The following is a 57671-nucleotide window of genomic DNA, read 5'->3' as shown; positions in this document are numbered from 1 at the left end:
TTTCATTTTCTCCTCGATAAATCTTATTTTCTACAACATTAAGAGTGTATCACACAATAGTTTAGAAAATACAGTTTTCTTATAAGACTATTTGATTTTGGTGTCGAAAAATAAGAAAATATGGATATAATCACAGTACCAAATTATTAATTTTTAGAGAGCAGATATATATGGAAGAAAATACGAAAAATATGCTGGCAGGGAAACCATATCGTCCTGATACAAAAGAATTAGGCGAGTTTTCTTCTTTAGCACATAGATTGTCTAGAGATTACAACATGACAACAGATGAGGATAAACTTGAAAGAAAAGCAATCATTGATCGACTTTTCCCAGATCATGGAGAAGGAGTTTATTTGCAAGGTCCGATTGAAGTAGATTATGGTCGATTTACTAAGTTGGGTGACAATTTTTACTCTAACTTTAACTTGACTATTCTTGATACCTGTCCCATTACTATTGGAAATAATGTAATGTTTGGACCCAATATTACGCTTGCTACGCCTTTGCATCCCTTGTTGGCAGATCAAAGAAATGCACGCTTACAAAATGATGGCAAGGTTGCAGACATTGAATATGGCGCACCCATCACCATTGGTGATAATTGCTGGCTAGCAAGCAATGTTACTGTTTGTGCCGGTGTAACTATCGGAAATAATTGTGTTATTGGTGCTGGGTCGGTTGTTACTCGTGATATTCCTGATAATTCATTAGCAGTAGGTGTTCCAGCTAAGGTTATTAGAAAACTTTCCGAAAAAGATCGTTTGGAAAATTATCCTTATTAAAGAGGCAAGATTCATTTTTTATTGATTCTGTAACTTCATTGAAAAAATTAAATGCTAATATGATGGAGTGAAAAAATATAACATTTTTGGAGGGCTTTAAAACGAAACGTATTAATTTGAAAAAAACGTTAATGAAAGCGGCAGTTTCATTAATTGTAGTATCATCTTTTCCAGTAGACATTGCTGCTACTTCACAAACAGCACATGCTGCGTATAACCAAACTGAAATGCGGAGTTTTGTAAGAAAAACTATAGCTAATTATTATGCTCGTGGGACAACAGTAATTGTTAAAGACGGCCATGCTCAACAAATCAGTTACGGTTATGGCTATTATGGTCGTCGGTTAGGAGCAGGCAATAGAAAAGTAGTCTATCCTGTTTGTTCTTTGCAAAAAGTTATTACAGCTGCTATTATTACACAGCTGATATATGAAGGTAAATTTAATCAAGATACTAAGATATCTGATTGGTATCCAAACTTGAAAGGTTCATCTAATATTACTGTCGGAAATCTGATGACCCATACTTCTGGTTTAAAAGCAGCTAACACTGAAGTTAACCGTGGTCGTATTTATTCAGAAGATGCTGCGATTAATTGGGTAGTTAATAAATTAAACTCAAGTAATCAGAATCAACCAGGTAAGTTTTTATATAACAATACTAATTATATTTTACTTGCAGGTATTATTCGTAAAGTAACAGGACAATCTTACAAGCAAAATGTCCAATCACGTATTATTAATCCGTTAGGCTTAAAGAGAACCTATTTCTTAGAAGATATTCCAGCAGGCATGACTGACGGTATTTCATACACTTGGAATATTAAAAACTATCAATGGGCTCAATATGTTAAAAAACAACAAGCATCACAATTAGTTGGTGCGGGTAATTTATTCTCAACACCGATGGATTACTACAAGATTCAATGTGGCTTGACTAATGGCAAAATTTTAAATAAAGCTGAGTATAATTATATGACACATTTGAGTGCCACTAGTCCAAATGGTTACTCTGGTGGTTTATACATCAATGGTAATTTAAAATCTGCCTACGGAAATCTTTACAATACTCACTTTGGTAACTGGGTACAGATGACTAGTGATAATAAGAATGGTTTGATCATGTTCTTGAATCAAACCCAAAATGATGAAGATAGAAATAAGGCTATCGGTTATCAAATTTTGAATCACATCCAACCAAATACTTTTAGTGCAAAGTAAAATAATATTTTAATCCTGATATTAACTTATGATAAGCTAATATCAGGATTTTTGATTGGAGTGAAAAAATGATTAATGGTGGAGTACTAATCAGTCAAGATCTCTCATGTGCAGGACAAGTTTCCATGTCCGTTGCTTTACCGATTTTAGGAGCTTGTGGCTTGCAACCATCTGTTTTACCAACGGCTATTTTATCGACGCATACTGGTTTTACAAAAAATAGTTTTTGCGACATGAGTGCTGAAATGCCAAAGATTATTGAACATTGGAAGAAGGAAAGTTTCTATTTTGATGCACTTTATTTAGGGTATCTTGGTAATCATGCTTTGGATTTCTGGCTTAAAAATATTGATCAGATAAGCTATCAAAGAGAAAAAGTTTTGATTGATCCAGCAATGGCCGATAACGGCAAAATGTATCGTGGTTTGAACAAGGATTACGTCATCAAGATGAGAAAACTTATTTCAAAAGCGACGATTTTGACACCCAATATGACTGAAGCTGCCTTGTTTTTAGGTGAAAAGATTACAGAAGTTTCTTTGTCTTCCGCAAAATACTTGGCAGAAGCTTTGGCTAATCGTTTTTCTATTCCTAATGTGATCATTACAGGCATCCCTTTAGAACAAGAAAAAATTGCTGAAGTTGGTGTGACTCGACAAAAAAGTTGGTCACTGGTTCAGAAAAAGCTTCCTGGGTCTTTCTTTGGTACAGGTGATATTTTTGCTAGCAGCTTTTTAGCCGCATATTTGCATAATAATGAGTTAAAACAAAGCTGTTCAATAGCTGCTAATTTTGTTGCAAAGGCAATTAATGCTACTACTAACCAAAATGCTAGATTGGGTCCAAATTATGCTGCTGGGCTTAGTTGGTTAATAAATCAATTGAAAGAGTGATGAAGATAATGAGAAAAGAAGAAAATTCGCTGCAATCTTTAGTTTTAACTGGTCTTTTTGCTGCCATTATTTATATCGGAATTTGGGTATTAAGAATCCCTGTTCCTGCTATGGTTGGACGACCTTTTATTCATTTTGGCAATACTTTAACTGCTGTAGCTATTCTTTATTTAGGTTGTCGTAATGGTATGATTGCTGGGATTATTGGCTTAGGAGGCTTTGATCTGCTTAATGGTTATGCAGCTACATCCTGGTTAACTATGCTAGAAGTGATTGTTGTAGCCTCAATTTTGACGCTTGTCTTTAAAAGCATGCATTATCAAGATAGTAAGAAAAATATTATTATTTTGGGGATTGTTGCTGGAGTAACTAAAATTTTTACCACTTATTGTGTCTCCATAGTTGAAGCTTTGATGATAGGCACTAGTTTGAAAGTTGCATGTATAGGTGCATTTATTAGTTTGCCAGCTACAGTGATTAACTCAATCTCTACGGCAATATGTACGCCACTTCTTTATTTTGCATTGAGGGATGCAGCCAGAGTTGTTATGAAGAAACGTAAATAATTCAGACAGCAGATTTTACACCAATAATATAGGGTGCTATATTAAAACTATTGGCTTACAAGATAAAGGTTGAATAAGATGAACGAAGAACTTAGAAAAAAGAATAAACGCAATAACATCATTTTATTGGTCATCGGTTTGGTTATTATAGTAGCTATTCTTGCTGGCTTTGGTATTCATAGTTATAATGAGGCTACTCGTACTGCTGCAGAGAAATTTGCCCAAACGCATTTTAACCCTAACGTTAAGATTGATGGTGTAAAGGTGGGTAAACTTACAGTGGCGAAAGCAACTGATAAAGTTAATAAAAATGCTAAAAACCAAATAGAATTAAAAAATAATAAACTGGAGTATAGCTACAGTACTACTATTCAAACAATCGATGAAGCAGAAACAAGAAGTTTGTTTAAAAAACAACAAACTAAGATGCCAAGTAATAAAAGCTATAGTTTTACAACCAAAGATTTGGCTACTGCAAAAAAGAAGCTTAGTGATCTTAAAAATGCAACAATTAAATACCAAATTAATGGTGAGAGTTATGATTTAAAAGCTAAAGAACTTGTAGACAACGTTACTTATCGAGATGGCAAATACCAATTTGGTGATACTGCTAAATTGACTGACAAGCTTAATCAGATTGATAAAGAGGTTTCATCTCTCCATAAGAGTTACAAGTTTACTGTACCTAAGGGTGACAAAGTTAAAGGTAAAACAATTACTGTTAAGAATAAAACCTGGGGCTGGGGCGTGTATGTTAAAAAAGCGCGTCGTTTGCTCTTGGAAGCACTGGAACAAGGTAAGACCACTTTTAACGGAGCCGATGCGATCTATGGTGTAGGCTATAGTACATATGCTCATGGTTATGGCAAATCTAACCATGAAATTGGCAAAACTTATGCTGTTGTTTCATTAAAGAAACAAGAAGTTTGGCTAGTTAGAAATGGTAAACTGAAAGTTCATCTAAGAGACGTTGTGACAGGTACTATGGAAGGCAGTAAGGGTGATCAGACTCCAAGAGGTGTTTGGTATATTCATTACAAACAATCACCAAGCACATTGCGTGGGACTAACGATGATGGTTCTAGTTATGCATCGCCAGTTAAATACTGGATGCCATTCACTCTTAGTGGATGTGGTTTTCACGACGCTAGTTGGAGAACAGACTGGAGTAAGACCGCTTACTTAAGGGGTGGCTCTCATGGCTGTGTCAATGTAAAACCTAGTGAAATTAGAAGTGTTTGGAACAATATTTCTAAGAATGAACCAGTTATTATTTATGAATAGAAAGTTAAAGAGCTGATTTAAGCTCTTTTTTTCTATTTAAAATAAAAAACGGCAAAAAAATCAGCTTTTGGAATAAATATTTGTTTACAAATGATCAATAAAACATTTATTATTATATTAAAGGCATAAATTAAGAAGGATATAGCAATTAAAAAAAGTCATTTGCTGAAGCAATATGCCAATAAGTTGCCTTTGATATTTAATGAATATCAGATAGGTAATTATAACAAAGCTGTTGAAGGAATAGGTTCTATTCTTAATCAAGTTGTTATCGATATTTTAACTGTTGAAGGTGTTGATGAAATACACCAAGAAACGGTTAAGAACTTGGAATATCTGGAGAAAGCTAAGATTTATCCTGAAGCTATTACCAACGATATTGCCATGATTATTCATGGCGCAGAAAGCGCTAGCAAAGATAACACCATCACCGAACAAGATTTTCTTACCCAACTTGAAAGCCTACATGATGTATTAGCCTTTTTGACTAATATTTATGAAAATGCCCACGTCAAATATTGGGATGTCCAACTTGCTTATAAGAGTAGTGCTGATAAGGATAATTTGTTCAAGCAACGGGATATTAAGAATAAGTTACCTGAATCTAAAGATAAGATTAACGACAATTTAGACTTAGACTTTAATAGTAAAGTAGTTAAAAAGGCAAAACCGGCTCCAGTAAAAGCGACTAAAGAAAAAGTGGAAGAGCATAAGAAAGCTCCGAAGCCAAAATTGAAAGAGGAAAAGGCTAAAAAACAGGTACAACCTATTGAAAAAACTAAGGTTATTACTAAACCTAAAGTTGAAAAGAAGCCTGTTATAAAAAAGCCGAAGAAAAAAGTCGTTTCAATTAAAGCTGATTCACGAACTGCAAGAAAAAAGGCAAGATCAAAGAAGAAAAGAAATAGACTTCTTACAATGGTAGCTGTTGCAGCAGTAGTGATCGCTGGTGGAATTGGAATAGGTCATGCTATAAATGCTAATACACAGTCCAAGACCGTTGTTTCTGATATGAAACCTAATAAAAAAGCTAAGAAGCGAAGCAAGGCCGAGGTTGCTAAAAAGCTCAAAGATAAAAAACTTAAGCTCAAAAAAGATAAGGAATTAAAACTTAAAAAAGAAAAAGAGCTTAAGAAAAAGCAGATGATCAAGAGTAATTGGTTAGCTGGTAAGATTTATCAATTAAGCATTGCTACCAAAGAAATTACTGGGACTGTTAATAATTCGAGTGAACAAAGTCTTGCTTTACCAAATCCGCGCTTAAGCAAACCTACTTATATTGTGTTTAATCCAGATGCAAGTCAAAGGACTTTTGTTAAGGTAAATAGTCTGCAACTTGCTAAAAAGGCAACAAGGCAGAAAGCATTTGATTCTCTTGACGCGAAGCAAAGAAATGCTAATTTTGAATTAAAGAATAATACTTTGACTGCCGAGTTGCCAAATCTTGATTGGGCTTATCCATTAAGTCCTTATAATGCAATTCAATTAAGCAAACAGGGTAGAAAAACGATTAATTCAATTTTTAGTAATGTTTTGACAAATATTAAATTGAACAAGAAATCTGGTCAAAATAACTTTAAGCTTAATAAGAAATTGAAAGGCAAAGATTTCACTAATACAACTGGTGATATTTATCATGCAAACTACCAAATTCAAGTTCAATTTAAGAAAGTTAAATAGTAGAAAAGAGCAATCTCATTTTGAGGTTGCTCTTTTGTTGTCTTTTTTATTTTTGATTTAGATTAAGGCTCTTCTTAAACATTAGATAACCGATTAGCCAAGTTAAAATATCGCTAATAGCTTGAGACCAGATAATTCCGTGATAACCGCATATAAGTTTTAATATCTCAAGAACGATAAAGTAGATGACTCCTTGTCGAGTAATTGCCATCACGAAGGCACCCCAGGCATTACCGATTGACTGGAAAACGGTAGTATAAACTAAAATCATTCCCACAAAAGGCGTTGTAATAATAGTAGCAATCAACATGTAACTGCCGGCATTAATGATTGTAGCTTGATTCATGAATAGCGCGGTGACAGGTCTAGCAAAAATAATCAAAAGCCCACCAGCAACTATTGCGTATGATACTAAAACTAAAGAATCGAATCTAAGAATGGCTTTTAGACGCTGCCAATTTTTAGCCCCGTAGTTGTAACCAATCAGTGGCTGAGCTCCAAAGGCAAAGCCGACTATTACTAAAACAACAATATTATAGATCTTTTGGGTAATTCCCATGGCAGCAATTTTGTTTGCTCCATAAAGGGCTAATGAAGAATTCAATAATGCCATACCAAAGCTTTGAGCAAAATTGGTGATTGAACCAGGAATACCTATAGCAATGATATCTTTAATGTCTTTGCCTGAAATTTTCATTAATCTAGGATTCAAAACAATGTAATGTGCTTTCTTTAAAGTGAAGTAGATTAATAAAATATCTGTCATCAAGTAACCAATAATATTAGCCAGTCCCACACCTGTAGCACCCCATTTTAAAACGAAAAGAAAAATAGGGTCTAAGATAATAGCTAAAATTGTTCCTATCATGGTACTAAGCATTGCTTCAAATGCAAGTCCTTCTGTTCGAATTAGGTTTTGTGGGACTAATGAAAAGATGATAAAAACAGATCCTAATGCAATGATTTTATAGAAATCATATGCATAGGAGAAGGTAGCAGTTGTGGCTCCAAGTAAGCTTAGAATTGGATTAGCAAAAAGAAGTAGTAAAATTGTCAGGATTACACCAATTAGGATTGATCCAAAAAGACAAAAACTACTGATTTTTTTACTAAGTTGGTAGCGTTTTTCGCCAAATAAGCGAGAAATCACGCTACTGCCACCTAATCCAAAAATGTCTGATACAGCAATCAAAAAATTAAATAAAGGCGCACCAATAGTAACGGCAGCTACTAAGTCAGTATTACCAGTCTTAGCGACAAACATAGTATCTGCTAAGTTGTATATCATAGTAGTAACCATCCCCAGCACCACAGGAAAGGCCAGTTTAAAATAAACTTTTTTAATAGGTGCTTTAGCAAATAATTCGTCCATTTTCTCACTCATTCTAAAAAATCGGGTTACCAATTTATTATATTCTTTTGTTGTTCGAAATATTTAACAAATTGTGGAAATAGAACTACCATAACAAGTGGCTGGACGAAATATCCTTCCTCCTTAGAAGCGATTACATAACCTATTTTCTTCATTAAAAATCTTGCTAAGTGCAGTAGTATCAAGACTTTGGTGCTACTGTGCTTTTTTGTTTATAAGATTTCGTTCCTTTCTTTTAATTAAAATTCGTTAATATTGGGAAATAATGTTATAGTGGACCTTGTAGGAAAGAGGATTTGATAAGATGATCGATATTTATAACGAAAAACTGGCAAAATTTGCTGATGGAGAACGTAGAATTTTTACTGCAACTTTTTTGCGTCCCGATGATCGTCAAGGAATATTTAAGGATCTTACAGTTGATAATGTAGATAATGAAGTTGTTAAACAAATTGCTTTAAGAATGACGAAAGCCTTCAAAGAATTGAATCTTCAAAAAGGCGATGTAATTCAATTTGAAGCAATCGTTAAGAAGAATAAGCGTGGAGAATACACTGTTGAACGTCCAACTCATGCCGAAAAGATCAGTTCTGCTGAAACTGAAGAAGATAGTGGTGTTCATACCGTCGGTGATGACTGGGATTGGTTTGAAAAGTAGAAATTAGTATTGAAAATGAGTAAAAGCATGTTGTGATCAGCAACATGCTTATTTTTTAGTGCAAATATTATAAAAGTCTGTATAATTTTAGAAAAGAAGTAAAGGGGGGATGAAATCATGGATGAGAAATTAAGTAAAGAGGAAAAGGGCGAGGCTCTTACTTTCATTAGTATTATTTTGCCAGTTGTTGGTATAATAATAGGAATATATTATTTGATTAGAAGAGAAAAACGCTTAGCTTTAAGATGTCTTTTATGGGCATTGGCTGGAATTGGTATTAATATGATTATTAAATTGATTTTTAATGGATTGGGCCAACAACGTCCTTTGATCGATCTTTCTATTATGGGAATTTATTCTCCTATAGTATTTAGTGCCATTTTTGCTTTTGTGTTCTATGATTTCATCGATTGGATAAAGTTGATCTGGCTAGGCTGGGGAGCTTTGGTGACTTCCGTTTTATATGTTTTGTTGCCGCTATTACAAATTAAACACATTGATGAATTGGTAGTATTACCTTTAGTCTCAGTCTTTGCTTTTGCTTGTAGTTTGTTTAATAAAACTAGGTTAAAGAATTGGCAAAGCATGTTAATAGCGCTAATTATTATGATTGTTTGGGGCATTCTTTTATTTGTATTAACAGGTTTGATTTGTGATCTTTAGAAAGAAAGGAGAAAAAATGAATAGCTTAACCGGTGGACAGTGGTTTGCACCAACTATTTTGTTGCTATTGCTTTTGACTGGATTATCTGCATTTGCTACCAAAAAGGGTGGTAATGAAAAACTGAAGTATTGGCTGAATCTTTTAATGTATAGCCTGATGATAGTCATACTCATAATGTTCTGGGTTTGGTATTTCTAAGGGGAGTTTGATTTCATCAATGCAGCACTTTATACAGTAGTTGTAGTTTATACAATACTTGATCAACTTACTAAAAAGTATAAAGATGTTTTAACCCAAAAATTAAGATCAAAATATCCATGGCTTAAACGGGGAATTATTGGTATTTATATACTGATTGTTGTTTTATTATTACTAATTGGTTCACATTTCTCTGTTGCTGGCTGGATTATTTCAGGAATAGTTTTAGTACTTCTAATTTTAGTTAGTGTAATATTTAATGAATAAAAAAGAGTAACTAGTTTTAAACGCTAGTTACTCTTTTGTTTATGGTCTTACTTTTGAAAAATCATATTTACGATACTTAAGGGCAGTGTTTTTATCTCTAAAGACTACACCGTTAACTGCTTTAGGATTTGTTCCATAACTCATGAAAAGACATGGATGCCCTTTAAAATTGCCAACTTTGTAAACCATGTCGACAGCATCCAGAAATCCCCGTTCTTTTAAAGAATTATCAGTAGTTGAGATCATAATTGCATTACCAGCATATTCTTTATTTTGCTTTTCAGAATTATGATCAAGTCTTAAATTGGCATCAACCTTGCGGTAAGTTACGGCTCCATTAATCGTGTGTTTGGTAATGATCAACTTTGTAGCCTTTTTATCATAAGGATTTCCCCGATACCAAGTTCCACGAAACTCTTCTGGGACGGTAGTTAATTTAAAGCCCTTGTATTTCTTATGCAAATCAATTTTAAAAGATTTTTTCTTAGAAATACTGGAAGTACTCTTTCTAATTTGTACGCTTTTTGAACTTGAATTAGCATGTTCTTCAGAGTGATGATTGCATGCTGAAAGGGACATCCCTATCAGTAAAATGAAGTTAGCTAAAATAAACTTTTTAAATTTCATAATTCAAATAGTCTACCATTCAGCATTAAAAACGTATTTATTCATTCGATCAAAAGCTTCTTCAATACGAGAGATAGGAGATGCCAGGTTAAGACGGATTGACGTTGGTCCCTGGAACAAATTTCCATCCTGCCAGCCAATACCATAATCCCAGCCTCGCTTAAGCAATTCAGCTTGAGTCTTATGGTGTTCTTTTAACCAAGCAGCACAATCGAGGAACATCATATATGTACCTTCAGTCTTAAAAGTTGAAACTCCAGCAAAATTGTTAGTGACATAGTCGTAAGCAAAGTTTACGTTTTGTGATAAGACTGGTAATAATTGACTGAGCCAATTATCACCTTCAGCACTGTAGGCTCCAATTAGTGCATGCTCTGAAAAGACGTTCATACTGTTATAAATTGTCTTTTCACCTACACTCTGAATGCGTTCACGAATGGGCTTATTATAGATAACGCTGTAACTACCAATTAAGCCAGCAATATTGAATGTCTTTGATGGGGCATAGAAAGCAGCTGTGTGTTGTTTTGCCCAATCACTAACTGACTGTGTTGCTGTATAATGATGACCATTCATCATTAAATCAGACCAAATTTCGTCAGAAATCACCCAAACGTTATTTCTTTCATAAACTTCCATGGCTTTGGCAATTTCGTCTTTAGTCCAAACACGACCAGTGGGGTTATGAGGATTACAGAAAATAGCAACGTGAATTTGATTTTCTTTGATCTTTTTGTCCATATCTTCATAATCCATGCGCCACGTTCCGTTATTATCTTTTACTAAAGGTGAGTGAACGATTTGATAACCATTGTTAAGAACGCAATTAGTAAATCCCATGTAGGTTGGTGAATGGAGCAATACTTTATCACCAGGTGCCGCAAAAACTTTTAGGGCTGAAACTACGCCACCAAGCACTCCATTTTCGTAGCCAATATGTTCTTTCTTAATGCCTGTAACGTTTTTACGCAGTTTATGCCAATTGATAATTGCTTGATAATATTCATTATTTGGTTGGAAATAGCCAAATAGGGGATGCTGAGCTCGTTTAATGATTTCGTCCTGGATAGATTTAGCAGTAGGAAAATTCATATCTGCAACCCACATTGGAATGGTATCAAAACCGTCTTTTGGCTTTGAGGGAGCAAAACCAGGTAATTTGCCGATACCATCTACAGCAATAGAATCTTTTCCGTGTCGATCGATTAATTCTTGAAAATTGTATTTCATATTTTGTCCTCCATATTTAATTACTAAATTAATTGTAACTAACCATAATATACTTTTTAAGAGTCAAAATAAAGGATCTCTTCAAACAAAGAGATCCTTTTAAGTTGATTAAATAAATTACTTTAGATCATTAACTTCAACAACTGCTTTAGAAACATCTTTTAATTTGCCAGATGTAAATTCCTCGACTTCACCTAATTTAAGTTCATGTGAGATTAAAGGTAAAACATCGACTTTTCCAGATTCAAGTAGGCCAATTGCATCTTCGAAACAATATGGATTAATGAATGAACCTTGAATAGTTAATTGTTTTTGATAAATTTCATATGAATTGATACTAAAGTGAGAATTAGGGTTGGCCACGCCAAACATTAATACTTGAGCTCCACGTCTGGTACTACGAATGGCTTCCTCTTGAGTTGCAGGATTACCTACGGCTTCAACGACAATATCATATGAGTTTTCAGGAACTTTGTCACCTTGTGCAGTATTGAAGGTCTTAACGCCAAAGTGATCATGGTTTAATTTTAGTTTTTCTTCTGAAATACCAGCTAGGTCAACTTGATGAACGCCCATTGCCATTAAAGTTTGAACAAAAAGCTCGCCCATGAAGCCGTCGCCAATGACTAATGCTTTTTGGTAGGGATGCAGTTTTAATAAATTAACGCCATGAAGTGCGCAAGATAAAGGCTCGGTTACGGCTGCTGCTTTTAAAGAAAGTGAATCTGAAATAGGGTAAACAACCTTAGCTGGAGCAGTGAAGTATTCCGCAAAACCACCATCTCGGGTAACACCTACAGCTGATAAATGTTCACATAATTCTGGCCGCGAAGTACGACAATAGTAACATTGCCCGCAATAAATATTAGGATCTACTGTAACTCTATCACCAGGTTTGACACTAGTTACATTTTTACCGACTTCCTTAACTATTCCGGAATTTTCATGTCCTAAGATGATAGGCGGATTAGCTTGAGCTGAGCCAGGTAATCCATTGTAAAGTTCACGATCGGTACCACAAATTCCAGCATAAGCTGTTTGAATTAGAACTTCATCATCTTTAGGAGAAGGAGTTGGAACATCTTTTTCTTTCAATTTTTTAATCGCAGTTAAAACTAATGCTTTCATGATTATTTCCTCGATTCTTGAATCTAGAGTATAATACTTTGAAGCAAAATGAAAGGGCTTTAATTATACATTTGAGAAATAAAAATACAGTAGAAAGGCAATTTCTACTGTATTTTCTATACTCATTATATTATTTGGTTCCTGGGCGTTGTTTCTTTTCAACTTTTTTACCCATAGTCATGTTATCGTTGTAACCCCATACCCAGGTTGCGATGAAAGCAACAATGATTGAAACTACGCTAGCAATTAAGAAAGTGTAGAAACTGTTCAATTGAGTAGGGTGAGCTGGATTGAAGAAACTTGAAAAACCAATCAAACCACCAGTGAAACCATACATAGTTCCGTGCATTAAGCCAGTTACTAAACCACCAAAGGCTGAACCGATACAACCTGATGCAAATACTTTCTTATACCTTAAGTTAATACCATAAATAGCTGGTTCAGTAACACCACAGAATGCTGAAATGGCGGCAGCGATACCTAATTCCTTCATGTCAGCTTTCTTTGACTTAACAGCAACGGCTAAAACTGCAGCGCCTTGAGCAACCATGGTTGAACAAATGATGGCATTCAATGAACTTTGACCAGTAGATGCAATTTGTTGGGCAACCAATGGAACAACACCCCAGTGAAGACCAAAGATGACAAGCAATTGATAGAATGCACCAATTACTAAACCACCGATCCAGCCTGATGCTGAAACTAACCAGTTAATGAAGACAGCAATACCATTGGCAGCACCTTGAATAACTGGACCAGTAATTACTAAAGTAATCGCAGAAACAACCAGAATAGTGATTAAAGGAACAAAAATCATTTGTAAGTAACTTGGCAATACTTTCTTCAACCAGTCTTCACATTTCTTTGCGAGCCAAGCTGCTAAGATCATTGGGAAAATTGAATAGCTGTAGTTCAAGAATTGGAAGTTCCAAGAACCTACGCTAAACATTCTCATCATGCTCTTACCCCAAGTAATCATTTGTGGGTAAGTTAAGAAACCACCAATTACAGCGGCAATCATAGGGTCACTGCCTAGACGTTTAGCAGCAGAGAAACCTACTAAAATTGGCAGGAAGAAGAATGCTGAATCAGCCATAGCTGAAACTGTTATGTAAACAGGGCTCTTAACATTTAATAAAGCTCCAAGTTGAGGCAAAGTTAAGAGTGCAAGCAGACCTTTGATAATACCTGATGCAGCAATTACACCGATTACTGGACTCATTGAACCGGTAATAAAGCCAATTAAGTTGCCAAATGCTCTTGATACAGGATTTCTGCCATCGTTTTCGTTGGTTTGTGGGGCAGGTTGATCACCTAAACCTGGTAATTGTTTCATTACAGCATCATAAACATTAGTTACTTCATTACCAATAACAACTTGGTATTGACCACCAGCGTGCATTACATCCAAAATGCCACGTTGATTCTTCAAAACATCATCGTTTGCCTTAGATTCATCTTTTAAGTAAAAACGTAAACGAGTAATACAGTGGATCAAATTATTGATGTTGTCTTTGCCGCCGACATTTTTAATAATGAAACTTGCGAGTTCATCGTATGATAATTTCTTATCTGAACCAGCATTTTCGTTAGCAGTTTTTAAATAAGCGTGGGCTACAGCATCACCTGTTTTGGCAGCCCCCTCTGGAAAGGAAACATCAAGACCATCGAGTTTATCGTTAGAATTAGTAATTAATACCATTATGGTGGTGTCAAGTTTCTTATCCTTAATGAATTTTAGATCCATTGTGGCAATGTCTTGACCTGCTTCAACGGTCTGATCGGATTTAACAAGGACTTCAAAAGGTTCACCTTTAAGTCCCACGGTGTCAACACCCATATGGACAAGGACTTCGAGTCCATCTTTTGTAGTAATTCCGATTGCATGCTTCGTGTCAGCAATCATTGTGATCTTACCACTAACAGGTGCAACAACTTCACCGTCAGAAGGAGTAAGACCAAAACCTTGTCCCATTGTCCCTTTACTAAAAATAGGATCGCTTGTCTTGCTCAATGCAATAACTTCACCGTTAGCAGGAGCAAGAATTGAAATTTCATTATTCTCTGTCATAGCTTTTCTCCTCTAAAACGCTTTCATTTGATTCAGCTATTATATTAAACTTGTCTATACAAGTTGTCAATACATTTTTTGAAAGAGATTACATTGTTAGCATAATAATATTTAAAAATACTCTTTACTTGTCTAGACAATTATGAATATAATAGGCGTGGAAAGAAAGGTGAGGTTAATGAAATCAAAATCAGATATTATAGCTCAAGATATTGCAGCTAAAATACAACATCATCAATTTAAGGCAGGCGAGTTGTTGCCCAGCGAGAGTCAATTAACCACTTTATATGGATCCTCTAGAGAGACGGTTCGAAAAGCGTTGAATCAATTAACTGAATTAGGCTTAATTCAGAAGATCCGTGGCAAGGGTTCGATAGTACTTGATTTAGAGAAGTTTTCTTTTCCTATATCAGGAATTACCAGTTTTGCTGAATTGAATAAATCTTTAAAGATGCATGCAGTGACTAGAGTAGTTACTTTAAAAAAGATGGCTGATCTACCTGAACTTTTTAAAGAAAAGTTTCCTGAACAGAAAAAGCAAGCTGGCATTTATGTAGAACGTCTTCGATTGATCGATGATGAACCCGCTGTACTCGATTGCGATTATTTGTTTTCGCCACCAATTGATCATTTGACCAAGAAAGTAGCTGAAAAGTCTATCTATGACTATATTGAAAATGAGTTAAAACTAGATATTTCATATGCAACGAAAGTTATTACAGTTGAAAAAATTGATGAAAAAATGCAAAAACTTCTGCAACTGGATGACAGATTAGCTGTATTAATAGCTAGTGAAAATTATCTAAGTGATACTACATTATTTCAATTAACCTTATCTTTTCATAATCCAAGTAAATTTAAATTCGTAGACTTTGCTAGAAGACAAAAAATAAAATTATAAATAGGAGAAGTTAAATGACAGATTTAGGCAAAAAAGTAATCTATCAAATCTATCCCAAGTCCTTTTATGATTCAAATGGCGATGGAGTTGGAGATATTCCTGGTATTATTGATAAGATCGACTACATCAAAAAACTAAATGTCGATATGATTTGGTTTAACCCATTTTTTGTTTCTCCACAGAGAGATAATGGCTATGACATAGCTGATTACTACAATATTGATCCACGTTTTGGCACTATGGCTGATTTTGAAAAATTAGTCAAAAAGTTAAAAGAAATTGGCGTAGGCGTCATGCTTGATATGGTGCTTAATCACTGCTCAACTGATAATATTTGGTTTAAAAAGGCTTTAGCAGGTGATGAAAAGTACCGTAAATTCTTTTACTTAAGAAAGGGTAAACCGGATGGTAGTTTGCCTAATAATTGGCAAAGTAAATTTGGTGGTCCTGCTTGGGCTAAGTTTGGCGATACTGATTATTACTATCTTCACCTCTATGATCCAACCCAAGCTGATCTGGATTGGCATAATCCAGAAGTGAGAAAAGAATTATTTAAGGTTATTAACTTCTGGCGCAGTAAGGGAGTTCATGGCTTCCGTTTTGACGTGATTAATGTAACTGGTAAAGCAGATAAGTTAGTTGATTCAACAGACCCGATAGAAGAGAAGAAGTTATATACTGATACTCCAATTGTTCATGAATATTTAAAAGAAATGAACGCAGCAACCTTTGGTCAAGATCCAGATAGCGTCACTGTGGGAGAAATGTCTTCAACAACTATTGCTAACTCAATTGAATATTCCAAACCAAGTGAGCATGAATTATCAATGGTTTTCACTTTCCATCATTTGAAAGTTGATTATCGAAATGGTGAAAAATGGTCAAAGATGCCTTTTGATTTCATGAAACTAAAGAAGTTATTTACTGACTGGCAAGAAAAGATGGACCAAGGAGGCGGTTGGAACGCACTGTTTTGGAATAACCACGACCAACCTTGGGCATTGAATCGTTTCGGTGATACTGGAAAATATCGTGCCAAATCCGCAGAAATGCTAGCAACAGCTACTCATTTTATGCGTGGTACGCCTTATATTTATATGGGTGAAGAAATTGGGATGATTGATCCAGACTACTCTTCTATGAAGGATTATGTTGATGTTGAAGCTAAGAATGCATTCAAAGAGTTAACCGGTAAAGGCTTGAGTGAAAAAGAAGCATTTGAGATCGTAAAGTCTAAGGCTCGTGATAATTCTCGTGTACCAATGCATTGGAATAACGAAAAATATGCTGGCTTTAGTGAACATCAACCATGGCTAAGACCAACTCATCAGGATCGCATTAATGTGGCAGATGAACTAGATCATGGTGAGATCTTCAATTACTATCAAAAATTAATTAAAGTGCGGAAGAGTGAAAAATTAATTTCTGATGGTCATATCAAGATGTTCTTGCAAAATGATCCACAAATTCTGGCATATGAACGTTATTTAGACGATAGTGATGAAAAACTTTTGGTATTTACTAACTTTTATGGCAAAAAATGTAGTGCAAAATTGCCTGAAAAGTATCAGAATAGAAAGTATCAGGTAATCTTGAGCAATTACAATGCAGTTGCTGGTCAATTAGAAGAAAAGATTTCTTTGGAGCCATACGAAGCATTAGCAATCAAGATTAAGTAAATCACTTCAAGGGGTAGTAAAAATGAAGAAAAAGCTTTTCTCATTATTGATGACAGTTTTGTTAATACTAGGTATCTTTAGTCTGCAGAATAGTAGCGTTAGTGCAGCTAAGAAAACGAAGTATCAACCTTATGGCGATCCGGTGACTATGCGTAAAGGCAGTTATTGGAACAAATCAAGTGAGGCTAAAGCTTATCCAAATCTACGCAAGATTAAAAAACTGAATTTGTGTGTATCAATTTTGGGTAATCGGACTTATGTAAGGTCCAATAAAAAGGTCGTTTATACCATGTATTCTTCCGCTGGCAGCATAATTCATGGCAGAAGTTTAACTCCAACTGGTACATATTATACTGACGGATATCATCCATATCGTTTTTCTGAAGCACTTTATCCAGTGGGCTGGATTGGTCAATTGTATCTGTTCCATTTCACGCCAACTTATAATTGGTCCAGTCGCTTTGATATGAAAGAAGCTAAGAAACTAGGTAAAAAGCCAAGCAGTCATGGTTGTATTCGTTTAACTGTCAAGGATGCTAAATGGCTTCATGATCATGTACCTTATCATACTAAGGTGATTATCAAATATAGATAAAAATGAAGAGTATCTCGCAACTTTTGGGGTTGCGAGATATTTTTTTGGCTTGAGTATTATAATAAGTAAGAAAGTGTTAAGTGGGGAGAATTTAATGAATGAAAAAGTAGGAAGACATTTTAATAATTCGCCGCCGAGGGATGCGTAGTCAAAAAAGTTTTCATCATAGGGAGGATAAAATTTGGATTCTTTTGATACTACGCATAAGCGTAAATTGATTTCTTGGCCTGTTTTGGCTTTGATGGATTTTGTCACCGTCATTGGTTTCGATGACATTATCTATAACTTTAAAAACCAAGGTTTAGCTACTATTTCTGAATGGATTATTATGCTGGCCTTGTATGTTGTGCCTTACGAAATGATGGTTGGCCAATTAGGAGCAACTTTCTCACATACAACAGGTGGCTTAACTTCTTGGATTCGCCACACATCAGGTGATAAGATGGGCTACTTCATGGCTTGGTCTGGTTGGGTTTGTGGCTTGCCATACTTGGTCGATGTTGCTAACTCGACAGTTGTTTCTTTTGGTTGGCTGTTTGCTGGTAATAACTCGTACGAAGATAAGATGAACAACTGGACTTTTGCTTTATTTACAGCAATAATCTTCATCATCTTTATCTTTTTCCAACACCGGTTTGCTAATTCATTACAGATTTTGTCTGTAATTGGTGGTGGGGCGATGTTTATTGTTACGGTTCTTTATATCATTATGACTTTTGCCTACTTGGGCAAAGGTGGTCATATTGGAACCCAACCATTTAATTTGCGGTCAATTTTTCCAACTTTTGATACGAAGTTCTTTACATCACTTGGTTTGTTCATCTTCGCAATGGATGGGGCAGAATTCGTAGCACCATATGTTACCGAGATGAAGAATGGTGCCCGTGATTTCCCTAAGGCGATGATTATGTTAGCTATTATGACTGGCTTCTTAACGGTCTTTGGTTCATTTGCTTTAGGCGTCTTCTTCAATGCGCATCATTTACCAAATGATTTAAAGATGAACGGTTCATATTATGCTTTTGAAGCAATGGGTAAGGACTTTGGCTTGGGCAAGTTCTTCCTCTATCTGTTTATTGTCACACAAGCAATTTACATGATTGCTCAGTTGGCAATGTTAGTTGATGGGATGTCACGTGAATTCTTATCAGATACGGCGAAGAAGTATTTGCCAAAGGGCTTGACTAAGAAGGATAAAAACGGATTGCCAATTCATGGATATTGGCTAACGACCTTGCTTTGTTCTTTCATCATGTTCTCTTCAGCAACGTTGCCTAACATTAATTCTATTTTTAATCAGTTGTTAAACTTGAACGGTATTATCGACCCATTTACTACTTCATTTATTTTCTGGGCTTTCATTAAGATTAGGGAAGATCAGAAGAAATATCCATCAAGTTATGTCTATATTAAAAATAGACGCAAGGCATTGGTCATGGGTTGGTGGTGCTTCTTACTAACCTTGGTAGCCGCATTTGGTTCAATTTTCCAGGTCGATGCTCCAACCGGATCGGCTGAGTATTATCAGACAATTTTCTTGAATGTCTTTGAATCCTTTGTCTTATTAGGATTAGGTTTGCTTTTGCCAGTGATTGCTAAATGGCAAAGAAAACATGATAAGGCTTAAATAATTAGTTAAATAAATAAGAAAATCACGTCTAAAAAACGTGATTTTTTTATTGTCAAAATACTTGTATTTACCCCTCATTGTGCTATTATATAGTTCCGCTGATTAATATCAGCGAAGCAGAATTATAAATAAAAATAGAGATAGGAATATAGAATCCATTAATTTGGAAAAAATAGGGTATTAATCAAAGAATTAATACCGATATGGAGAGAAAAGAAATAGGAAGTATTTGAAAGGAAATTCTGCACACAAATTTGGAATGACTAATTTTCCAAGGGTGTAGTGTATCCAATTTCAGGCTTCCGGCTCTCATGTATTCCTATCTCTATTTTTGTCTATAATTCTGCTCTTTTTTATACACTTAAGGTGGTGATTTTATGTAGTAAAAGTCGTGTCGTTGGTCGTTGTTGTGCAGTAGCTAGAAAGAAGATTTTCCTATGCAAAAAATTGGTTTTAGCAATCATTCTCGTTCAAACGAAACTGAATCAAAGGCCTCATGGCAAAACAAGTATAGTCGCCAAGCCACGATCTTTGGCAAGAAGACTTTTCTACCACTAGACCTAGAACGGGCTTTGAACGACAACACATTAGTTATCGGAACTAGTGGGACAGGCAAAACTTATTCTTTCCTGGAACCTAACTTGCTTCAGGCAAACAGCAATTATGTGATCGCTGATGCCAAAGGCAGCATCCTTTCTGAAATTGGATCTAGTCTAAAGCAGATGGGGTATAATCTGCAGGTGTTGAATTTGGTTAACTTGGATCATTCGATGACCTTTAATCCGTTAACTAACCTGCATTCTGATCAAGATGTAGTAAAATTTGCGGAACAGGTAATGACTACTGATGTGGCTGGTCGTACCAATACTGGCCAAGAGATTGATGTCTTTTGGAAGAATGCGGCTGAAGCATTATTTGAGGCGATAATCTTTTTCATTAGAGATGAATTGCCTGAAGAAGAGCAAACGATGGCTACAGTTAATAGACTTTTTAAGATCGTAACGCTGAAGCCAGATCGAATTGATACAGCCTTTTCAATTTTGAATTCTAAAGAAAGTGACTATTATTTTGATGATTATACTACTGACTCAGATGATAACCGCTTAATTGGCGATTACTTATTTGACTGGGTACGCGAAAATGATCCGGATTCAACTTCAATTAGGATGTGGGATCAAGTCAGAGGTATGGCTGGTTCGCCGAGAACTTGGAGTAGCGTCGTCGGTATTTTAGGTTCGGACATGGCTGCTTATAATTTACGCGATGTTGAAAATCTTCTTTCTGGTAATCAGATTCAATTTGCCAAGTTATTAGAACCAAAGAATGCTTTATTTGTTCTTTATGATGATGCAGATAGCTCTAAGAACTTTTTGTCAAATATCTTATATGCTCAATTGATTAAATTTCTGTATCACGAATCACGCAAGTATAAGCATCAAGCATTACCGGAAAAAGTGCGTTTCTTCTTGGATGACTTCAAAAATGTCAATATTCCAGGCTTTGAAGACATCTTGGCCACTGCAAGAAGTCGTAACATTTCGATTTGTATGTTGTTGCAAGATGAATCACAACTGCGGGCTAAGTTCGGACCGGCCACGCCAAGTGTAATTGGCAACTGTTCCGCATATTTGCTTACAGGAACAACGGATCTGACTATGGCACAAACTGCATCGCAGCGTTTTGACCTATCCACTACGAGTATTCGCAGGATGGCACGCGAAAACTTCTTATTGGATGTTAGTGGTTATACTGCGATAACTAAACGATACGACTATCATGATCATCCTAACTATAAAGGTGGTTATTATGATTTTGAAAAAGAATTGGTTACTCCGCAGGATCAGGCTGAGAATGAAGGGCTTGAAAAGATCATGATGTATTTGCCGCATGAACAAAATCGTGTGGACGATGCCGAAAATCTTTTTGGCAACGATTACGATTCGGATGACGACGATTTATTTACTATTATTGGTAATTCGGACAATTAAATGACTTTTTGGTATGAAGCGGTTATGAAAACTAGAAAAGGTTTGGTTCAAATTAATGAACTAAACCTTTTTGCTTTACCTTAAAATTAATTTTTCTAAATTGCCTATAGCAGTTTTTGCAGATCTAGCCACGCTCAAAGTCTTACTATATTTACGGTATTCTTGGCGCATTTTTATTAATTTTTGGGGATGCTCAAACCAATAGTCAATTCTTTGTGCAAGAATTTTACTATCATTTGCTGGAAAACGATTATTTGGAGTTAAAGCATAACTAACGGTAGAAGAAAGTGGACTATCCGCAATTACAGGAACACAGCCGCTAGCGAATGCTTCCATGCAAGCCATTCCTTCGATTTCAACGTCTGCACAATGTACAACTAGATCTGCTTGAGACATAATTTTTCTTAATTTAGCTGGTGGGTAATATTGCATATCTGGTTTTTGAGGAAGTTAGCTAGCCAGCTTTTCGTATTCTTTTTTAAGAGGTCCTTGCCCCGCAAAAATGAGTCGAATTTCTGATGAATGCTTAGCCAATTGCATTGCTTTGAATAAGGTATCTTGTTTTTTCTCATGTGAGAATCTGCCGATACATAAAATAGTGAAGGGATGCCCAACCTTGTCTTTATGAGAATTATTAATAAATTTGTCGCTAATACCATTGGACACGACGAAAAGTTTTTGCTTAAAGTGGTGCTGGTTTAACCACTTAGCCACTTTTGCTGTAGGTACTTGCAATGCATCACAGTTTTTAAAAGATTTTTCTCTAAAGAAAAGCATAAAGCACCAATTACCTAATCGATTATTGAGGAATGGTACTGAAGCTGTAACATTTTGCGGATAAATATGAAAAGTTCCGATTACCGGTTTACCTTGTTTTTTTGCTAATTTGGCAGCTCGCCAAGAAACTGGAAAGGGCGTTTCAATTTGGATAATATCAGCCCAAGTAACTGCTTTTATTAGAGTTTTTCTAATTGGTTTGGCAAAATGAAAACCTTGTTTAGCAATCAGTCCATGGATAAAAGGAATATTTATTTTTAATTCTGGAACAGGATAGTCAGCTTTTTCACCTGTTGAAAGAACTCGGACTTCTTGTCCCATTTTTTTATATTCATGGACAAACCGTTGGGTTGAAATGCACATTCCGTTGCTTTGATTGAAGTAATCATCAATTACAATTAAGATTCTCATAATTCTCCCTTGATGTGTTGATAGAAAAAGTTCGTTATAATGTAACCATAGATTTGGAGATAAAATATGATCTTTGGTTTTCATCGACGACAAGTTATAAATAATATTAAGAAAAATGTAGCTAAAAAGCAATTTGATGCTAAAGCCGAACTACATGACCCTGTTTTAAATAATAAAGAAACTAACAAGATAGTAAGCAAATACTGGCAGTATACCAAAACTATCAGTTATCGATTATTTAATCCGCTTGTTCGCGCCGTTTTTAATATAGCATCTCAGATTTTGACTGGACGTTGCAGTATTGATGGAATAGAAAACTTACCTGATAGTCCCACTGCATTTATTACGGGTAATCATTACAATCAATTTGATGTGTTGCTAATAGGAAAATTAGTGTTAAAGAAACGTCAGCGTCTTTTTATTGTGGTTGAGGCAAGCAATTTAGCTATGCCACATCTGATCGGCTGGGCTGTGCGAAATTTTAATTTACTGCCGATTGATCATGATTTTCATTACTTAAGTCGTATTTTTCCTAAAAAGCTGGCTAAAGTGCTAAGTAAACCTAGCTGGATATTGATCTATCCTGAAGAAGAATTATGGTTTAACTATCGCAAGCCTCGTCCTCTGAAAAAAGGTGCTTATTACTATGCTGCTAAGTTTAACCAACCTATCATTTCAACCTTTACGGAAATTCAAGCAACATCTAAACGTGAATTATTCCAACGAGATTTTTATAAGACAAAGAAAATTCTCCATATTTTGCCTACGATTTATCCTAATCCTGATTTGAAGATTAGAGAGAATATGCAAAGAATGGCAGAGATTGATTATCGTCAAAAGAAAGCGGCATATGAGAAATACTATCATCGCAAGCTAACAATTGATTTTAGCTATGAAGATATTGCTGGTTTTAGTCCGCAAAATCATTCATTTAATAAAAAGATTGATGATAGTTAGTGAAAAAATGTATCATTAAAAAGTAATATCAAATAGAAAGAGAAGTAAATATGTTAAAAGATCAAAAGAAGTTTGACCAACTGGGTGAAAAACTGTTTATGAAGGGTGTTTTGCAAAACTTTGAGCAAAAGCATGGTCCAATTAAAGGTAGAATGATGGTCACCGAAGGCAAGATCCCACCTGAAATGCTTATGAAATTACAACCTGAATTGATGAAAAATCCAAAATTCATTGTGGTTGAAGGTAGCTTTGACTTTTCAAATTACATGATCGGTATGATTATCGGTCTTAACCCTGTTCGTCCACTAGCTAATGGCTGGTTGATTCCACAATTGAACCATCCTGGTATTAAGCCTACTAAGAATTGGCAAGAATTCTTTATGGAAAAAGTCATGGAGAAAATTGATGATAATGGAAAGATCGATTTGCCTATCTATAGCTGGATTTCTGATAAAAGCGATTTAACTTTGAGCGATAAGGAAAAGTAAATTGCACTTGAAGTGAATAAAAATCTGATTTTTATTTTTAAAGAATGGCTTGGTTATAGGGATCTTTTAGTGTGTTCTCCACGTATGTGGAGGTAAATTCTTAATATATCAAGTAATCAACTAATCTACAGGATTTTGTCCTGTAGATTTTTTATATTTCATTTGACAATTAAAAATTTCGAGAGTAAGATAATTAACAAATAATTAAAAGATTTTGAAAAGCAGAGTAATCAATCAAATTTTATTACAGAGAATTGCTGTTAGATGAGAAGCATATAAATGAAATTGATGAACATGGGCTTGGATGTCAGTGTTAGTGATATTTAGCTAGCAACGGCGCTGTGAACCGTTATACGTCACAAACTATTATTGTAGTTAATGAGATCTGCTGTGTGAGCAGTAGATGAAGTAAAGGTGGCAACACGAAGCACTCGTCCTTTTGGGATGAGTGCTTTTTTGTTTTTATTAAAAAATGAGAAAGAAGTGGGTAGAATGAGTTTAATTGACGATGCTAAATCAGGAATTGTTTTAGATGGTGCAATGTCTGATGAATTGGAAAAACAAGGAGTAGAAACTGACAATAAGCTATGGACGGCAACTGCATTAGTTGATCAACTTAACAAAGTCTATAATGCTCATCAAGACTATTTTAGAGCAGGTGCGGAATTAGTAATTACTGATACTTACCAAGCAAATGTCCAAGCCTTTGAAGAAGCAGGTTATTCCGAAAAAGAAGCTGAAAAGTTTATTAAGAATGCTGTCAAGATTGCCAAAAAAGCTCGGGATGATTATCAAAAAGAAACCGGCAAACATAATTATGTAGCTGGAACAATTGGTTCTTATGGTGCCTTTTTGGCAGATGGAAATGAGTATCGAGGTGAATATAATCTTTCTGAAAAGGAATATCTAGACTTTCATTTACCTCGTCTAAAGCTAGTTTTGGAAGAGAAACCAGATTTAATTGCATTAGAAACGCAGCCTAAAATTACGGAACCAGTAGCTGTTTTGAACTGGCTACAAAAGAATCATTCTAATATACCTGTTTATGTCAGCTTTACTTTAAAAGATACGAAACATATTAGTGATGGAACTTCGATTGAGCAGGCTACTCAAGAAGTAAGCAAATATAAGCAAGTCTTTGCAATTGGCATTAATTGTGTAAGCCCAAAATTAGTTGATCAAGCTCTGAAAGAATTTGCTAAATATACAGCCAAGCCTTTAGTTGTATATCCAAATTTGGGTGCAACATATGATCCTAAGATAAAGAAATGGCGTTCCTTTAAGGAAAAATTTGATTTTGCGGAATTGACCCAGAAATGGTATGAAGACGGTGCTCGTCTAATCGGGGGATGCTGTACAACCGGTCCTAAAGAAATTAAGGAGATTAGACAGTCGATTGATAAATTAAGATAGGAGGAGAATAGTATGGCTTATAAAACACACTTAAAGAGAAAGATGGAAACACGTCATATCCGAATGATTTCTCTCGGTGGAGTCATTGGTACAGGATTATTTCTTAGTTCAGGATATACGATTCATGAAGCTGGACCATTGGGCACAGTTATTGCCTATTTAGTTGGCGCTTTGATTGTGTTTGCGGTCATGCTTTGTCTAGGAGAGCTTTCAGTGGCTATGCCTTATACAGGTGCTTTTCATGTTTATGCTAAAAAATATATTGGTCCGTCAACTGGGTTTGTGGTCGCGATTCTTTATTGGCTAACTTGGACAATAGCTCTAGGATCTGAATTTACAGCTGCTGGATTAATTATGCAGAAATGGTTTCCTCATGTGCCGGTGTGGATTTGGAGTTTAGCTTGTATGATTCTAATTTTTTTAAGCAACTTCTTTTCTGTTAAAGTTTTTGCCGAAAGTGAATTTTGGTTTGCGGCAATTAAAGTATTTGCAATTGTTGCCTTCATCATTCTTGGTGTTTTAGCAATTACGGGGATTTTGCCAGTTAAAGGCTTTAATCATGCACCTTGCTTAGTTAATTTCTATAAAAATGGTTGGTTTCCTAACGGTTTTAGTGGTGTATTCACAACAATGTTGACAGTTAATTTTGCCTTTTCTGGGACAGAATTAATTGGTATTACAGCGGGAGAAGCAGAAAATCCACAAAAAGCAATTCCCAGTGCAATCAAAACAACGCTTTGGCGATTGGTAATTTTCTTCATTGGCAGTATTGTGGTAATGGCTGCTTTAATTCCTTATAAAGTTGCTGGAGTTACTCAAAGTCCGTTTGTTTATGTCTTAGATTTAATTCATGTTCCTTTTGCTGCTAATATCATGAACTTTGTTGTCTTAACGGCAATTGTTTCGGCAGCTAACTCAGGTCTTTATGCTTCTACTAGAATGCTGTGGTCCTTAAGCAATGAAGGAACTATACCTAAAGTTTTTCAAAAGACTGGTAAAAATGGTGTGCCAACATTAGCACTAGTTGTTAGCATGCTAGGTGGAATTTTTGCATTGATTTCAAGTAAGGTAGCTGCTAGTACCGTATATTTAGTATTGGTTTCTATTTCAGGCTTAGCAGTGGTAATTGTTTGGATGGCGATTGCATGGGCAGAACTCAATTTTAGAAAACAATTTCTCAAAGATGGACATCATTTGAGTGAATTAAAATATAGAACACCTTGGTATCCTGTAGTTCCATATTTTGCTTTCTTTGCAAGTTTATTTTCTTGCATACTAATTTGGTTTGACCCAACACAACGAGTAGCGTTGTATTATACTATTCCGTTTGTGGCAATTTGCTATTTAGTACATTATTTATGGCGTAAGTTTGATAAAAATTTGAGATTAGCAGAAGAAGAAAAGTAAAACAAAAAGTTTAGCTCAAAATTAAAGCTAAACTTTTTTCTACCTATAAAATATTTATCTAACCAATCCTGGCATCTTCATGTTTCTTAATAGCTGGTAAAATTAAACCTAATGCCGTTAAAACAATAGGTGTCAAAATGTTAAGCAACAAAGTCATTGGATCAGTTGAGTAGATGCCCATCAGACAACAAATTGCAGTGACGAAGAAACACCAGATACCTGCGGTGTAGGCTAACCATTGATGTTTCGTCATCTTATAAAAACTCTTGAATTGTTTCTGATGTTTTCTCAAAGCTACATAGGCAGCGAATACCCAAAGGTAACGGAGTGGCATAGTAGTTGAGTTAAGTTTTACCAATTGAGCCATCACTGCTTGAGCATTTGGCAATAAAGCTTGAGCAACGATCAAGCCACCGGAAAGGATGACGACCATCCAAATACCATTGATATAGGCGCCATGTTTGTTTAGTTTCAAGAGCTTCTTTGGAACATAAAGTTTTGCTTCACGGCTACCTAGCAACATTCTTAACGGAGCATCGATGCTTAAAACCAAAGTTGAGAATTGACCGATGACGTTGCACCAAGCATAGATTTTCATAAACAAACCACCAACGTGGTAGTACTTTCCAAGTCGATCAAAGGCCATATAAGTACCGTTTGATACATATTCATTAAAGTGAGCGTTAATAACTTTAGGATCGAACATTAATGCTAATGCAAAAGTTCCTAGAATAGCTGATACCATAACCATTGCAGCTAAGGCAAACATTGATTTAGGGAAGTTCCGGAAAGGATCTTTCAATCTATTAACATATGGTGAAATCTTTTCGCATCCGCCGACACTAAATACTAGAATAGACAGTGAGGTTAAGTATTTTAAATTGAAGTTAGGAAGTAAGTTCTTCCAGTTTAAGTTAATACTGTAAAAACTAGCATGTGGGTTAATTGCAGGAGCTGCATACATCATTAGAATAAAAAGAATTGACATAATGAAGGTTGAAGTACCGGCAATTGTTGCTAGAGTCTTTAAAACAGGTACACCACGGCTAGTTACCCAGCAAAAGAATAGGAAGATAACCAAAGTAGCAAATTGTGTAGTGACTGTTGGTAAACTATCGTACCATTGAGTATTACCAGCGATGCCCCATGACATAGCTCTTAATCCACCTGTACCTTTACTAGAAATATAAACAACGTGGCAAGCCCAATAGGTCCAACCTGCATAGTAGGCCCATTTAACACCCATGGTTTCGTTAACCCAGGATGAAACACCACCTTCGGAGTCTTTAAACGTAGCACCAAGTTCCCCAACCATTAATGCATAGGGGATAAAGTAGAGCAGAAACATAAGGGCCCAACTGAAAATTATCTTGGTACCATCGAAGTAGACATAACCATTAACAACGTTACCAAATCCCCAAACTGTGGAGAAAGCCATCATTGCCAATGTTATCCAAAGCATTTTCTTAGCTTGTTTCTTTTGCTGCGCTTCAACCATCATGATCATCTCCTTATTCTTGAGATGACTAAAATAAGCAGACATTAATAATATTATTAATGTATCCGCTTACATTATAACATGATTTGCTATATGAAATTGACAAAATTAACAGAAAATATTAATGAATATATTATATATTACTAATAAAATATATAAAGAAAGCACCAATAACTATACTTGAGATAGCTATTGGTGCTTAAATTTTTGTGATCATAGATTATTTAACTTTGAGGATATCTTCTTTGGCGTGGATTAATCTAGTAATGAATGCACAGTATGGTGTAGGCACACTATGTTTTAATCCTTTGCGCCAAACAGCTCCATCAATGTAATCGATCTCTGTCGGGCGGTTATTTTGTACCAGGTCTTGGTACATTGAAGGATAGTGAGGCGTATCAAATAAACTTTCAACATGTTGAATGACTTCGCTGCGATCTAAGTTTACGCCTTCATATTGAGCAACATCTGCAAATTCTTGCACAATATTTCTGGTTAGTTCGTCAGCTTCCTTAGTATGACCGAACTCTTTGCAGTTTGCACCAAGCAGAGCACATAGTGCATTAACCACACCGTTTACGCAAGCTTTACGCCAAATTGAATACATTACATTTTCGCTGTAGCAGGCGTTAAGCTCAGCATCACTCAGAATTTTGACGATTTCTTTAGTCTCGTCTTTACCTTTAGGATCAAGACATTGAATTTCCACATTACCGTTTTCATTGGCAAAAGTAATGTGACCTGGAGCGGTCATCATGGAAGCCCACATTGTAACACCCATAATGATATGATCCCGAGTCACAAATTTTGCTAGTACATCTTCATGACCAAGTCCATTGAGCAAGCAAAGTACATAGGTATCTTTACTAATGATTGGCTTTAAACTGTTCAGCATGTTTTCCAGTTGCATGGACTTAGTGAATACGATGAGTAAATCAACATTTTCTTTTTGTTCATCAATTTCTGATGGACTATAAATTGGCATTTTTTCTGCGATTTCTTCATTTTTGACTCTAGCTACTACGCCGTTTTCTCGCACAGCAGCAATATTTCTGTCCCAAGTATCGATTAAGATAACGTCATTGCCAGCTTTCTTTAAATGCCAGCCGAACTTTGAGCCCATAGCTCCAGCTCCAGCAATTGCAATTTTCATAAATTTAGCCTCCTAAATAAATTAGTAATCGCTTTCAGCATAAGATAAAATGGATAAATTAGCAATTGAAAAGAATGCTATAAATAAGTTATTATGGAAGTATGTAAACGGTATCATGCTTTGGAGGCTTATTATGGCTATTATTAATAATGATTTTCATGATGTTTTAACTGGAAGACATTCTGTACGTAGATTTGATCCGTCAGTAAAAATTAGTCATGAAGAAATGACAGAAATGCTTAAGGAAACAATTACTGCACCATCTGCATGTAATTTACAGGCGTGGAAATTTGTGGTTGTTGATACTGACGAAGGAAGAGAAAAGCTGCATAAATATTTTATGAAGTTCAACTTTCCACAGATTGATAAAAGTTCAGCAATTGTTCTATTCTTTGGCAATACTTTAGCTTTTAAAAAGTATAGTAAATTATGGCATAGCATGTATGAAGCTAAGAAAGTTACTAAAGAAGCTATGGATGCTGCTTTAAATACTTTCATGCCATTATATGAAAAGGCACCAAGAGAAATGTTAGTTGCTGATTCAATGGTTGATACTTCACTTGCTGCAATGCAGTTTATGTTGATAGCTCGTGAGCATGGTTACGATACTAATGCAATGGCTGGATACGATTCAACTAAAGCTGCAACTACAATGGGGCTTGATCCTAAGCAGTATGTTCCAGTGATGGCAATTGCTATTGGTAAACATGATCCCAAGGCAGAAGCCGAGATTGCTACGACTAGATATCCAATTTCAGATTTAGTTGATTTTGAATAGTTGCTTATTTATATAGAAATAGTTTATAATTATAGATGAAAAAACTAATAATAGGAGGGATCTATTATGAGGAAGAGATATTTGTTTTTGATGTCATTAGTTGCATTTTTTAGCATTTTCTTTGTAGGGATGCAAAGTCAAAATGTTCATGCAGCTAGTCAATATGGTATTACTCGTAAATATACAACACCTAAGGCAACTCAGGGAACTTGGTACTATCGTGAAACTGACAAGTTCAGTAGTGATAAAAAGACCATTCATACTTTGAAGATTACTACTCACACTGCTGACAAGAATAAGTTGTATGTACCTTCACAAAAATTCTTTAAGAAGAATGTATATAATGTTTCTTCAAAGAAGCGTAATGCTTTTATCAAGAAAGTTATGAAGAAGAACATTTATGCAGCTTACAACTTTAAGAAGGGCTTTAACGTTAACAACTGGGTTAACTTGGCTGGTGACGGTGTTTACTACATCCCTGTAACCAGAACTGTTAAAGGTAAGAAAGTAAAGGCTTTAAAGATTGCCACTGGTGCTGATCAACATGCTAGCGCTTATGCATTCAAGACCAAGGCTTTAGCTAAGGCTGCTAAGTAATAGAAATCTTATTTTAATGAATATTTTAAAAAGACATAGTTAGATATTACTCTAACTATGTCTTTTGGAGTACACGAGAAGTGGTAAAATGTCGTTGATTAGAAAGTCGAGGATGAAATGAAAAAGATTTGGAAAATATCAGTAATTTTACTAGCTGGTCTAGCTTTAGCCGGCTGCAGTCAAAAACCGAAGCAAAAAACTGCATCATCTAAAGGCAGTGCAACTATCAAAGTAACTAAGAATAAGAAACAGCCTACAAAGATGGGGCACTTATCAGATCAAGATCTAAGTCCACAAAAAACAGTGGCGGTTATAGTGGCATATGCTGGTGATCGCTATTCTGGCAGTTGGAACAAGGCTTTGCTTGATGGTAAGCAAAACGGTATTGAAGTCGATTTAAAGAATCAGTCAGATTATTCATATATGAACGAAGGCAGTGGCGTAGCCTATATGGTATCGGCAGATGCTGGATATACTCTTAAACAAGTGAATGGAGAAAATATTTATTATCTCTTTTCAAACGGTAAAAAGTTAGGATCCGTTACCATGAAGCAAATGGTTGATTATTTGAATAAACGTGACTCAGATAGTTTGGTAAATAATTTAGCTCAAAATGCTAAAGTGAACGATGAGCGTTCAGATTCAAGCGAGGATTCTTCAGCTTCTGCTGGTAAAAAATCAAACTTACCAGGAGACGACGGATTGTTTAATGTACCAACTGAATTTCAAGGTACTTGGTATACTTATATTGATGATAAAATGTCTATTATTAAAATAAGTCAAAACAAAATCAACGTTGATAATTACGTACAAGAATTGCATAAAGTCAAAGCTGGTTTTCTTGATAAATATACTTATGGTGATATGTCTGCATCATATCATAAAGCAACCAAAAATTGGGGAATGGCTGGTATGGGAAATCAAAGTGTTCATGGAATAAATTACATGAATGTCCGTGGTTGGATGCAGGAAGCAGGTGATGGAGACTTCTATGGCCTACATACTGAGAAAGGTCAATCTGTTTTAGTACTTGCTCAAGGAGCCGGTCCATGGGTAAGTGGCGTTGCCTGGAAGACGCCACAACTTGCTCAACAATATAAGCATAAGAAATTTAAGGATTTGTATTACCAAGATGACCAATAATATGAAAAGGATACCGTTAATCTTAATGCTAGGGCCACAAGCTTCAGGTAAATCCAGTTTCATTAAGATGAACGATTTACAAAACTATACTATCTCAGCCGATGAGATCAGAATTCGTTTAAATGGGATTAATTCAAATAATGGGCATCCCCAAATAAACTTTGTGGGTCAAACTGAAAAAATCGTGTGGCAAATTTTTAATCAAATACTGCAAACACGGTTACAAAATGGGTTACCAACTATTGTCGATAATACAAATTTAGGCGGGCATGGATTTAATCCAATTAATGATATCTTGAAAAGAGTACCGGATAATTACCAAGTGTATGTGATCGATTGTTTTAAGCCACTACTGGATGCCAATGATCCACTAAGTAAGGAATCATTAACCCATGCGTTAAAAATTCTAGACCAACGCAATCGAGATCGGGAATATTCAGTAAATATGGATATCATTCAACGTTTTGTTGATTATTATGCTCATTTCGAAATACCAAATGAAGTAAAAGTGATTAGCTCTGCTGATCTGCAGAAAGCACAGGATTTGATTGATCTTGTTTTAAATTTTAATAAGTAAAAGAATAAAAGGACCTGTTCCAGAATAATATTGGAATAGGTCCTTATTTTAATTTAAGAGAGCATTATTTAACTATTTTTTCTGTAGGTGACTAATATATTCTCTTATTACAAAATCTACAACATATCCTAATGGCAAGTAGGATCGAATATTTCTATGATTTGTGGGATTTTTTATTGGTGTAAGATAATAAAACAAATTATATGTAGCAAGATCTGACAACTCATTATCAGAAAAGCTAGTAAAACTAATAATTGGTACTTGTGATAGGTTTAAAATCTTTACAGCATCTATCAAAACCGGAGTCTTACCGGTGGTAGAAGCTATGATAAAGCATGAAGTCGATTTCGCAGTATATATAACTGATTGGAATTCACTTTGCCCAGATAGAAAAATAACGGGTACATTAACTAACGCCATTAAATTTCGTGATAATTCTCTCATATAATTATTCTGGCTATGGCCTGTTCCGTAAACGTAAATTGCGGTTGCAGTATCAAAAAGTTTATTAATCGGTTTAAAGTTCATTTGCAGGAGAAGACTATTAGTTTTTGCTATATCAATATTTTGATTCTTTAAAACGCCATATTCATTTGATTCTATCTTTTTAACTAGATCATTTTTTAAGTCTAGACGCATTGCAGCAAAACTATCGTATCCAATCTTCTTAACTAATTTGGAAATAAAAGAACTTGAAAAGTGTGTTTCTTTTGCTAATTCTGAAATAGTTTTTCGATTAATAGTATCTGCATTTTTATGTATGTATTGTAAGACGGTTAGTTCATTTGTTGTTAACTTATTTTTTGTCTTAACGACTTTTTCATCAAAACTATTGATTGCCATTACATTCACCTTCTTTAAATTTATTTTACTACTTAAGGAAAATATTTTCCTTAAAGGAAAATATATACAAAATTATGGAATGGAGTATAAACTAGTTGATTCTAATTTATTTAATTTAAAAGATGATACTATAAAGATGAATTGAAAATCCTAGTCTGATGGGAGGGATGACCTATGAATAAGAAGTTTACGACAAAGTTGCAATCAATAATGGGAAAATTTGCTTCTAATAAAGTACTTTCTTCAATATCAAATGGTATAATTCGATTATTACCTGTTACTATGGTAGGTTCCATTTGTGCTATTTTTCAAAATTTAGCTTTTAATGGCTATCAAACGTTTTTAAAGCAAAGTGGCATAGGTAATATTTTAAATGCTGGTGTTGCATTATCTACTAATCTTATTTCAATGTATGTTTTGATATCACTAGCTTACGAATATGCTGGTAAACTTAACGGAAATAAAATAAATGCTGTCATTATGGCAGTTATGTCATTCTTTATGTTAACCCCTATAGGTAATTTTACAGTTAAAAAAGCTGCAATTTCAGGTTTAGATCTATCATACTTAGGGGCTAAAGGTATGTTTGTGGCTATGGTAGTATCACTTTTAATTACTTACATTTATTGCAAGTTAGAAAAGAATAAGAAACTAACAATAAAAATGCCAGCGAGTGTTCCTCCTGCTGTATCTACTTCTTTTACAGCTTTAATTCCAGCTATTATTATTGGAGCCGGAGTTTTAGTAATAAGATTCTTATTTACTCTAACTCCATGGAATGATATTCATAATATGTTATATACCTTGATTCAAACGCCCCTTGAACATTTAGGAAGATCTATTTGGGCACTGTTATTCTTACTATTCTTATCAGAAGTATTATGGTTCTTTGGTATTCATGGTAGTATGGCAACTTCTGCTATAACTTATACTTTATATCAACCTCTAGAATTACAAAACCTAGCTGCCTTTTCTGCAGGTCATGCTTTACCAAACATCATTACTTTATCCTTTATTGATGTATTTAAAGGTTCACGACACTTAGCTCTTGCAGTACTTCTATTAATAATTTGTCATAGTAGGCATATGAAGTCTGTAGGTAAAGTTGCAGTAGTACCAGCCTTATTTGGAATTAGTGAACCAATGAAATTTGGTATTCCTATGATTTTAAACCCAGTTTTATTCATTCCGATGACGTTAACACCAGTTGTTAATGTAGCTATGGCATATTTTGCTACTTATTTCAATTTGATTCCTAGAATGACCGGTATTAGAATTCCTTGGAATTTCTTAATTGTCAGTGGATTCTTAGCTGGCGACTGGCGGACAGCAGTTTTACAAGTACTTCAATTTATAGTTGATTTAGCTATGTATTATCCATTTGTAAAATTCTTAGATAAACAAATGCAGAAACGTGAATTAGATGGTATTGCGGAGGTGGAAAGTAAATGATGGAAAAGCTCAAGATAAAGTCAGATCACCTCATTAAATTAAATGGTACCTTCAATACACGTGATCTGGGCGGATATTCAACCATTTCAGGAAAGATTATTAAGAGCAAGCGTTTGTTACGTTCTGATGATCTTTACAAACTGACTTCAAGCGATATTAATGTTTTGGTCGATGATTATCATCTTAACACTATCATTGACTTTAGAAATTCTAATGAACGTCAAAAACGACCTGACAAACTCATCCCCGGAGCAAATTATTATATTTTATCACCTGATGATGAAACGGCAGTTATTGCTAGTAGCAGTTTAAATGATGATAGAAGAAAGATAGATCATTTAATCTCCTTAAATAGACAAGGTAAATTAATCCTTGACAATGATGGTTTAAAAAAGGGAATGATAAATTTTGTTACCCAATCTTCCTCCCAAACTATTTATCGAAAAATGTTGGATTTATGTATAGCTCGACCAGATGCGGTAGTCTTAGAACATTGTCGTGGAGGCAAAGATAGAACAGGTTATGGTACTGCCTTGATTCTTTTTGCTTTAGGCGTTGATAGTCAAACAGTTATTAAAGATTATTTAATGACAGCACATTATAATAATCAAAGAAATAAGCGTAGGATGGATGAATATCGCAGATATACTAATGATAGAACTATTCTAGAGTATTTAGCTAGCGCAATGGCTACTAGAAGAGAAGTTATTCAAGCAGGTATTGATAAAATGACTGAGTTGGCTGGTTCACCAATCCAATATATTGAGACCGTGTTAGGCTTTGATAAAGAGCATATAAAAATTATGCGACAAATGTATTTAGAATAAAAATTCATATTTAATCCAATTAAAAATTCTCGAAAATGTCATTTAAAAGTAAAAGGAAATGATCTGAAAAGTATAATTAATACATTTCAGATCATTTTTTGCGTTAATTCAAATATTTCTTCTTATAGTCACTAGGGGAGATGCCATATTTTTTCTTAAAAAATCTAAAGAAGCTTTGATAACTCAAGAAGCCACAAGATAATGCCACATATTCCACTGTATTTTCTTTTGATTTAAGCATTTCACTAGCCTTATTTAACCTATAATTAGTAATAAACTCTTGTGGGTTAGTTTGACTATGTTTCTTAAAAATCCGAAATAGATAAGAACGATCGATATTCAAGTACCGTACTAAATCATGGACACTGATTTGCTCTTCATAGTTATTAGCAATATAACGTAAAGCACGATCATAGATATCACTAGTTGTCGTTACATTCTTGTGAGGATTCTCTTTAGGAAAATGAAGTTCTAAAGCATTCAAGATGGCAAACATCTTAGACTGATAATAAAAATCTTGTGGACCTGAATTTTGTGAATATTCAACGATGTCAATTACATCTTGAAAAACAGTAGGCAGGTCTTGCTGGGACATAATGGGATTCTTGTATGATAGATTGATTCTTTTCATGTATTTGGGTACTAGATTGCCTATAAATCTGACCCAGTAAAAAGTCCAAGGATCATTCTCATCTGCCTCCATATAAGTGGTTTTATGAGGCTGAATATAAAAGATGTCGCCTTTCTTTAAATGATAGACTTTCCCATCGCTTTTAAAAATTCCGTGACCACTGGTCACGCAATGAATCATATAACCAGATCTACCCATTGGACCGTAACTATGTTTAGGATGGGGCTTTTCAAAACCACCTGAAGAAATATAGAACTGTGCATTATAAGATTGATTGTTAAATCCCCAACGATAATATTTCATCTTGATCACCTATGCAACATTTTAACATATTCTATCAACAAAGTAATATTGTGAAACCGGTTGCACAAATATATGATATAGACAGTTAAAGAAATAAAACTTAACCAAAAGATTTACTCAAAAGGTTGATAGATAGGGGAAATTACAATGAGTAAAAATGAAGAGAAAGACTTTAAGCAGATCGCTGACGCAGTTGTTCCTGCAATTGGCGGTAAAGATAATGCGGTCGAAGCTTTTCACTGTGCAACTCGTTTACGCATCAATTTAAAAGATGTGTCCAAAGTTAACACAGATGGTTTAGCTGACTTGCCATTAGTTAAAGGTGTTAACCTAAACACCACAAGCAATCAGTTGCAATTGATTATCGGACCAGGATTGGTTGATCGTGCGACTGCTTACTTTGTAAAATATACTGGTATTCCAGCTCAATCAAATCAAGATGATACTGGTGATACGCCAGAAAAGGATAATCAAACAGGTAAGAAGCGGAATTGGTTCCAAGAATTCTTGGATGACTTAACTGGCGTGTTTACTGAGGTTCTGCCAGCTATCTTGGCCGGAGGTATTTTAATCGGTCTGAATAACTTGTTAACTCAAAGAATTTTCGGACCTGAAGCTCTGACCAAGATGTTCCCAGGAATATCTGGTATCAGTCAAATTATTGGTATTGGCGCCGGTGGAATCTTCGCAATGCTTCCATTAATCATTGCATATTCTGCTACTAAACGTTATGGTGGTCGTCCAGTTTTAGGTTTGGCTATTGGTACGGTTATGATGTCACAATCATTGCCTTCAATGTCTGATGTAGCAACCAAGGCTGCTAAACCAATGATTGCCAACGTCTTTGGCTGGCAAGTTTCAATGACTAGCTTTGGTGGTCAAATTATTGTTGCTTTGATCATGGGTTGGTTAGTTGCTAAGCTTGATAACTACTTCCAAAAGCATTTGCCAGGCGTTATCCAATTCGTTTTGGCTCCTATGTTAACCATTTTGATCTCATCACTCGCTTTATTCTTAATCGTTGGACCAATTGGTGTAACTCTTTCAAACTGGATTACTACTGGACTTCTTTGGGTTGCTAACACTCTTGGCGTATTTGGTTATGCAGCATTCTCAGGCGTACAACAATTAATCGTTATTACTGGTTTGCACAACATGTTTGGTGCTGTCGAAACACAATTGATTGCTACAACCGGTCATGACTTCTTGAACCCATTAATGTCAGTTGCTTTGATGGGCCAAGGTGGTGGCGTTATCGCTTACTTCATCTTGAACCGTAAAAACAAGAAGGCTAAGGAAATTTCAATTTCCGCATTCTTCTCAATTCTATTCGGTATTTCAGAACCTGCTATCTTTGGTATCAACTTAGTTAAGAAGTACCCATTAATTGGTGGCTGTATCGGTGGTGCCATCGCAGGTGCTTATGTTTACCTCACTAAATTAACTGCTGTTGCTTTTGGTACTACCGGTGTAACAGGTATTGCTATTGCAGCTCCACAGAATAATGGTTATGTAAACTACTTCATCGCTAACTTAATTGGATTGGTATTTGGTTGCATCTTCTCATTAGTAATGGCTAAATTCATTAATCCTGATAAGAACAAGTAAAAGGACACAAGAAAATGACGAATCGTAGAGCAAATTTTATTAATATGGTTAAACATCTCGCTGATGTGCCTGAAAAAAACGTTGAACGTGAAATAAATTTGACTAAAGAAAGTCCATATCGACAAGGCTATCACGTAGAAAGTGAAAGTGGCTCTTTGGGTGATCCTAATGGTTTCTCTTACTTCAATCATCAATATCATTTGTTCTACCAATGGTCGCCACTGGCTTTTAGTCAAACGCCACATTATACGCAACATGGCTGGAAGCATTTGGTTTCTAAAAACTTAGTAGATTGGCAAGATTTAGGCGCTGGCATTGAAAGTGACACTGTTTTAGACAAACATGGCACATATTCAGGCAGCGCCTTGCCTGTAGGTGATCAACTTTTCTTAATGTACACCGGTAACACCTGGACAAATACAGAAAGTGAAGATGATTGGCATCGGGTTCCATATCAAGTGGGAGCCATGATGGATAAGGATAACCATGTAGAGAAGTGGATGCAGCCTTTATTGACTGGTCCGCTTGAAGGATATACCGGTCACTTTCGTGATCCGAAGATTTTTAAAAAGAATGATGAATATTATGCAGTTCTTGGTATTCAACGTGAAAATCTAACAGGTAGTGCATTGCTGGTTAAGAGTTCAGACTTGCATGATTGGCAAATCGTTGGTGAAGTCAAAGCAAAGCATGAAGATTTTGGTTACATGTGGGAATGTCCTGACTATTATGAACTTGATAATCATGGTGTATTAGAGTTTTGCCCACAGGGACTTGAAAGTCAAGGCAATAAATTTAAAAACATTTATCAAAATGGCTACCTAATTGGTCAAAAAATGAATCTAAAATCTGGTGAATTCAATTGTGGTCATTTTCATGAACTTGATAAAGGTTTCGATTTTTATGCTATGCAAACAATGCGGGATACAAAAGGCCGTAAAATCTTAATGGCTTGGATGGGTTTGCCAGAAATTAAGTATCCAACTGAAAAGTATCACTATACTGGTTGTATGATTTTCCCACGCGAATTACATGTCAAAAATGGTTTAATTGTGCAAAAACCCGTAGATGAAATCAAAGATTTGTATCAAGAGGAGTATGACAGTGAACTTACTCTTGATGAAAAGTTGGTTGAGATTAAGGCAGAGGAGAATAATCGTCGTGACATCAAGTTGGAACTCGATTGTTCTCAGGCTTATGATACTGTGTTAGATTTGTTTGCTAATGAAGATAATACTCAACATTTGCGTCTGATTTTTAATCATAAAAAACAAGAATTCATCGTTAACCGTAGCAATTGTGGAATTGCAATTGCGGAAACTTACGGAGTTGAAAGAAGTTGTCATTTAAATTTAGATCAAAAAATTATAGTTAGAATCCTCCAAGACACTTCTTCAGCTGAAATCTTTTTGAATGATGGTCAAGATGTATTTTCAATGAGAGTATTTACAGCTAAAGATAACCATAGAATTTTTGCTAGCAGCCATAATGGCTCTGCCAAGTTGAGAGCTGAAATTCATCAGTTAAGAAATAGAAGGTAGCAGAAGATGATCGATTGTAATAATAACTTTTTCCATCTCTACAATGAAAAAATAAGTTATCTGTTCTATGTAATGCCCAATCATCAATTAGGCCATCTTTATTATGGTAAAAACTTGGGGCAACTAAGTCAGGGTGAGCTAGAATATTTAGCTGATCATTCTAATCGTGGTGCTGAAATCACTGAGTATGATCCGAAAATGAAGGATTTTTCTCTAGGTGATAGGATGCAAGAATATCCAGTCTTTGGTACTTCAGATTTTCGTGAGGGGGCATTGGATATTAAACTTGGGCAGGAACAGGTTTATCCAGATTTTAAATATGATCATTATGAGATTAGTCGTGGTAAGAAGAGAAATGAATCTTACCCTGCTTCATACGGTGATGATGCTGAGAATTTGATCATTTATTTAAAGGATGAAGATCATGGGCTCGACCTTAAATTGACTTATAGTATATTTTCTGATGTTGCTGCAGTAGTTAGAAAAGCTGAGATTCACAATTATAGTGATCAGCAGTATTTCATTGAAAATATGCAGAGTGGCGTCCTTGATTTACCTGAATCGAATTATGATTTTCTACAATTATCTGGTGCTTGGATTAAGGAACGACATATTAGAAGACGACCACTTGAACAAGGCATTACGAAAGTCGAATCTTTGCGCGGTGCAACAAGTCATCAAGCTAATCCTTTTGTAGCCTTAGTTGATAAGAATGTGTCTAATGATCACGGTGAAATTTTTGCCAGCAATTTGATTTATTCTGGTAACTTTGTCAGTCAAGTTCAGGTAGATGAATGGCATACTAGTCGTTTAATGACTGGTGTTAATCCGCAGTATTTTACGTGGCAGCTTGATAGTGGCGAAAATTTTGCTGTACCAGAAGCGGTACTTTTCTATACTCCAGCTGGTTATAATGGCTTGATGCAGGAAACGCATACTTTTGCAAAAAAGCATGTAATTGCGCAAAAATGGCTGCATGAAAAACGCCCGATTGTAATTAACAACTGGGAAGCAACATATTTTGACTTTGATGAAGAAAAGTTGATGCGCCTTGCTAGGAAGGCAAAAGAAGTTGGCATTGAATGCTTTGTCTTAGATGATGGCTGGTTTGGCAAGCGAGATAACGATCATAGTTCTTTAGGGAATTGGACTATTAATCGGAAAAAGTTTCCATTAGGATTGGAACATTTTAGTAAGCAGATTCATGAGCTGGGGATGCAATTTGGTTTATGGTTTGAACCAGAAATGGTTTCAGCTGATGCCCCAATTTATCAAAAACATCCCGAATGGGTGGTACGTCATCCATATCAACGAGCTTCAATTGGTAGAAATCAATATGTGCTTGATTTTGCTAACCCAGAAGTAGTCAATAATATTTTTAACCAGATGAAAACGGTAATTGAAAAGGCAAAAGTTGACTTCGTCAAGTGGGACATGAATCGTCATATTACGGAAGCCTATTCTGCTTACCTCGCTCAAAAGAAGCGTCCACAAGGTGAATTCTATTATCGCTATATTTTGGGCGTTTATGATTTGTATCATAAATTGTTAAATGCTTTTCCAGATTTATTAATTGAAGGCTGTGCCAGTGGCGGCGGTCGTTATGATCTTGGAATCATGTATTATAGTCCCCAGATCTGGCCGAGTGATGATAGTGATGCAGGCGAAAGATTAGATATTATGTCTGGTACTTTGCTAGCTTATCCTTTATCCACTTTCAGCAACCATGTTTCAGCAGTCCCCAATCATCAGACAGGAAGAAAAACTAGTTTGACCTTTAGGCAAAACTTTAATTCATTTGGCCCTTTAGGATATGAACTAGACCTTAATAAGCTCTCCGATGATGAGCTTACTGCGATTAAGAATCATATTACATGGTATAAAGAAAAACGTGATTTGCTAGTCAACGGACAATTTGATCAATTACTGCCAATAGGGGATGAGCACAACACTTATGCTTGGAGCGTAAGCAATGATGATGAACAGGTAGTTGGTTTTTATCGTAAATTAGCTAAGCCAAACGAAACTTTAGACCATTACTTGAAATTGAAGAATGTCGACTTCAAAGCAGATTATCAAATTAGAGATCATGTTTTAAAAGGTAAGTTCTTAGCAGAAGTTGGCTTGAGATTGCCTTATCAATTGAATGGTTGGAATCAGGCTATGGCGCAACTAGCAGGAGATTTCCAATCTTACATTTACGATGTTAAGAAGATTTAACTTAAACTGAAGAGTCAGCATACTATAGAATGCTATGGTATGCTGGCTTTTTGTTATAATAAATATAAGAAATACGTTAACAAGGAAGATAAAATGAAAACATTAACTTTACAGTATACAATTAGTCAAAAAGGTTGGACAGATGTAAGACAGAACGGCAAGATCAGCATTGATGAGCAATCATATTTGCTTAATGCGATTCGTACACAAGATCAATATTTCAAGAATATCTATCTTGAACAATATCTGTTGCAAAAGATTATTAAAGATACTTTACCAGAAGCAAAGAAGCCGATTTTGGCTAAAAAGATACCGATCTCTTGTACACCATTTCCAGAACATGTGACCGAAATGCCAGATGCCGGTGAAATTTTGTTGGAACTTGAAGTTCCAGAGAATGAGGTTGTATCAGTTGATTATCGTACTTGGCTTTATTTAGCTAGCGAAGTAAATAAGACAGTTGAAAAGTACAATAGCATGAAAGATATGAATACAATCTTGAAATTGCCTGAAAAGGAATTAAAGATTGATAAGATGATGCGAGTTCAATTGCTTGATGTGTTAAATCCAGCTAAGACAATGAACTTTATCCCTGAACTCAAGTTAGATCAAGTCAAGAAGGCTTATCAGACGGCTGATGGTCAACTTGAAGAACTTGAGGATTATTAAGCAGAAGAAGGTTAAAACTATGAAGAGGAGAGGCTATTTAATCGGTGCAGTAGTTGCTGGTGCATTGCTTTTTAGTTTAAACACTAACGTTCAAGCTGCAATAGTACCAATTTCTGGTAATGCAACTAGCTATGTGAGAAAAGGTAATCAGTACCGTTTCTATTTCAAGGCACCAACTAGATTAACTGTTACCACCAAGGCAAAATATAAGATCCTTAATACTTCAAACTGGAAATGCATCCCTTATAAGGGTAAAAACAAGAATACCAAGGTCTTCTATTTGCGTTCTGGTCATTACAATTTGACTACTAAATCTGGTAAAAATGTAAAGATTAAAACTAGCGCTACACGGATTACCAAGATCAGAAATAAGCTGGAGACTTTCTCTCATAAAACTTATCCAACTACAATCCGCTATCCGGAAGCTATCCCACTTAAAATGGGTCAGACAGTTACTGGTCTGAGCAACATGTATCATAGTGACAAGCTGAATACAACGAATATATATAAATTCACGCTGGATAAAGATCAAAAGGTAACAATGAATATGTCTGTCCAGCCAGTGTATGAGAATAGTCGGTCAAATATTTTTAACACTAATAATATTCAAATTGTGCAGGACACAGATTATGGTTATGCATTAAATCAGTGGGAAACAAAAGGAACCCTAAAGAATGGACAATATTCCTGGAATTTAGAGAAAGAAACTTATTATCTGGAAAAAGGTACTGCTCGTGGTCGTTTCAGCTTTAAGTTGTCTAGTGAAGATACTAATGCTCTTCCAAGTACGCCTAAGTTGACTAAGGTTAGCTCAACTGAAGATGGAATCAAAGTTGATTATACGAAGGCTGATAATGCGACCGGTTATGGGATTTATGGCTCTTCTGTAAGGCGGCATAAGTCAAAAGATCTTTTACTCGATGCTGCACCGATGATTGGGCATAGTAATTTCACTCCTGACAGTAAATATCCTGATGTTTTAACTCAGACAATTTCAAAGAATAGACTGATTAACGGTGAAACTTACGATATTGCTGTTCGTGCAGTGAATGATGAAGAAAGACTAAGCTTTAGCCCAGTTTCAGCAAATCAAAAGTTTACTTACTATATTCCTCTCAAGGGCAGTCATGAGAAACCAAAGACACCAACGCTTAAGGTTAGTTATTATGACGACCATGGTTCAGATGAACCGTATATTGACATTGAATGGGACGTTAACCCAGAAGCTGACAGCTATGAGATTCAATATAGTTTGAAAGGCAGCAATAAGTGGGCAACCTTCTTTAGCAAAGCTAGAAGCGGTGACATAGTAGACGATCCAACGAATGATTTTGGACAAGACTTTAAGAAGGATCAAGTTTACGAAGTTCGCGTTCGTACACTCCACAGTAATTTGATCAGTGACTGGTCCGAGGTTAAGACGGCTCGTGTTGATGTTACACCGAATAGGTAGAAAATAGGTAAAAATGTCTTTTGATTAGGTTATTTAACTTAGTCGAGAGACTTTTTTTATAGCAAAATAGAAAGCGCATACATAAATTATCCTCTTTAATAAAAGTAAACAGATTGAGTAGGAGGTAATAGCATGTCAGCTGAAACTAAAATTGTAACTTTGCAAGACGATTATCATGTATGGACCAGACGTGAAGGTCAAGGTCTAATTAAAATATTGCTTCTTCATGGTGGTCCTGGTATGACCCATGAATATTTGGAGCCATTTTCTGATTACATTAAGAAACATCCAGAAGTTGAGATTATTTATTATGACCAATTGGGATCCTATTTCTCAGATCAACCAGATGACCCAACGCTTTGGAATATTCCTCGTTTTATTGATGAAATTGAGGAAGTTCGTAAGGCTTGGCATTTGGAACAATTTTACTTATACGGTCAATCATTTGGAGGACTTTTTGCACTTGAATATGCTGCATCACAATATGGCAAGCATGTAAAAGCGTTGATTGATTCTAATATGGTTGATAGTTATCGGGACTATGCAAAATATATCAATAAATATCGTGACACGATGGCTCCTGATGACGTGGCTTATATGAAAAAGATAGAAGCTGCCGGAAAGTATGATGATCTTCATTATGGTGAATTATTGATGAAATTGTATCATCGTTGTATTTGTCGAATTCCGGAGTGGCCAGATGCTGTAAAACGTACATTTAATCATTTAAATGAGCAAGTCTATGTTACTTTGCAAGGACCAACTGAATTCAATATCACTGGTTCATGTAAGGACTGGACTATTCGGGATCGCTTGAAGAAAATATTAGTTCCAACTTTAGTTTTGGGTGCTAAATATGACAGTATGAACCCTGAAGAGATAAAAGCTGTAGCTAAGAGATTACCTAAAGGTGAAGCACATATCTGTCCTAATGGTAGTCACTTCTCAATCTTTGATGATCAGGAAGATTACTTTAATGCAATTACCTCCTTTATTGAAAAAGTTGAGGGAAGAAAAATTTAATACATTTCCATATCTGAGAGCTAGTGAGTTTAGTTCACTGGCTCTTTTTTTGACTAAAAAGTTATAAAATATAATCAAATATATTATAGAAAAGGTAAGAAATTGGAGATTCCTATTAAAATTAGTCAGTTTGCAAAAATGCCTAAACTTTTGCCTTCAAACAAGATAATTAGAAGCAGTGCTTTTACTGCTAAGCAATTAAGCACTACAGGTATGATATCCAAGGATGAGGAGACTATATCTGCAGGTAGTGTAGGAACAATGGTTGATTATTTGACTCGGTCAATCTTATTAGCAGATGATCATGCTTTTGATGTTGCTAATATTCAATTAAAAAAAGATTTTGATCAAGGACTCGTGTCACCAGATGATCTTGTAAAAGTCGTGGATGAAGAGGAACAATTGAAGGAAATAGCAAAAGCTACATCAGAAATTAATGACGTGCCTGATGAAGTATTTAAAATAGCTAGAGATGTTTGTGCTTGGGAAGAAGCATATCGTAGTGGTATGTATGTTAAACCTGAGACTTATCCCGATAGGATTACTATTTCTCATATTAGAGAGATGCTTAAGCGAGTAGAGCATTTTTTTGAAGAGTATGGTTGGCCTACTAAGGATGCATTTATTGCTTCAACTAAAAATAATTGTTTAGCAGGTGAAGGCGATTATCTTCTTAAAGATATTTTGGTAGATTTAAAAGTTTCAAATGCTCAAAGTATGCAAATATACTGGGTTAGACAACTCCTTGTTTACTACACTTTAGGTTTTTATAATCATTTTAACGATGAACAAATTAACTGTTTGATGATCTACAATGCTCGGACTGATACAGTATATTTTGTCAAGATTGCAGATATTGATAAAACTGTGTTTGATTTTATAAATGATACAGCGGAAAAGCAGAGTAAAGAGAATGAACGAGTGCTTAAGTGGTTGGGTATTGAAATTAAAGGCAAAGATAATAGCATGTAAGGCAAGAGCTGACCGAATTAGTTAAGAAATATCGGTTTCACATCTAGTTTTTATTATTGATACAAAAGTATAGAAAAATAGATTAGAGGATTGAGAATAATGAGTAAACATACGGCATGGATAATTATTTTAGTTTGTTAATTGTCATTTTGATAAACATACTACGTATGTTAGGTATTAGACCTTAAATAGAATTAAAAAAACAAAGTAAAGAGAATGAACGAGTACTTAAATTGGTGGGTCTTAAACTAAAGTAATAACGTCAGAGAGAGCTCTGGCGTTATTTGTATGCTCGAATATTTGTTCTTTACTCTGTAATTTTTACAGGTTAAAATATTAAATGAGGTCATCGTTGCTTTTGTATGGAAAGCAACGAAAATTTAGAGGGAATGTAATTTTTATGGCAAACAATACAACAAAAACAGAATTATCCAATGCTTTATTTAGTGCTGCGGATGCATTGCGTTCAAAAATGGATGCAAACGAATATAAGAACTACCTATTGGGAATTGTCTTTTATAAATACCTTTCAGACAAATTACTTTATCACGTTGGTGAAGTGCTTGAAAATAATCCCAATTTATCCTTAGATCAAGCTCAAAAATTATATGAAGATCAATACCGAGATCCAGACTTACAAGATGAATTAAAATATTCTCTTTCTTTTAGTTTAGAACCGAAACATACTTTTACTTATATTCTGAATGAGATTAATGGTGAAGCCAGAGATGAAAAGGGTATCAAAACATTTCAAATTTCAGATTTAGCTGATGCCTTTAATGATATTGAAAGTACAAGTAGTGATTTTGAAGGATTGTTCCAAGATGTTCAACTTTATTCACCAAGATTAGGTGCAAATGCGCAAAAACAAGCTGATACTATTGCAAATGTTATCAAGGCAATTGGAAATCTTGAAATTGTTCACGCACCTGGTGATGTTTTGGGTGATGCATATGAATATTTGATTGGACAATTTGCTTCTGAAACTGGTAAGAAAGCTGGAGAATTCTATACTCCACAAAAAGTGTCAGAATTATTAACTAAGTTGACTTTGGTTAATAAAAACTATCCAAATGGTATGACAGTATATGACCCTGCAATGGGATCAGGTTCCTTACTTTTGAATTTTAGAAAATACATTGAAGATGTAGGTGGCAAAGAAAATGAAGTGATTTATTATGGTCAAGAAATCAATATGTCAACCTTTAATTTGGCAAAAATGAACATGATTTTACACGGAGTTGATTCTTCAAATCAGCATCTTAGAAATGGGGATACATTAGATGAAGATTGGCCTCCACTTTCTCAGACTATGTTTGATTCTGTAGTAATGAATCCACCATATTCACAACATTGGTCCGCAAACAAGGGGTTCTTACAAGATCCTAGATTTAGTCCTTATGGGGTATTAGCACCAAAATCTAAGGCAGATTATGCCTTTTTATTGCATGGCTTGTATCATTTAAAGAACACGGGCACTATGGCTATTGTTCTTCCTCATGGGGTATTATTCCGTGGTGCAGCTGAAGGAAAAATTCGCAAGAAATTACTTGAAAATGGATCAATTGACGCTGTAATTGGATTACCCGCAAACCTGTTCTATAACACAAGCATTCCTACAGTAATTATTGTTCTTAAGAAGGACAAGGAAAATAGAAGTGTCATGTTCATTGATGCTTCAAAGGGATTTGAAAAGAAAAAGAATCAAAATGCACTTCGTGAAGAAGATATTCAAAAGATTTTAGATACCTATAGAAAACGTGAAGATCTCAAACGTTATGCTCATCTGGCTAAATATGATGAGATTGAAGAAAACGACTTCAATTTAAACATTCCACGTTACGTAGATACTTTCGTTCCTGAACCTCCAGTGGATTTAAAGAAAGTAGCATCAGATCTTCATGAGACAAATATTGAGATTGAACAGACTCAAAAAGAATTAGTGGGGATGCTGAAGGAACTTACTTCAGATGATAAAGACGTAATGGAAGGCCTTGAGGCAATCATTAAGGAACTTGGAGGTGAATTGCATGACTAATAATACCAATAGACAGGCGCCAGTTCTGCGTTTCAAAGGCTTTTCTGACGATTGGGAGCAACGAAAATTAAATGATATAGGTAATTTCTATTACGGGAAAAGCGCACCCAAATGGTCAGTGACAAATAATGGAGGTATACCATGTATAAGATATGGTGAACTTTATACTAAATATTCAACAAAAATTGATAAAATACTTTCCTTTACTTCTATCGATAAAGACAAACTGAAATTCAGTAGTGGTCATGAAGTTCTTATCCCACGTGTAGGCGAGGAACCTTTGGATTTTGCTAAACATGCAAGTTGGTTGTCAGTTCCAAATGTGGCTATTGGTGAAATGATTACAGTATTTAATACAAAAGAAGATCCACTCTTTATTGCAAATTACTTACGAGCAAAATATATTGTTAAATTTGCAAAATTTGTAGAAGGAGGCAATGTATCCAATTTATATTTTGATCGATATAAATATACTAATATATTTATTCCAACAAAAAAGGAAGAGAGATCAGTATCTAAGTTAATTTACAAAATTAATAAGCTTATTTCTCTTCAGCAACGAAAAATGAAGGAACTTAATTCTTTAAAACAATCAATCAGTAAGCTTATATTAGAAAATCAAAGTGATAAAATTAGATTTTGTAAATTTAAAGAATCAAATTGGAAAACCTACCAATTTGGGCAATTATATCAAAAGACCAATGATAAGAATAAAAATGTAAATGATAATTTTAAAATCATTTCAGTTGCCGGTATGGATTGGGGGCAGTCTGTTACGAAATCTTCTAAAGAATACATGAAACCATATAATATCACCAAATTAGGAGATATAGTATTTGAAGGACATAAGAATAAGCAACATGAATTCGGAAGATTTATAGAAAACACGTTGGGAACTGGGTTAGTCTCACATATTTTTGATGTGTATAGGCCTAAAAATGAAATCAGTGATTTAAATTTCTGGAAATTCTATATTAATTCAGAAAATATTATGAATAGAGTATTACGCATGTCTACTTCTAGTGCTCGAATGATGAATAATCTAAACAATAAAGACTTAAAGAAACAAAAAATAGTAATACCTGGATATGAAGAAATGAAGAAAATTGGAAATTTATTATTAACATTACAAGAAAATATTGGAAACTCTCAAACGAAATTAATGCTTCTGAGAAATATTGAGAAAGCGCTCCTTCAAGACTTATTTATTTAAAAAGACGATAGCTTTTTAATAAAGCTATCGTCTTTTCTTAGATTAATTGAGATAAGTGATGCAATATTTTATCATTATCTTTATTCTCAAGCTCACGTATAATGTGAATATATGTCTCTTGAGTTGTAGTTGTGTTTGTATGACCTAACCTTTTAGCTACGCTGGCGACAGAAACACCTTCATACAAAAGTAAGGAAGCATGAGTATGACGTAATCCATGAATAGAAATAATTGGTATTTCAGATTGCCTGCAATATGTAGCAAGTTTTTGATTTAGAGTAGAATTGTATATTCTCTGATTCTTCTCAAAAAAGATTGGTGATTTAGGATCTTTCCCATTGATCATAGTTTGAAACTGTTGCATTAGTTGCCAATCAACCATAACCGTTCTGTTAGACGAAGTATTCTTGGTAGGCTGAAAATGTCCTATTTTTTCTTTATAATTCCATGATTTGTTAATAACTAGACTTTGCTTTTCAAAATCAAAATCTTCAGGAGTTAAGGCTAGAGCCTCAGCAAAACGGAGACCTGTCTTTGAAATGAGATAAAAAAACCAATCCCAATTTAATTTGGAATCCAAGTTTAATGATCTTAGTAGAGTCTGAAGATCAAATAAATTTAAATACTTGGTTTTCTTTTCACTAGGTGAACAGCCTTTAATAATAGCTCTTCTAGTTGGATCACTTTTTAACAAGCCATCATCTACTGCATCAAATAAGCTTGCTTTTAAATGATGATGAAAATCTAGTGTAGTAGATTTTTCATGCTGTTTAGCATACAAATTTAATATTTTCTGGTAGCTTTGACGATCAAGTTCATTCATGTGCAAATTAGGTGCCAACTCTTCAAGTCTACGTTGCACAAGATAATACTTATTCAGTGTGACTTGCCTCACTGCATTATCCTTGTACAGATGAATCCAATCGAGATAATATTTGTAAAACAATTTTGTACTATATTTATTTGACATATAAAAACCTCCTTAAATTTAGTCACAGTAACTAATATTTAAGGAGATAATCTTTTTTTCAAGACTAAAAGAACATTTTTTGTAGAAGAAATTTCTTTACTAAATTAAGATATGCAATTTCTTTTCCTGTCTGTTTTACAATTAAACTTACTTTATTGAAAAGTTTGCTAACTCTAATCTGTTCTTTTTCATTTTCGGGAGTTAAAACTGTGATTCGTTTTAAAAGTGGAAATTTTAAATTCCAAGTATCTGATGTCAATCCTTGAGAATTTTTTTGAAAAATAAATTTCATTCTCTCATTTTTAAAATAATAGAAATAGAAGAGAGCATTTTCGTGTTCCTTAGCTCTTATTACAGTATAAGCTGGGCTAACAATGCCATCATATTTAGACACACCACATGCTCCCTGCCACATGCGCATAGAATTATAAGCAATATCACCTATCTTTACCACTTTGTAATTAGATTTATCCGATGAAGAATTGATCTCTCTCTTCATTGAATTAAAAGGAACTACACCTTTAGAAATAGAAACAGTAAGAAGATTTTCTTTACCGTCTCTGATATTTCTCTCTTCAAAAATATCTTTTATTTTTTTATGTTTCCATTTATTTTTATTGAAGATTAGTTTACGATTTTCATTATTATCCGGAAAAATATAATCTTCTAATGCCTGTTTAATTTGCTCCAAATCATTTAATTTTCGTTGCTGAAGAAGGATAAGTTTTTCAACATAAGATAGTAGTATTCCAATTTTTTCTTGTTCTTTTTTAGACGTTGATATTTTTAAAAGTGTATCGAAAAAATCATGTGGAGATATATTTAGCAGTCCATGATTTCTTGCTCCTTCTGCTGCTCTTTTATATATTTCCTTATACCATTTATCCGATTCATAATATATCTCTAAGAATTTCGAATTAATGCCATTAGGTTTAAATGCAATATATAATGATGAAATAACCCCCTTTGGATAACAATTTAAACGTTTTATAGCTCCGTAAGGTGAATCTTTTGAGTAACTTTTGTTGTAAGCAAAATCTCCCTTTCTTAGAAGAATATAATTTTTTAGATTTTTACTAGCAACTTGTTTATTAAAAAAACTATTCTGTTTTACTAAACCGTATTGAGCAGAAATTGTTAAAGGAAGTGTGGATTCCAAACTTTCGTTTTTTCTATTTATACGCATTACAATATCTTTTAATTTTCGTTGCTCCCAAAAAAGAATCCCTAAAAAATACTCACAAAATATGTGGAAAATGAGATAATTTATATAGAAATGTTAAATAAAGAGGAATAGAGAAGTGCAACAAGAATCTGTAATTGAAAATAGCTTAATTGAACAGCTTATCCATGGTAAATCACAATGGACCCTTCGTGAAGATTTAAAAAATGAGGATGATCTTTGGAGTAACTTCTTCAAGATTTTAACCCAGCATAATTTAAATGTATTGAAAGATGTGCCATTAACTGACAATGAAAAAGCAGTCATTAAATCAAAAATCATTCAACCAACATTCTATAAGAGTGCAGAATGGTTAGCTGGTGCCAATGGTGAAGTTAGAGTACAAATTCAAAGAGATAATACTAAATTAGGTATTGCCGATCTTTTAGTACTCAATAACAACGAAATTGCTGGTGGTAATTCTACTTATGAAGTTGTTCATCAAATTCAATTTCATAAACGCAGAGAAATAGATCGCAATCGTCGCTTTGATGTAACGCTTCTTATAAATGGACTTCCTATGATTCATATTGAGTTGAAGAATAGAGCTCACTCGACTAAGGAAGCATTTAATCAAATCCAAAAATACATTGACGAGCAAATGTTTAATGGAATCTTTTCAACTATTCAGATGTTTGTTGTTTCCAACGGAACTTACACCCAATACATTGCTGCAGGTCAACAATTAAGAGAGAAGTTCCTAACTAATTGGGTGGATGAAAATAATAAGCCTGTACAGAATTATCTTGATTTTGCTAAAGACGTATTATCGATTCCAGCTGCTCATCATATGGTCGCTGATTACATTGTTTTGGATAGCGTTCAACATAATATTATTGTTCTTCGTCCGTATCAGATTCATGCTATTCAAGCTATTGAAAGGGCATCTGTCGGTCTATTGGATGGTAAAGAAGTGGCGCCATATTCAGGCTTTGTGTGGCATACTACAGGTTCAGGCAAGACACTAACTTCATATAAAGTTGCTCACAATCTACTTAAAATCCCTTCAATTGAAAAAACAGTATTCTTGATTGATCGAACTGATCTAGATAATCAAACTTCTCAAGCTTTTGAAACTTATGCTCAAAATGATTCTATTGATGTAGAATCTACCGAAAATAGTTATGTTCTTGCTAGAAAACTTACTAGTGCGGACAAAAAGGTAATTGTTACTACTCGTCAGAAGATGCAGGCTCTGTTCAAGCGAATTAAAGAAGATCAGGAACAAAAGCGATTATATAGAAAACTAAAAAATATAAAATTGGCTTTCATCGTTGATGAATGTCATCGCGCGGTTTCTCCAGATCAGAAGAATGAAATTGATGCCTTTTTTGCTAAAGATCCTCTCTGGTACGGTTTCACAGGTACACCGATTTTTGCTGAAAATGCTAGAGAAGCTAAAGGTAGAAATGCTAGAACGACAGAACAGCAGTATGGCAAATGTCTGCATAAATACACCATTAAGGATGCCATTAGAGACAAAGCTGTTTTAGGTTTTCAAGTTGAAGAAACTAGGAACTATGCTCAAGATTCAGAAGATGAATCGGATGCTGATGCCAGAAATAAAGAATATCTTTCGACTTCTCATATGAGGGCTGTAGTAAAGCGAATTTTATCAGATTCTTATCGTAAATTAGGTATCTATAACAAAGAACGTCGTGGTTATAGTTATGATGCAATTTTTACCACTAGTTCAATTAAGCAAGCCCAAAGATATTACCGACTTTTCAGAGATATAGTCAATGGAAATGATAAAGAAATAAAGATTCCTAAACGAATCAAGCAAATTATGCCAGACTTTCCTAAGATTGCCATCACTTATTCTATTGGTGAAAATGGTGATGGGGATGAAGCAAATCAAAATGAAATGAAGCAATCTCTTGAAGATTACAATAAAATGTTTGGCACAAATTACACGATGGCAGAATTAGGATCTTATAATGCAAACGTTAATGATCGACTTGCTCGAAAGAAGAAAGAATTTCAACCTCGTTCTCAACAGTTAGATATAGTTATTGTCGTCGATCGTCTTTTAACCGGATTTGATGCACCTAGTCTTTCAACTTTATTTATTGATAGGCCCCCAATGCCTTATAAAGACTTGATTCAAGCATTTTCTAGAACGAATCGTATTTTTGATAAAGATAAAAGATATGGCCAAATTGTTACTTATCAGTATCCAGAAAAATATAAGGAGAGTATTAATGCTGCCTTGATGCTATATACAGAAGGTAGTAATAGTACTGTTTTAGCTCCTACTTGGCATGAATCAATCGTTAAGTTTGAAAATGCTGAAAAGAAGATTGTTAAATATAGAGATGGAAAAGGTTTGCCAATTACTGAAGCTCCAATTGAACAGCAGAAACAATTCTTAAAGGAATATCAGGATTTTGACAAAACATTAGGTGCTGTTAAAACCTATAATGAATTTAAAGATAGTGATCTAGAAGATAAATATGGCTTAGATACTATGTTTATTGAAGATCTTCACGCGACTTATGAAGTTGTAAAAGAGAATATTAAAAGTGCTTCTGGTGATAATGGGGACGGTGAAGATGCTAATGATGTTTATGATCCAGACTATGAATTGGAAAATGCTGGATCTCAAGAAATCAATTATGCTTATATCGTTCAATTAATTCAGGCTTATATTCCTTCAGACGATGAGGATGATTCTAAGAGAACTAAAACTGAAATTAAAGAAATTGATGATTACATTGATAATCTAGGCAAAAATAATAAGGCTTTAGCTAAGATCATGAATAACTTATGGTTCCAAATTAAAATGGATCCAGAAAAGTTTAGAAACAAACAAGTTAATGAACTCTTGCAAACCATGATTGATGATGCAAGGGAAGACCTTATTAAAAAATTTGCTGCTGAAAATGGTTTAGACATAGATGATCTTAAATTTGTAATCAGACACTATGATCCAGATGCAGATAATCGGCAACAGGCTGGTATCAATTCATTGTTGTCATTTAAGGTATTTAGTGATTTTAGAAAGACACATCCAGATATGAATATGCTTAGTTGGAAGAAAAAAGTTCGTGCTGGACTTCAAGATTTCTATCTAAATCAGATTTCTCCGTTGGATAATAGGGACTAGAAGTTTTAAATGTGAATGTTGAACTTTAGAGGGGATTAAAAAATGAAATATTTGAGAACATTGACCATATTAACTGTAGGAATTTGCTTAACTTCGGTAGTAAGTTTAGAAACTACTCAACCAGTACAAGCTATAAGTAAAAAAGCCGCCGTGAATAAACCTGGTTATAGAAAAGTTCGTATATTGAAGAAAACCTATGTAAGAAAAATTCACTGGAAAAATCCAACGTATAAAAGTACTTTAGGACCTAAGAGATATGTTTCGAAAAATGATGTTGTACGTATTATGAGAACTGGGACTGATTTTGGTTGGTATATGAAAGTGCCTGGCTATGGTGGTGAGTTTACTATTTTGAAACATATGAATGACTATTCTTGGTTTACTCTAAATACCAAGAAACCTAAATCTAAGAAGTATAAAGAGGGATGGAGCGGTAATACATACCAATCTTCTAATGGAACTACATTAAAAGTGAAAAATTTAAAGAGAATTTCTGTCTTCAATTATGACAATGAGACTTCCAAGCCTAATGAAACAGATTTAGTGCTTACTGTAACACTGAAAAATAATGGCAATAAAAAAATCACGCCTAGTCATTGGTTAGAAAGTAACCTTAATATTTATCCTTTGAATAAATCCGATGATAATATGCTGTTTGATGTAACTGATGATCAACTAATTACAGAAGATGATAATTATTCTGATAAGTTTGATGAACGAAAGGATAAATTACCTAAAAATTATTACACTACATTTTGTGTAATTTTAGATGGTGATAAAGATGATGCTAAAGCCAGCACATATACAATTTCAGATTTGGATGATCATAAGTTCAATGTACCCGTACAAATATAGTAAACTTTCCGTTGATGTTGAGTATTAATCAGATAGGATCAGAATGAGAGTAACTACTTATGTCAGATAAACGTTATAGTGTAGATCATGCGAATATTGGAATATTGCTTAATTGGATCGAAGAAAAGAAAATAGGGCTTCCCGAAATGCAAAGACCGTTTGTGTGGAAGTCTACTCAAGTCAGAGATTTAATCGATTCACTTTATCGAGGATATCCAATAGGTTTTATTGTCACCTGGCAGAATCCAGACGCAGATCTGAAAATGGGTGATAAAGGACAAAATAAAGAAATTATCATTGATGGTCAACAAAGAATTACAGCATTGAGTGCTGCATTGAAGGGTAACGAGGTTGTCGATGATAAATATTTAAAGAAACGTATTTATATTGCTTTTAATCCTACTACAGAAGAATTTGCTACTAGAAGTGCAGCAATTGCTAAGGATCCTAAATGGATTTCTGATATTTCGATTTTTAATAAACCTGGCTTAGATGAATTTGACTATGTTATTAATAACGCTGAAAGACTTGGTTTACCTCAAAACAAACTAAGTAAAAAGATTCAAAAATTAAAGGCAATCTCTGAATCGGAAATTGGTGTAATCAAGCTGGATAGTAAATTGCCTATAGATCAAGTAACTGATATTTTCAATCGTATCAATCAAAAGGGGACACGTTTATCATCTGCCGATTTTGCTATGTCTCGCTTGTCTTCTGATATTGTTCACCATGGTAATGATTTAAGAAAAGAGATTGAATACTTTATTCAGATCTATAAAGATAAAGCATTGGCTGCTAATATCAAAAAGATGGATAAAGAATTTGCTGAATCAGATTATTATCGTCATATTGCATGGGCTGAGAATGAAAGTACTAATATTTTTGAGCCCGATTTTGGCGATCTGTTGCATATTTGCTTAGGTATTGGATTTTTACGTGGTAAATTGTCCCAGCTGGTAAGTTTAATCTCTGGACGTGACTTCGAAAAACATACTTATACTGCTGATGCCATGTCTGATTCATATCGGAAGTTTGGGGATGCGGTACAATATGTTCTAAATGAGAGTAATTTTAAGCGATACATACTTTTATTGAAAAGTATGGGTATGGTCGATAAAAGTTATGCTAAGCTTCCAGACTCATATGTTAACTTTGGATATATCTTATACTTGTATTTGAAAAAGAATACTAATTTCAGCAATGATCAGATTGAAAAATATACTAAACAATGGATTTTGATGACTGCCTTAGTTAAACGTTATGTTTCAAGTCCCGAATCTGGTTTTGATAGGGATTTGCGATTGATTTCAGAAAACAATAAAACAAATAGACTGCCAGATTTCTTTGAAGAAACTATCTCTCAGAACTTAACTGACGAATTCTGGAATTTAACTTTGCCTAATAATTTAGTTGCTCAAACTACTCAGTTAACCAATTGGCATATTTTCCAAATGTCACAGATACATGCAAAATCTCATGCATGGCTTGAACGTGACAAATTTACTATGGACACAATCAATGAACAAGGAAATATTCATCATATTTTTCCTAAAGCTTATTTACGTAAGCATGGTTTTAAGCAGGGTGAATATAACCAAGTAGCCAACTATGTTTGGATCACTCAGCCTAGAAATCTGGAGATTGCTGATCGTGCCCCTAAAGATTACATGGCTGATAATGAGACGATCAAATATCATTCTGTTGAGAACGACAAAGAAAATGCTATTCCTACTACTCTAAAAGATTACGATTATCATCAATATTCTCAATTTTTGGACGAACGTAGAAAGTTGATGGCAAAGAATATTAGACAGTTGTTTGAAAGCTTATAAAAAAGCATCCCTCGAGAATCAATTTCTTCTCAGAGGGATGCTTTTCTTATCTAAAAATACCCACCCAAACTCAAAAGGACTTTATTGATGCAGTTTTTAGATGAGCACGAATATGAAATTATCAAGCTTAGGTAACATATAAGAACTAGAAGATATGCCTGTCACATAAACGTAAACTTAGGTGCAAATAATCATATGCTCTTGTAAATAAACTCTAAAATTGTATATTGATTATACGCGTGGTGCTAGTTAAAT

The 57671-nt window shown here is 34.7% G+C and carries 47 protein-coding genes, 1 pseudogene and 1 other annotated feature (1 of these 49 running past the window's edge); of the genes and pseudogenes, 35 read left to right on the top strand and 13 right to left on the bottom strand.

Translation table 11 applies throughout. From position 1 onward, the window contains the following. Positions 1–6: the 5' portion of a phosphatase PAP2 family protein gene (locus FC57_RS04225; protein ID WP_007125574.1), read on the bottom strand. It extends 627 nt beyond the left edge of the window; 6 of the gene's 633 nt are visible here — the first part of the coding sequence; the start codon lies at positions 4–6; its stop codon lies beyond the left edge, outside the window. Between the two features lie 164 nt (positions 7–170). Between FC57_RS04225 and FC57_RS04220 the strand changes: the two genes are divergently transcribed. The 6 genes from FC57_RS04220 to FC57_RS04195 all read left to right on the top strand — a co-directional run bounded on the left by FC57_RS04220 (position 171) and on the right by FC57_RS04195 (position 6428). Beyond that, positions 171–785, top strand: a complete 615-nt coding sequence (locus FC57_RS04220; RefSeq protein ID WP_007125575.1) for a sugar O-acetyltransferase — start codon at positions 171–173, stop codon at positions 783–785. Between the two features lie 131 nt (positions 786–916). Beyond that, a complete protein-coding gene (locus tag FC57_RS04215) occupies positions 917–2005 on the top strand; it encodes a serine hydrolase domain-containing protein (protein ID WP_007125576.1) in 1089 nt (362 codons plus the stop codon). Positions 2006–2073: 68 nt separating this feature from the next. Beyond that, on the top strand, positions 2074–2898 hold the full coding sequence (locus FC57_RS04210; protein ID WP_040529390.1) for a pyridoxamine kinase: 825 nt from the start codon (positions 2074–2076) through the stop codon (positions 2896–2898). 8 nt (positions 2899–2906) lie between these two features. Next, a complete protein-coding gene (locus tag FC57_RS04205; RefSeq protein ID WP_040529391.1) occupies positions 2907–3464 on the top strand; it encodes an ECF transporter S component in 558 nt (185 codons plus the stop codon). Positions 3465–3542: 78 nt separating this feature from the next. Further along, a complete protein-coding gene (locus FC57_RS04200; protein ID WP_007125580.1) occupies positions 3543–4748 on the top strand; it encodes a L,D-transpeptidase family protein in 1206 nt (401 codons plus the stop codon). Between the two features lie 162 nt (positions 4749–4910). Then, the gene (locus FC57_RS04195) at positions 4911–6428 is read left to right on the top strand and encodes a hypothetical protein (RefSeq protein WP_007125581.1); all 1518 of its coding nucleotides are present in this window, start codon (positions 4911–4913) and stop codon (positions 6426–6428) included. A gap of 46 nt (positions 6429–6474) precedes the next feature. On the opposite strand, the gene FC57_RS04190 is transcribed toward FC57_RS04195, so the two are convergent. After that, positions 6475–7800 carry an MATE family efflux transporter gene (locus FC57_RS04190; RefSeq protein WP_056990014.1) on the bottom strand — a complete coding sequence of 442 codons (1326 nt, stop codon included), beginning with the start codon at positions 7798–7800 and terminating at the stop codon, positions 6475–6477. Positions 7801–8104: 304 nt separating this feature from the next. Between FC57_RS04190 and FC57_RS04185 the strand changes: the two genes are divergently transcribed. Together FC57_RS04185 and FC57_RS04180 are read left to right on the top strand one after the other, a co-directional pair. Continuing rightward, positions 8105–8458 carry a hypothetical protein gene (locus tag FC57_RS04185; RefSeq protein WP_007125585.1) on the top strand — a complete coding sequence of 118 codons (354 nt, stop codon included), beginning with the start codon at positions 8105–8107 and terminating at the stop codon, positions 8456–8458. Positions 8459–8575: 117 nt separating this feature from the next. After that, complete coding sequence (locus FC57_RS04180) at positions 8576–9121, top strand: hypothetical protein (RefSeq protein ID WP_007125586.1); 546 nt, start codon at positions 8576–8578, stop codon at positions 9119–9121. Positions 9122–9626: 505 nt separating this feature from the next. On the opposite strand, the gene FC57_RS04170 is transcribed toward FC57_RS04180, so the two are convergent. The 4 genes from FC57_RS04170 to FC57_RS04155 form a co-directional block, all read right to left on the bottom strand. Then, entirely contained in the window at positions 9627–10214 is a 588-nt protein-coding gene (locus FC57_RS04170) for a hypothetical protein (protein WP_007125588.1), read from the bottom strand. 12 nt (positions 10215–10226) lie between these two features. Continuing rightward, positions 10227–11444, bottom strand: coding sequence for a MalY/PatB family protein (locus FC57_RS04165; protein WP_007125589.1), 1218 nt, complete (start codon positions 11442–11444; stop codon positions 10227–10229). 117 nt (positions 11445–11561) lie between these two features. Beyond that, positions 11562–12572 carry a zinc-dependent alcohol dehydrogenase family protein gene (locus FC57_RS04160; protein WP_007125590.1) on the bottom strand — a complete coding sequence of 337 codons (1011 nt, stop codon included), beginning with the start codon at positions 12570–12572 and terminating at the stop codon, positions 11562–11564. Positions 12573–12702: 130 nt separating this feature from the next. Next, a complete protein-coding gene (locus FC57_RS04155; protein WP_007125591.1) occupies positions 12703–14643 on the bottom strand; it encodes a PTS sugar transporter subunit IIABC in 1941 nt (646 codons plus the stop codon). 142 nt (positions 14644–14785) lie between these two features. Here FC57_RS04155 and treR point away from each other — a divergent pair, with 142 nt between their 5' ends. From treR to FC57_RS04130, 5 genes are all read left to right on the top strand, one after another. After that, the gene (gene treR / locus FC57_RS04150) at positions 14786–15544 is read left to right on the top strand and encodes a trehalose operon repressor (RefSeq protein ID WP_007125592.1); all 759 of its coding nucleotides are present in this window, start codon (positions 14786–14788) and stop codon (positions 15542–15544) included. Positions 15545–15558: 14 nt separating this feature from the next. After that, complete coding sequence (gene treC / locus FC57_RS04145; RefSeq protein WP_007125593.1) at positions 15559–17223, top strand: alpha,alpha-phosphotrehalase; 1665 nt, start codon at positions 15559–15561, stop codon at positions 17221–17223. A gap of 22 nt (positions 17224–17245) precedes the next feature. Beyond that, positions 17246–17818: a L,D-transpeptidase gene (locus FC57_RS04140; protein ID WP_007125594.1), complete on the top strand. Its 573-nt coding sequence runs from the start codon at positions 17246–17248 to the stop codon at positions 17816–17818. Positions 17819–17999: 181 nt separating this feature from the next. Beyond that, positions 18000–19445 carry an APC family permease gene (locus tag FC57_RS04135; RefSeq protein ID WP_040529394.1) on the top strand — a complete coding sequence of 482 codons (1446 nt, stop codon included), beginning with the start codon at positions 18000–18002 and terminating at the stop codon, positions 19443–19445. A 440-nt stretch (positions 19446–19885) separates the two neighbouring features. Continuing rightward, entirely contained in the window at positions 19886–21436 is a 1551-nt protein-coding gene (locus FC57_RS04130; protein ID WP_007125596.1) for a VirD4-like conjugal transfer protein, CD1115 family, read from the top strand. 75 nt (positions 21437–21511) lie between these two features. Here FC57_RS04130 and FC57_RS04125 read toward each other — a convergent pair. Further along, a pseudogene (locus FC57_RS04125) lies at positions 21512–22624 on the bottom strand (glycosyltransferase). 66 nt (positions 22625–22690) lie between these two features. Here FC57_RS04125 and FC57_RS04120 point away from each other — a divergent pair. The 4 genes from FC57_RS04120 (at position 22691) to FC57_RS04105 (ending at position 26889) form a co-directional block, all read left to right on the top strand. Further along, on the top strand, positions 22691–23581 hold the full coding sequence (locus tag FC57_RS04120) for a lysophospholipid acyltransferase family protein (RefSeq protein WP_007125599.1): 891 nt from the start codon (positions 22691–22693) through the stop codon (positions 23579–23581). 50 nt (positions 23582–23631) lie between these two features. After that, entirely contained in the window at positions 23632–24069 is a 438-nt protein-coding gene (locus FC57_RS04115; RefSeq protein ID WP_007125600.1) for a hypothetical protein, read from the top strand. Positions 24070–24273: 204 nt separating this feature from the next. Continuing rightward, positions 24274–24511, top strand: a binding site (T-box leader). A gap of 50 nt (positions 24512–24561) precedes the next feature. Further along, positions 24562–25482, top strand: a complete 921-nt coding sequence (mmuM, locus tag FC57_RS04110) for a homocysteine S-methyltransferase (protein ID WP_040529433.1) — start codon at positions 24562–24564, stop codon at positions 25480–25482. A 12-nt stretch (positions 25483–25494) separates the two neighbouring features. Next, a complete protein-coding gene (locus tag FC57_RS04105; protein WP_007125602.1) occupies positions 25495–26889 on the top strand; it encodes an amino acid permease in 1395 nt (464 codons plus the stop codon). 58 nt (positions 26890–26947) lie between these two features. On the opposite strand, the gene FC57_RS04100 is transcribed toward FC57_RS04105, so the two are convergent. Together FC57_RS04100 and FC57_RS04095 are read right to left on the bottom strand one after the other, a co-directional pair. Continuing rightward, on the bottom strand, positions 26948–28387 hold the full coding sequence (locus FC57_RS04100; protein ID WP_040529395.1) for an APC family permease: 1440 nt from the start codon (positions 28385–28387) through the stop codon (positions 26948–26950). 220 nt (positions 28388–28607) lie between these two features. Next, the gene (locus FC57_RS04095) at positions 28608–29540 is read right to left on the bottom strand and encodes a 2-dehydropantoate 2-reductase (RefSeq protein WP_007125604.1); all 933 of its coding nucleotides are present in this window, start codon (positions 29538–29540) and stop codon (positions 28608–28610) included. 133 nt (positions 29541–29673) lie between these two features. Here FC57_RS04095 and FC57_RS04090 point away from each other — a divergent pair, with 133 nt between their 5' ends. The 4 genes from FC57_RS04090 to FC57_RS04075 all read left to right on the top strand — a co-directional run bounded on the left by FC57_RS04090 (position 29674) and on the right by FC57_RS04075 (position 32635). Continuing rightward, complete coding sequence (locus tag FC57_RS04090) at positions 29674–30318, top strand: nitroreductase family protein (RefSeq protein WP_040529396.1); 645 nt, start codon at positions 29674–29676, stop codon at positions 30316–30318. A gap of 66 nt (positions 30319–30384) precedes the next feature. Further along, positions 30385–30915 carry a hypothetical protein gene (locus FC57_RS04085; RefSeq protein WP_040529397.1) on the top strand — a complete coding sequence of 177 codons (531 nt, stop codon included), beginning with the start codon at positions 30385–30387 and terminating at the stop codon, positions 30913–30915. A gap of 117 nt (positions 30916–31032) precedes the next feature. Then, positions 31033–32058, top strand: a complete 1026-nt coding sequence (locus FC57_RS04080; RefSeq protein ID WP_007125607.1) for a hypothetical protein — start codon at positions 31033–31035, stop codon at positions 32056–32058. Between the two features lies 1 nt (position 32059). After that, on the top strand, positions 32060–32635 hold the full coding sequence (locus FC57_RS04075; protein WP_040529434.1) for an AAA family ATPase: 576 nt from the start codon (positions 32060–32062) through the stop codon (positions 32633–32635). Between the two features lie 72 nt (positions 32636–32707). Here FC57_RS04075 and FC57_RS04070 read toward each other — a convergent pair whose 3' ends face one another. Then, entirely contained in the window at positions 32708–33478 is a 771-nt protein-coding gene (locus FC57_RS04070; RefSeq protein ID WP_007125609.1) for a MurR/RpiR family transcriptional regulator, read from the bottom strand. Positions 33479–33652: 174 nt separating this feature from the next. Here FC57_RS04070 and FC57_RS04065 point away from each other — a divergent pair, with 174 nt between their 5' ends. Both FC57_RS04065 and FC57_RS04060 read left to right on the top strand, forming a co-directional pair. After that, entirely contained in the window at positions 33653–34930 is a 1278-nt protein-coding gene (locus FC57_RS04065; RefSeq protein WP_056990013.1) for a PTS sugar transporter subunit IIC, read from the top strand. Then, entirely contained in the window at positions 34927–35757 is an 831-nt protein-coding gene (locus tag FC57_RS04060; protein ID WP_007125613.1) for a tyrosine-protein phosphatase, read from the top strand. The genes FC57_RS04065 and FC57_RS04060 overlap by 4 nt, the downstream gene beginning before the upstream one ends. A 103-nt stretch (positions 35758–35860) precedes the next feature. Here FC57_RS04060 and FC57_RS04055 read toward each other — a convergent pair whose 3' ends face one another. Further along, positions 35861–36691 (bottom strand): AraC family transcriptional regulator, encoded by an 831-nt coding sequence (locus FC57_RS04055; RefSeq protein ID WP_007125614.1) that lies wholly within the window; start codon positions 36689–36691, stop codon positions 35861–35863. Between the two features lie 147 nt (positions 36692–36838). Here FC57_RS04055 and FC57_RS04050 point away from each other — a divergent pair, with 147 nt between their 5' ends. The 9 genes from FC57_RS04050 to FC57_RS10610 all read left to right on the top strand — a co-directional run bounded on the left by FC57_RS04050 (position 36839) and on the right by FC57_RS10610 (position 49428). Next, positions 36839–38299 (top strand): PTS transporter subunit EIIC, encoded by a 1461-nt coding sequence (locus FC57_RS04050; protein WP_007125615.1) that lies wholly within the window; start codon positions 36839–36841, stop codon positions 38297–38299. Between the two features lie 14 nt (positions 38300–38313). Then, complete coding sequence (locus FC57_RS04045) at positions 38314–39840, top strand: sucrose-6-phosphate hydrolase (RefSeq protein ID WP_007125616.1); 1527 nt, start codon at positions 38314–38316, stop codon at positions 39838–39840. A 6-nt stretch (positions 39841–39846) separates the two neighbouring features. After that, positions 39847–42060, top strand: coding sequence for an alpha-galactosidase (locus tag FC57_RS04040; protein ID WP_007125617.1), 2214 nt, complete (start codon positions 39847–39849; stop codon positions 42058–42060). A gap of 93 nt (positions 42061–42153) precedes the next feature. Continuing rightward, the gene (locus FC57_RS04035; RefSeq protein WP_236253638.1) at positions 42154–42729 is read left to right on the top strand and encodes a hypothetical protein; all 576 of its coding nucleotides are present in this window, start codon (positions 42154–42156) and stop codon (positions 42727–42729) included. Positions 42730–42748: 19 nt separating this feature from the next. Then, the gene (locus FC57_RS04030) at positions 42749–44182 is read left to right on the top strand and encodes a fibronectin type III domain-containing protein (protein ID WP_236695707.1); all 1434 of its coding nucleotides are present in this window, start codon (positions 42749–42751) and stop codon (positions 44180–44182) included. A 132-nt stretch (positions 44183–44314) separates the two neighbouring features. Further along, positions 44315–45205: a proline iminopeptidase-family hydrolase gene (locus FC57_RS04025; protein ID WP_007125620.1), complete on the top strand. Its 891-nt coding sequence runs from the start codon at positions 44315–44317 to the stop codon at positions 45203–45205. 102 nt (positions 45206–45307) lie between these two features. Further along, positions 45308–46177, top strand: coding sequence for a hypothetical protein (locus FC57_RS04020; RefSeq protein ID WP_007125621.1), 870 nt, complete (start codon positions 45308–45310; stop codon positions 46175–46177). Between the two features lie 400 nt (positions 46178–46577). Next, the gene (locus FC57_RS04015) at positions 46578–48215 is read left to right on the top strand and encodes a type I restriction-modification system subunit M (protein ID WP_040529399.1); all 1638 of its coding nucleotides are present in this window, start codon (positions 46578–46580) and stop codon (positions 48213–48215) included. Continuing rightward, a complete protein-coding gene (locus FC57_RS10610) occupies positions 48208–49428 on the top strand; it encodes a restriction endonuclease subunit S (RefSeq protein WP_007125623.1) in 1221 nt (406 codons plus the stop codon). The genes FC57_RS04015 and FC57_RS10610 overlap by 8 nt, the downstream gene beginning before the upstream one ends. Positions 49429–49465: 37 nt before the next feature. Here the strand turns inward: FC57_RS10610 and FC57_RS04005 are convergent, their stop codons facing one another. Continuing rightward, a complete protein-coding gene (locus FC57_RS04005; protein WP_007125624.1) occupies positions 49466–50398 on the bottom strand; it encodes a site-specific integrase in 933 nt (310 codons plus the stop codon). A 64-nt stretch (positions 50399–50462) separates the two neighbouring features. Beyond that, a complete protein-coding gene (locus FC57_RS04000; protein WP_007125625.1) occupies positions 50463–51584 on the bottom strand; it encodes a restriction endonuclease subunit S in 1122 nt (373 codons plus the stop codon). Between the two features lie 115 nt (positions 51585–51699). Here FC57_RS04000 and FC57_RS03995 point away from each other — a divergent pair, with 115 nt between their 5' ends. Genes FC57_RS03995 through FC57_RS03985 form a run of 3 tightly spaced genes read left to right on the top strand, consistent with a single transcriptional unit; the run spans position 51700 to position 57416 of the window. Further along, positions 51700–54729 (top strand): type I restriction endonuclease subunit R, EcoR124 family, encoded by a 3030-nt coding sequence (locus tag FC57_RS03995; protein ID WP_007125626.1) that lies wholly within the window; start codon positions 51700–51702, stop codon positions 54727–54729. Positions 54730–54771: 42 nt separating this feature from the next. Next, positions 54772–55584, top strand: a complete 813-nt coding sequence (locus FC57_RS03990) for a hypothetical protein (protein WP_007125627.1) — start codon at positions 54772–54774, stop codon at positions 55582–55584. Positions 55585–55643: 59 nt separating this feature from the next. Beyond that, a complete protein-coding gene (locus FC57_RS03985; protein WP_007125628.1) occupies positions 55644–57416 on the top strand; it encodes a GmrSD restriction endonuclease domain-containing protein in 1773 nt (590 codons plus the stop codon). Positions 57417–57671 lie beyond the last annotated feature (255 nt).

Source organism: Lactobacillus ultunensis DSM 16047 (assembly GCF_001436305.1).
Taxonomy (GTDB): Bacteria; Bacillota; Bacilli; order Lactobacillales; family Lactobacillaceae; genus Lactobacillus; species Lactobacillus ultunensis.
This window is presented reverse-complemented; position numbering and strand designations above follow the sequence as displayed.

Excerpts from the sequence above, each read along its gene's own strand:
- FC57_RS04055 (WP_007125614.1), bottom strand. The coding sequence starts at position 36,691 with ATGAAATATTATCGTTGGGGATTTAACAATCAATCTTATAATGCACAG.
- FC57_RS04015 (WP_040529399.1), top strand. The coding sequence starts at position 46,578 with ATGGCAAACAATACAACAAAAACAGAATTATCCAATGCTTTATTTAGT.
- FC57_RS04115 (WP_007125600.1), top strand. The coding sequence starts at position 23,632 with ATGTTAAAAGATCAAAAGAAGTTTGACCAACTGGGTGAAAAACTGTTT.
- FC57_RS04100 (WP_040529395.1), bottom strand. The coding sequence starts at position 28,387 with ATGGTTGAAGCGCAGCAAAAGAAACAAGCTAAGAAAATGCTTTGGATA.
- FC57_RS04210 (WP_040529390.1), top strand. The coding sequence starts at position 2,074 with ATGATTAATGGTGGAGTACTAATCAGTCAAGATCTCTCATGTGCAGGA.
- FC57_RS04205 (WP_040529391.1), top strand. The coding sequence starts at position 2,907 with ATGAGAAAAGAAGAAAATTCGCTGCAATCTTTAGTTTTAACTGGTCTT.
- treC (WP_007125593.1), top strand. The coding sequence starts at position 15,559 with ATGACAGATTTAGGCAAAAAAGTAATCTATCAAATCTATCCCAAGTCC.
- FC57_RS04160 (WP_007125590.1), bottom strand. The coding sequence starts at position 12,572 with ATGAAAGCATTAGTTTTAACTGCGATTAAAAAATTGAAAGAAAAAGAT.
- FC57_RS04030 (WP_236695707.1), top strand. The coding sequence starts at position 42,749 with ATGAAGAGGAGAGGCTATTTAATCGGTGCAGTAGTTGCTGGTGCATTG.
- FC57_RS04105 (WP_007125602.1), top strand. The coding sequence starts at position 25,495 with ATGGCTTATAAAACACACTTAAAGAGAAAGATGGAAACACGTCATATC.
- FC57_RS04200 (WP_007125580.1), top strand. The coding sequence starts at position 3,543 with ATGAACGAAGAACTTAGAAAAAAGAATAAACGCAATAACATCATTTTA.
- FC57_RS04165 (WP_007125589.1), bottom strand. The coding sequence starts at position 11,444 with ATGAAATACAATTTTCAAGAATTAATCGATCGACACGGAAAAGATTCT.
- mmuM (WP_040529433.1), top strand. The coding sequence starts at position 24,562 with ATGAGTTTAATTGACGATGCTAAATCAGGAATTGTTTTAGATGGTGCA.
- FC57_RS04000 (WP_007125625.1), bottom strand. The coding sequence starts at position 51,584 with ATGCGTATAAATAGAAAAAACGAAAGTTTGGAATCCACACTTCCTTTA.
- FC57_RS04025 (WP_007125620.1), top strand. The coding sequence starts at position 44,315 with ATGTCAGCTGAAACTAAAATTGTAACTTTGCAAGACGATTATCATGTA.
- FC57_RS04005 (WP_007125624.1), bottom strand. The coding sequence starts at position 50,398 with ATGTCAAATAAATATAGTACAAAATTGTTTTACAAATATTATCTCGAT.
- FC57_RS10610 (WP_007125623.1), top strand. The coding sequence starts at position 48,208 with ATGACTAATAATACCAATAGACAGGCGCCAGTTCTGCGTTTCAAAGGC.
- FC57_RS04090 (WP_040529396.1), top strand. The coding sequence starts at position 29,674 with ATGGCTATTATTAATAATGATTTTCATGATGTTTTAACTGGAAGACAT.
- FC57_RS03990 (WP_007125627.1), top strand. The coding sequence starts at position 54,772 with ATGAAATATTTGAGAACATTGACCATATTAACTGTAGGAATTTGCTTA.
- FC57_RS04120 (WP_007125599.1), top strand. The coding sequence starts at position 22,691 with ATGATCTTTGGTTTTCATCGACGACAAGTTATAAATAATATTAAGAAA.
- FC57_RS04065 (WP_056990013.1), top strand. The coding sequence starts at position 33,653 with ATGAATAAGAAGTTTACGACAAAGTTGCAATCAATAATGGGAAAATTT.
- FC57_RS04085 (WP_040529397.1), top strand. The coding sequence starts at position 30,385 with ATGAGGAAGAGATATTTGTTTTTGATGTCATTAGTTGCATTTTTTAGC.
- treR (WP_007125592.1), top strand. The coding sequence starts at position 14,786 with ATGAATATAATAGGCGTGGAAAGAAAGGTGAGGTTAATGAAATCAAAA.
- FC57_RS04185 (WP_007125585.1), top strand. The coding sequence starts at position 8,105 with ATGATCGATATTTATAACGAAAAACTGGCAAAATTTGCTGATGGAGAA.
- FC57_RS04050 (WP_007125615.1), top strand. The coding sequence starts at position 36,839 with ATGAGTAAAAATGAAGAGAAAGACTTTAAGCAGATCGCTGACGCAGTT.
- FC57_RS03985 (WP_007125628.1), top strand. The coding sequence starts at position 55,644 with ATGTCAGATAAACGTTATAGTGTAGATCATGCGAATATTGGAATATTG.
- FC57_RS04095 (WP_007125604.1), bottom strand. The coding sequence starts at position 29,540 with ATGAAAATTGCAATTGCTGGAGCTGGAGCTATGGGCTCAAAGTTCGGC.
- FC57_RS04040 (WP_007125617.1), top strand. The coding sequence starts at position 39,847 with ATGATCGATTGTAATAATAACTTTTTCCATCTCTACAATGAAAAAATA.
- FC57_RS04215 (WP_007125576.1), top strand. The coding sequence starts at position 917 with ATGAAAGCGGCAGTTTCATTAATTGTAGTATCATCTTTTCCAGTAGAC.
- FC57_RS04220 (WP_007125575.1), top strand. The coding sequence starts at position 171 with ATGGAAGAAAATACGAAAAATATGCTGGCAGGGAAACCATATCGTCCT.
- FC57_RS04080 (WP_007125607.1), top strand. The coding sequence starts at position 31,033 with ATGAAAAAGATTTGGAAAATATCAGTAATTTTACTAGCTGGTCTAGCT.
- FC57_RS04045 (WP_007125616.1), top strand. The coding sequence starts at position 38,314 with ATGACGAATCGTAGAGCAAATTTTATTAATATGGTTAAACATCTCGCT.
- FC57_RS04180 (WP_007125586.1), top strand. The coding sequence starts at position 8,576 with ATGGATGAGAAATTAAGTAAAGAGGAAAAGGGCGAGGCTCTTACTTTC.
- FC57_RS04075 (WP_040529434.1), top strand. The coding sequence starts at position 32,060 with ATGAAAAGGATACCGTTAATCTTAATGCTAGGGCCACAAGCTTCAGGT.
- FC57_RS04140 (WP_007125594.1), top strand. The coding sequence starts at position 17,246 with ATGAAGAAAAAGCTTTTCTCATTATTGATGACAGTTTTGTTAATACTA.
- FC57_RS04170 (WP_007125588.1), bottom strand. The coding sequence starts at position 10,214 with ATGAAATTTAAAAAGTTTATTTTAGCTAACTTCATTTTACTGATAGGG.
- FC57_RS04060 (WP_007125613.1), top strand. The coding sequence starts at position 34,927 with ATGATGGAAAAGCTCAAGATAAAGTCAGATCACCTCATTAAATTAAAT.
- FC57_RS04070 (WP_007125609.1), bottom strand. The coding sequence starts at position 33,478 with ATGGCAATCAATAGTTTTGATGAAAAAGTCGTTAAGACAAAAAATAAG.
- FC57_RS04155 (WP_007125591.1), bottom strand. The coding sequence starts at position 14,643 with ATGACAGAGAATAATGAAATTTCAATTCTTGCTCCTGCTAACGGTGAA.
- FC57_RS04190 (WP_056990014.1), bottom strand. The coding sequence starts at position 7,800 with ATGGACGAATTATTTGCTAAAGCACCTATTAAAAAAGTTTATTTTAAA.
- FC57_RS04035 (WP_236253638.1), top strand. The coding sequence starts at position 42,154 with ATGAAAACATTAACTTTACAGTATACAATTAGTCAAAAAGGTTGGACA.
- FC57_RS04130 (WP_007125596.1), top strand. The coding sequence starts at position 19,886 with ATGCAAAAAATTGGTTTTAGCAATCATTCTCGTTCAAACGAAACTGAA.